General features: G+C 37.5%; 57 protein-coding genes and 1 tRNA gene (1 of these 58 only partly in view). 35 read left to right on the top strand and 23 right to left on the bottom strand.

Going from position 1 to position 57,671, the window contains the following annotated elements; genetic code table 11:
- On the bottom strand, positions 1-309 hold the start of the coding sequence (nth, locus tag R2R28_RS13765; RefSeq protein WP_316826266.1) for an endonuclease III. Its footprint begins 357 nt before the window's first position; only the first 309 of its 666 coding nucleotides appear in the window; the start codon lies at positions 307-309; its stop codon lies off the left edge, out of view.
- Between the two features lie 286 nt (positions 310-595).
- Positions 596-1,549, bottom strand: coding sequence for a hypothetical protein (locus R2R28_RS13760; RefSeq protein ID WP_316826265.1), 954 nt, complete (start codon positions 1,547-1,549; stop codon positions 596-598).
- A 383-nt stretch (positions 1,550-1,932) separates the two neighbouring features.
- On the opposite strand from R2R28_RS13760, the gene R2R28_RS13755 reads away from it, so the two are divergent.
- On the top strand, positions 1,933-2,403 hold the full coding sequence (locus R2R28_RS13755; protein ID WP_316826264.1) for a hypothetical protein: 471 nt from the start codon (positions 1,933-1,935) through the stop codon (positions 2,401-2,403).
- 1 nt (position 2,404) lies between these two features.
- Positions 2,405-2,950 carry a hypothetical protein gene (locus R2R28_RS13750; RefSeq protein WP_316826263.1) on the top strand — a complete coding sequence of 182 codons (546 nt, stop codon included), beginning with the start codon at positions 2,405-2,407 and terminating at the stop codon, positions 2,948-2,950.
- A gap of 86 nt (positions 2,951-3,036) precedes the next feature.
- Here R2R28_RS13750 and R2R28_RS13745 read toward each other — a convergent pair whose 3' ends face one another.
- The 3 genes from R2R28_RS13745 to R2R28_RS13735 form a co-directional block, all read right to left on the bottom strand.
- On the bottom strand, positions 3,037-4,221 hold the full coding sequence (locus tag R2R28_RS13745) for an MFS transporter (protein WP_316826262.1): 1,185 nt from the start codon (positions 4,219-4,221) through the stop codon (positions 3,037-3,039).
- 424 nt (positions 4,222-4,645) lie between these two features.
- Positions 4,646-4,840: a hypothetical protein gene (locus tag R2R28_RS13740; RefSeq protein WP_316826261.1), complete on the bottom strand. Its 195-nt coding sequence runs from the start codon at positions 4,838-4,840 to the stop codon at positions 4,646-4,648.
- A gap of 88 nt (positions 4,841-4,928) precedes the next feature.
- Entirely contained in the window at positions 4,929-5,513 is a 585-nt protein-coding gene (locus R2R28_RS13735) for an RNA polymerase sigma factor (protein WP_113950442.1), read from the bottom strand.
- A gap of 259 nt (positions 5,514-5,772) precedes the next feature.
- Between R2R28_RS13735 and uvrA the strand changes: the two genes are divergently transcribed.
- From uvrA to R2R28_RS13710, 5 genes are all read left to right on the top strand, one after another.
- Positions 5,773-8,586 (top strand): excinuclease ABC subunit UvrA, encoded by a 2,814-nt coding sequence (gene uvrA / locus R2R28_RS13730; RefSeq protein ID WP_316826260.1) that lies wholly within the window; start codon positions 5,773-5,775, stop codon positions 8,584-8,586.
- An 8-nt stretch (positions 8,587-8,594) separates the two neighbouring features.
- Positions 8,595-9,248, top strand: coding sequence for a LysE family transporter (locus R2R28_RS13725; protein ID WP_316826259.1), 654 nt, complete (start codon positions 8,595-8,597; stop codon positions 9,246-9,248).
- Positions 9,249-9,721: 473 nt separating this feature from the next.
- The gene (locus R2R28_RS13720; RefSeq protein ID WP_316826258.1) at positions 9,722-10,567 is read left to right on the top strand and encodes a metallophosphoesterase family protein; all 846 of its coding nucleotides are present in this window, start codon (positions 9,722-9,724) and stop codon (positions 10,565-10,567) included.
- Between the two features lie 2 nt (positions 10,568-10,569).
- Positions 10,570-11,409: a hypothetical protein gene (locus R2R28_RS13715; protein WP_316826257.1), complete on the top strand. Its 840-nt coding sequence runs from the start codon at positions 10,570-10,572 to the stop codon at positions 11,407-11,409.
- Between the two features lie 23 nt (positions 11,410-11,432).
- Positions 11,433-13,874, top strand: coding sequence for a bifunctional YncE family protein/alkaline phosphatase family protein (locus R2R28_RS13710; RefSeq protein WP_316826256.1), 2,442 nt, complete (start codon positions 11,433-11,435; stop codon positions 13,872-13,874).
- A gap of 376 nt (positions 13,875-14,250) precedes the next feature.
- On the opposite strand, the gene msrA is transcribed toward R2R28_RS13710, so the two are convergent.
- Both msrA and R2R28_RS13700 read right to left on the bottom strand, forming a co-directional pair.
- On the bottom strand, positions 14,251-14,739 hold the full coding sequence (gene msrA, locus R2R28_RS13705; RefSeq protein ID WP_316826255.1) for a peptide-methionine (S)-S-oxide reductase MsrA: 489 nt from the start codon (positions 14,737-14,739) through the stop codon (positions 14,251-14,253).
- 281 nt (positions 14,740-15,020) lie between these two features.
- Positions 15,021-19,073: a two-component regulator propeller domain-containing protein gene (locus tag R2R28_RS13700; RefSeq protein ID WP_316826254.1), complete on the bottom strand. Its 4,053-nt coding sequence runs from the start codon at positions 19,071-19,073 to the stop codon at positions 15,021-15,023.
- A 198-nt stretch (positions 19,074-19,271) separates the two neighbouring features.
- Here R2R28_RS13700 and R2R28_RS13695 point away from each other — a divergent pair, with 198 nt between their 5' ends.
- The 8 genes from R2R28_RS13695 to R2R28_RS13660 all read left to right on the top strand — a co-directional run bounded on the left by R2R28_RS13695 (position 19,272) and on the right by R2R28_RS13660 (position 31,774).
- The gene (locus R2R28_RS13695; RefSeq protein ID WP_316826253.1) at positions 19,272-22,478 is read left to right on the top strand and encodes a TonB-dependent receptor; all 3,207 of its coding nucleotides are present in this window, start codon (positions 19,272-19,274) and stop codon (positions 22,476-22,478) included.
- Between the two features lie 21 nt (positions 22,479-22,499).
- Positions 22,500-24,401: a RagB/SusD family nutrient uptake outer membrane protein gene (locus tag R2R28_RS13690; protein WP_316826252.1), complete on the top strand. Its 1,902-nt coding sequence runs from the start codon at positions 22,500-22,502 to the stop codon at positions 24,399-24,401.
- Positions 24,402-24,422: 21 nt separating this feature from the next.
- Positions 24,423-25,346, top strand: a complete 924-nt coding sequence (locus tag R2R28_RS13685) for a DUF5017 domain-containing protein (RefSeq protein WP_316826251.1) — start codon at positions 24,423-24,425, stop codon at positions 25,344-25,346.
- A gap of 16 nt (positions 25,347-25,362) precedes the next feature.
- A complete protein-coding gene (locus tag R2R28_RS13680; protein WP_316826250.1) occupies positions 25,363-27,423 on the top strand; it encodes a polysaccharide lyase family 8 super-sandwich domain-containing protein in 2,061 nt (686 codons plus the stop codon).
- A gap of 18 nt (positions 27,424-27,441) precedes the next feature.
- Entirely contained in the window at positions 27,442-28,626 is a 1,185-nt protein-coding gene (locus tag R2R28_RS13675; RefSeq protein WP_316826249.1) for a glycoside hydrolase family 88 protein, read from the top strand.
- 211 nt (positions 28,627-28,837) lie between these two features.
- The gene (locus R2R28_RS13670; RefSeq protein WP_316826248.1) at positions 28,838-30,061 is read left to right on the top strand and encodes a DUF2264 domain-containing protein; all 1,224 of its coding nucleotides are present in this window, start codon (positions 28,838-28,840) and stop codon (positions 30,059-30,061) included.
- Between the two features lie 88 nt (positions 30,062-30,149).
- On the top strand, positions 30,150-30,989 hold the full coding sequence (gene kduI / locus R2R28_RS13665; protein WP_316826247.1) for a 5-dehydro-4-deoxy-D-glucuronate isomerase: 840 nt from the start codon (positions 30,150-30,152) through the stop codon (positions 30,987-30,989).
- A 20-nt stretch (positions 30,990-31,009) separates the two neighbouring features.
- Positions 31,010-31,774: an SDR family NAD(P)-dependent oxidoreductase gene (locus tag R2R28_RS13660; RefSeq protein WP_316826246.1), complete on the top strand. Its 765-nt coding sequence runs from the start codon at positions 31,010-31,012 to the stop codon at positions 31,772-31,774.
- 225 nt (positions 31,775-31,999) lie between these two features.
- On the opposite strand, the gene R2R28_RS13655 is transcribed toward R2R28_RS13660, so the two are convergent.
- The 4 genes from R2R28_RS13655 to R2R28_RS13640 all read right to left on the bottom strand — a co-directional run bounded on the left by R2R28_RS13655 (position 32,000) and on the right by R2R28_RS13640 (position 35,171).
- Entirely contained in the window at positions 32,000-32,626 is a 627-nt protein-coding gene (locus tag R2R28_RS13655; protein WP_316826245.1) for a carbonic anhydrase, read from the bottom strand.
- Between the two features lie 53 nt (positions 32,627-32,679).
- On the bottom strand, positions 32,680-33,189 hold the full coding sequence (locus R2R28_RS13650) for a flavodoxin family protein (RefSeq protein WP_316826244.1): 510 nt from the start codon (positions 33,187-33,189) through the stop codon (positions 32,680-32,682).
- 418 nt (positions 33,190-33,607) lie between these two features.
- Positions 33,608-34,216, bottom strand: coding sequence for a hypothetical protein (locus tag R2R28_RS13645; protein ID WP_316826243.1), 609 nt, complete (start codon positions 34,214-34,216; stop codon positions 33,608-33,610).
- Positions 34,217-34,526: 310 nt separating this feature from the next.
- Complete coding sequence (locus tag R2R28_RS13640) at positions 34,527-35,171, bottom strand: Crp/Fnr family transcriptional regulator (protein WP_316826242.1); 645 nt, start codon at positions 35,169-35,171, stop codon at positions 34,527-34,529.
- A 78-nt stretch (positions 35,172-35,249) separates the two neighbouring features.
- Here R2R28_RS13640 and R2R28_RS13635 point away from each other — a divergent pair, with 78 nt between their 5' ends.
- From R2R28_RS13635 to R2R28_RS13620, 4 genes are all read left to right on the top strand, one after another.
- Positions 35,250-35,945, top strand: coding sequence for an HAD family hydrolase (locus tag R2R28_RS13635; protein WP_316826241.1), 696 nt, complete (start codon positions 35,250-35,252; stop codon positions 35,943-35,945).
- Entirely contained in the window at positions 35,942-36,586 is a 645-nt protein-coding gene (locus R2R28_RS13630) for a chloramphenicol acetyltransferase (RefSeq protein WP_316826240.1), read from the top strand. Before R2R28_RS13635 ends, R2R28_RS13630 begins: the two co-directional genes overlap by 4 nt.
- Positions 36,587-36,655: 69 nt before the next feature.
- Entirely contained in the window at positions 36,656-36,862 is a 207-nt protein-coding gene (locus R2R28_RS13625) for a hypothetical protein (protein ID WP_316826239.1), read from the top strand.
- Positions 36,863-36,990: 128 nt separating this feature from the next.
- Positions 36,991-37,064 (top strand) — tRNA-Ala (locus tag R2R28_RS13620).
- Positions 37,065-37,388: 324 nt separating this feature from the next.
- On the opposite strand, the gene R2R28_RS13615 is transcribed toward R2R28_RS13620, so the two are convergent.
- Both R2R28_RS13615 and R2R28_RS13610 read right to left on the bottom strand, forming a co-directional pair.
- A complete protein-coding gene (locus R2R28_RS13615; RefSeq protein ID WP_316826238.1) occupies positions 37,389-37,616 on the bottom strand; it encodes a hypothetical protein in 228 nt (75 codons plus the stop codon).
- A 312-nt stretch (positions 37,617-37,928) separates the two neighbouring features.
- Positions 37,929-38,303, bottom strand: a complete 375-nt coding sequence (locus R2R28_RS13610) for a hypothetical protein (RefSeq protein WP_316826237.1) — start codon at positions 38,301-38,303, stop codon at positions 37,929-37,931.
- 226 nt (positions 38,304-38,529) lie between these two features.
- Here R2R28_RS13610 and R2R28_RS13605 point away from each other — a divergent pair, with 226 nt between their 5' ends.
- The gene (locus R2R28_RS13605) at positions 38,530-39,768 is read left to right on the top strand and encodes a hypothetical protein (protein WP_316826236.1); all 1,239 of its coding nucleotides are present in this window, start codon (positions 38,530-38,532) and stop codon (positions 39,766-39,768) included.
- A 469-nt stretch (positions 39,769-40,237) separates the two neighbouring features.
- Complete coding sequence (locus R2R28_RS13600) at positions 40,238-40,576, top strand: hypothetical protein (RefSeq protein WP_316826235.1); 339 nt, start codon at positions 40,238-40,240, stop codon at positions 40,574-40,576.
- A 28-nt stretch (positions 40,577-40,604) separates the two neighbouring features.
- Here the strand turns inward: R2R28_RS13600 and R2R28_RS29170 are convergent, their stop codons facing one another.
- Positions 40,605-40,829: a helix-turn-helix domain-containing protein gene (locus R2R28_RS29170; RefSeq protein ID WP_410479174.1), complete on the bottom strand. Its 225-nt coding sequence runs from the start codon at positions 40,827-40,829 to the stop codon at positions 40,605-40,607.
- Between the two features lie 81 nt (positions 40,830-40,910).
- Here R2R28_RS29170 and R2R28_RS13595 point away from each other — a divergent pair, with 81 nt between their 5' ends.
- The 5 genes from R2R28_RS13595 to R2R28_RS13575 all read left to right on the top strand — a co-directional run bounded on the left by R2R28_RS13595 (position 40,911) and on the right by R2R28_RS13575 (position 42,776).
- Positions 40,911-41,201, top strand: coding sequence for a hypothetical protein (locus tag R2R28_RS13595; protein ID WP_316826234.1), 291 nt, complete (start codon positions 40,911-40,913; stop codon positions 41,199-41,201).
- Positions 41,188-41,676 carry a hypothetical protein gene (locus R2R28_RS13590; RefSeq protein ID WP_316826233.1) on the top strand — a complete coding sequence of 163 codons (489 nt, stop codon included), beginning with the start codon at positions 41,188-41,190 and terminating at the stop codon, positions 41,674-41,676. Before R2R28_RS13595 ends, R2R28_RS13590 begins: the two co-directional genes overlap by 14 nt.
- A gap of 186 nt (positions 41,677-41,862) precedes the next feature.
- Positions 41,863-42,156 (top strand): hypothetical protein, encoded by a 294-nt coding sequence (locus R2R28_RS13585; protein ID WP_316826232.1) that lies wholly within the window; start codon positions 41,863-41,865, stop codon positions 42,154-42,156.
- 1 nt (position 42,157) lies between these two features.
- Positions 42,158-42,451 (top strand): hypothetical protein, encoded by a 294-nt coding sequence (locus tag R2R28_RS13580; RefSeq protein ID WP_316826231.1) that lies wholly within the window; start codon positions 42,158-42,160, stop codon positions 42,449-42,451.
- 1 nt (position 42,452) lies between these two features.
- The gene (locus R2R28_RS13575) at positions 42,453-42,776 is read left to right on the top strand and encodes a hypothetical protein (RefSeq protein WP_316826230.1); all 324 of its coding nucleotides are present in this window, start codon (positions 42,453-42,455) and stop codon (positions 42,774-42,776) included.
- A gap of 496 nt (positions 42,777-43,272) precedes the next feature.
- Here the strand turns inward: R2R28_RS13575 and R2R28_RS13570 are convergent, their stop codons facing one another.
- Positions 43,273-43,881 (bottom strand): recombinase family protein, encoded by a 609-nt coding sequence (locus R2R28_RS13570; RefSeq protein ID WP_316826229.1) that lies wholly within the window; start codon positions 43,879-43,881, stop codon positions 43,273-43,275.
- 275 nt (positions 43,882-44,156) lie between these two features.
- Here R2R28_RS13570 and R2R28_RS13565 point away from each other — a divergent pair, with 275 nt between their 5' ends.
- Entirely contained in the window at positions 44,157-45,239 is a 1,083-nt protein-coding gene (locus R2R28_RS13565; protein ID WP_316826228.1) for an AAA family ATPase, read from the top strand.
- A gap of 3 nt (positions 45,240-45,242) precedes the next feature.
- Positions 45,243-45,851, top strand: coding sequence for a DUF3226 domain-containing protein (locus R2R28_RS13560; protein ID WP_316826227.1), 609 nt, complete (start codon positions 45,243-45,245; stop codon positions 45,849-45,851).
- An 817-nt stretch (positions 45,852-46,668) separates the two neighbouring features.
- Here the strand turns inward: R2R28_RS13560 and R2R28_RS13555 are convergent.
- Both R2R28_RS13555 and R2R28_RS13550 read right to left on the bottom strand, forming a co-directional pair.
- Positions 46,669-47,538, bottom strand: a complete 870-nt coding sequence (locus R2R28_RS13555; RefSeq protein ID WP_316826226.1) for a hypothetical protein — start codon at positions 47,536-47,538, stop codon at positions 46,669-46,671.
- 57 nt (positions 47,539-47,595) lie between these two features.
- Positions 47,596-47,772 (bottom strand): hypothetical protein, encoded by a 177-nt coding sequence (locus tag R2R28_RS13550; RefSeq protein ID WP_316826225.1) that lies wholly within the window; start codon positions 47,770-47,772, stop codon positions 47,596-47,598.
- A 1,034-nt stretch (positions 47,773-48,806) separates the two neighbouring features.
- Here R2R28_RS13550 and R2R28_RS13545 point away from each other — a divergent pair.
- A complete protein-coding gene (locus tag R2R28_RS13545; RefSeq protein WP_316826224.1) occupies positions 48,807-49,106 on the top strand; it encodes a hypothetical protein in 300 nt (99 codons plus the stop codon).
- A 6-nt stretch (positions 49,107-49,112) separates the two neighbouring features.
- Here the strand turns inward: R2R28_RS13545 and R2R28_RS13540 are convergent, their stop codons facing one another.
- On the bottom strand, positions 49,113-49,397 hold the full coding sequence (locus R2R28_RS13540; RefSeq protein WP_316826223.1) for a hypothetical protein: 285 nt from the start codon (positions 49,395-49,397) through the stop codon (positions 49,113-49,115).
- A gap of 109 nt (positions 49,398-49,506) precedes the next feature.
- The gene (locus R2R28_RS13535) at positions 49,507-49,971 is read right to left on the bottom strand and encodes a hypothetical protein (RefSeq protein WP_316826222.1); all 465 of its coding nucleotides are present in this window, start codon (positions 49,969-49,971) and stop codon (positions 49,507-49,509) included.
- Between the two features lie 61 nt (positions 49,972-50,032).
- On the opposite strand from R2R28_RS13535, the gene R2R28_RS13530 reads away from it, so the two are divergent.
- The 3 genes from R2R28_RS13530 to R2R28_RS13520 are packed head-to-tail and all read left to right on the top strand — an operon-like array spanning position 50,033 to position 51,817.
- Entirely contained in the window at positions 50,033-50,497 is a 465-nt protein-coding gene (locus R2R28_RS13530; protein WP_316826221.1) for a hypothetical protein, read from the top strand.
- Between the two features lie 28 nt (positions 50,498-50,525).
- On the top strand, positions 50,526-51,176 hold the full coding sequence (locus tag R2R28_RS13525) for a hypothetical protein (RefSeq protein ID WP_316826220.1): 651 nt from the start codon (positions 50,526-50,528) through the stop codon (positions 51,174-51,176).
- A gap of 38 nt (positions 51,177-51,214) precedes the next feature.
- Positions 51,215-51,817 (top strand): hypothetical protein, encoded by a 603-nt coding sequence (locus R2R28_RS13520; RefSeq protein ID WP_316826219.1) that lies wholly within the window; start codon positions 51,215-51,217, stop codon positions 51,815-51,817.
- 621 nt (positions 51,818-52,438) lie between these two features.
- On the opposite strand, the gene R2R28_RS13515 is transcribed toward R2R28_RS13520, so the two are convergent.
- Positions 52,439-53,635, bottom strand: a complete 1,197-nt coding sequence (locus tag R2R28_RS13515) for a site-specific integrase (protein ID WP_316826218.1) — start codon at positions 53,633-53,635, stop codon at positions 52,439-52,441.
- 598 nt (positions 53,636-54,233) lie between these two features.
- Between R2R28_RS13515 and R2R28_RS13510 the strand changes: the two genes are divergently transcribed.
- Positions 54,234-54,449: a hypothetical protein gene (locus R2R28_RS13510; protein WP_316826217.1), complete on the top strand. Its 216-nt coding sequence runs from the start codon at positions 54,234-54,236 to the stop codon at positions 54,447-54,449.
- Positions 54,450-54,469: 20 nt separating this feature from the next.
- On the opposite strand, the gene R2R28_RS13505 is transcribed toward R2R28_RS13510, so the two are convergent.
- Entirely contained in the window at positions 54,470-54,655 is a 186-nt protein-coding gene (locus R2R28_RS13505) for a hypothetical protein (protein WP_316826216.1), read from the bottom strand.
- 183 nt (positions 54,656-54,838) lie between these two features.
- Here R2R28_RS13505 and R2R28_RS13500 point away from each other — a divergent pair, with 183 nt between their 5' ends.
- Entirely contained in the window at positions 54,839-55,033 is a 195-nt protein-coding gene (locus R2R28_RS13500; RefSeq protein ID WP_316826215.1) for a cold shock domain-containing protein, read from the top strand.
- A 416-nt stretch (positions 55,034-55,449) separates the two neighbouring features.
- Here the strand turns inward: R2R28_RS13500 and R2R28_RS13495 are convergent, their stop codons facing one another.
- Together R2R28_RS13495 and R2R28_RS13490 are read right to left on the bottom strand one after the other, a co-directional pair.
- Positions 55,450-56,934, bottom strand: coding sequence for a serine hydrolase (locus R2R28_RS13495; protein ID WP_316826214.1), 1,485 nt, complete (start codon positions 56,932-56,934; stop codon positions 55,450-55,452).
- A complete protein-coding gene (locus R2R28_RS13490; RefSeq protein WP_316826213.1) occupies positions 56,931-57,137 on the bottom strand; it encodes a hypothetical protein in 207 nt (68 codons plus the stop codon). The genes R2R28_RS13495 and R2R28_RS13490 overlap by 4 nt, the downstream gene beginning before the upstream one ends.
- Before the next feature lie 158 nt (positions 57,138-57,295).
- Between R2R28_RS13490 and R2R28_RS13485 the strand changes: the two genes are divergently transcribed.
- Positions 57,296-57,670, top strand: a complete 375-nt coding sequence (locus tag R2R28_RS13485; protein WP_316826212.1) for a hypothetical protein — start codon at positions 57,296-57,298, stop codon at positions 57,668-57,670.
- Position 57,671: the final 1 nt, after the last annotated feature.

The raw sequence follows: 57,671 nt of genomic DNA, 5'->3' as shown, positions 1-57,671 counted from the left end.
ATCGTTAAATTCGTGAAGCAGGATATTTGCCATACCTACCAGGTGTTTCGCTTTGTTGTTGGGATAGCTAATGCTTCTGATGTAATCGAAAACAATATCGGGCGTAGTCTCTGCTAAAGCTTTTGCATTGGGGAACCGTTGAAAAAGGGCAGGAGTAACCATGTTCACCCTTTTATCCGTGCACTGGGCAGAAAGGATTACGGCAACCAATAACTGGTAAGGATTGTTATAATGTAACTCGGTTTCTGCATCAGGTTGCTTGGCCGAAAAATGTTCTACAAAAAGTTTGTAGCGTTCTTTTTTAAGCATGCGCAAAGATAATAGATAAATTGGTTCATTGATAGCATGGTTAATCGGTCATTAGTTAATATTTAATGTGATTCCAAGCAACCAACTGTCGTGGTGAACGCAGTAAAGAAACTCTACACAAAGAACCACTGCCTTCATTCTTCAACAAATTAATAAATTGTTGTAAAAAGATCCTTCACCGCGTTCAGGATAACAAATTATTTCTCGTTTAAGTGCCCTCCCAGCTCCATCGCCTCCTATAGATGAGTCGGCTCAGGACTCCAGACTGCCGACTTCGGACTAGGGACTATTCCATCTCCCTCAACAACTTATCGCACTCAGCAAAGGCATTGTACAGGTATTTATTCCGGTGTTTCTCACCCTGTCCGCTAAAGGAAACAGATTTTTTGATCAGTCCCTGCATCCATTGCTTAGTTTGTTTACAATAGGCCTGGTCTTCGGTCCTTAAATAATTAAAGGTATTAAACCTGTTGTAGCAGGCCATTCGGTCTTTAAAGTCAACCAGGTAAGAAATGCTGCCTAAAACATCGCAGTTATACCAGTTAAAAGTATGTGCCGGATCGATGGTTTTTTTACTGCTGATGGCGTACATATTCATATCGGTTAAACAATATCTTACCTGTTCAACAATTTTTATGGCCAGTTCAGTGTCGGTTAGGTGCCCGGCTTCAAATGCATACCTGATCTGCTCCAAGGTGCCTGTAATGGTATCTTTCGACCATATTTCGGTGCTGGGTATTTCGAGGTAAGCAGCATGCAGCTCTTTCGAAATTTCAATAATTTCATCAGAAAGAAAAGATGAGTTAAAAGGAACTTCGATATTATTGGCACTGTTTGCCCAGAAAAACAGTTTAAAACTGGTCAGTTCTGGATATTTAAAAAAGTGGAATACCGGAATATCATCCGTAGTAATGGTAATATGTTTTTCCTTGCTGTTTTTGATGGCTTTGATATTCTCCAAAAGATTGCGCAGATAATTTACCATATCCAGATCTTCATTCACGCTTAAATAGCTAAAGGTTACCGATAGCGATTGCTTGGGCGAGTATAAAAAAGGTACATCAAAACAATCGGATAATTTGATGACTTGCTGAAAGGTGAGGTTGCTATCGCCCCTTATTTTTTTATAAGCTTCATTGGTGCTGATGCCCAGTTCTTCCGCTACACTAAGCGCCAAATTCTGGTAATCAGGCAATGCTGATTTGATGGCCTGGAAAAATAATACCTGCTGATTATCCATAAAGATTAATTTATAAATGAAATATACGATATTTTAATAATCAAAAGGATTATTTTAATCAAATAATTTGTAGAATATAATTTATAGCCGTCATTATTAGTTGTTTTTTTTGCTTATAAGATTAATTTTTTATTTACGATAATTTTTAAGATTAATTAAAGTTTTTTTACTGTTTTAGATTTGGTAAACAATTTAAATATCAAATGAATATGCTAATCTCAACCCTAACTAAGCCTAATGCTCTTGGCGTAATTCCAGGTCAAAGGAATATCCCCATAAGGCCAGCCATTTATACTATGGCAATCAGTCTCTTATTTTCTAGCTGTGCTTCTTTTTCCGACAGTCCAATCAGTCGGCATAAAATTAAATTGCGTGAAAACAATGTGTCAAAACTTTCCGGTACCTACCAGTTATTTCCTGATCTGGCCTATACCAAAACGGGTGGAACCGACATGCTCCGCAATCAACCTAAAACAGAAAGATTTCATCAATACATCAGTAAGCGAAAAATTGATTTTAACCATTCAGGAAATTTTTCTGTAGAGGTAAAGTTGCTGGGAAACAAGCAGGTAGGTTTTTATTTTAAAAAAGACAGTTTTATTGTGGATAGTGTAACCTTATCGGCCAGGTTGCAATCCAGGGGCTTACTGTTATTGGGAAATAAATATTTAGAAGTTCAGGGAGTGCCCTACATTTTTGGTGGTTCTAAAAGTGAAAAAACCCGAATTGGACTTGCCAGCGATGGAGGACTCATTCTGAATCATGCTTACGATCGTTCTGGTGCATTTTTCTTCTTTATGGCTGGCCAATCCTATGATAATGCCTATCATTTTAAAAGAATCAACTCCAACTAATATGAAAAAGCTTTTGATATGTTTTGTTTTAACTCTGCTAGGCAATGTGGTTAAAGCACAAAATGATTACGGTAATTTTTTTAACGCCATAAGTGGTGGATTGGAGTTTGGCGCTGCTACATTGCGTGAACCTCTATTATCTGGATTTATAGGATACAATAAACCTAAATCTTATATTAAATTTAAGTTTTCAGCTGTAATGCAGGATACTTATGAAGTGAACGTGGATGAGGAAAAAACTACGGTACCCGGTTTTTCGGAGGCGGCACTCATACTCGGGAAAAAAGTAAAAATTAATGAGAACAGCCGTTTTGAATTTGGTGCCGGTGCTGCAATGACCAGCGATCTGAAAAAATATGATCAATCCAATAGCGATACCGTACGTGATAAAATTATACAGAAAAACGCGGCAGGACTTGTTGCTGAAGCGCGTTATATCCTGCGTTTTGTTGATGATATCGGTATTTCTATATCCATTAATGGGAATGCAAATAGCCAAAAGACTTTTGCAACTGCAGGTTTAGGCGTAGTATTTGGTTTAAAATAAAATGATATGGATTTTGAATGACTGAATGAGGGGATTATGGATACACAAATGTTTAAACGCTCTCATTCAATCATTCAACCGTAGGTTTAATGAAAAGACGTAACTGTTACTTTAACTTCTTCGGTTACGCCTTGATTGCTTTTGATTAACCAAAACGCAAAGAAAGCACCAACCAGCGCCATAGCTGCACCAACATAAGCAGGCGAGGTATAATCGAAACCGTAAACCAGGGGAAGTCCGCCGAAGAAAGCGCCCAAAGCGTTGCCAATATTAAAACTGGCCTGACTTGCAGAAGCTGCCAGCATTTCTGAGCCTTTGGCGCTCTGGATCATCAGCATTTGGATAGGGGCCGCCAATGCGAAAGATACCGCACCGGTTATAAAAGTCATAATTAAAGCCAAAGGTTGGCTTGCTGATACAAAGTGTACAATGGTTAAGGTAATCACCATGGTTAATAACAGGGCCGCCGATGCTTTTGCCGGCGAGAATTTATCAGCGAGTATACCGCCAATATAATTACCGCATAACATACCTATGCCGGCCAGCATTAAGATATAAGTTACCGCATTTGACGAAAAACCTGCAACATCGGTCATTAATGGGGCTATATAACTGTACCAGGTAAATAATCCACCCGTTCCGATCGAAATCATAAAAATGATAATCCACGCCTCTCTTTTTTTGAAAAAACTTAATTCGGCTTTTAAATCGCGGTTTTTGGTTGCTTCTAAGGCAGGTAACCATAATTTTAAACTTAATAAGGTAACTAAACCAACAAATACCACAACCGCAAAAGATATGCGCCAGGAGAAATTATGACCAATAAAGGTACCCAGCGGAACACCAACTATATTGGCGATGGTTAAGCCCATAAACATTAACGATACAGCCTGAGCAGCTTTCCCTTTTTCTGCAATGCGACTGGCCACCACAGAGCCTACACCAAAAAATGCACCGTGGGGTAAACCTGAAAGTAAGCGGGCAATAAATAAGGTATTAAAAGTTGGGGCAAAAGCGGAAAATGCATTGAACACAGTGAACATGATCATTAAGGCAATCAAGATCATTTTTGGTGGATATTTACCTGCAATCATAATCAATAAAGGAGCACCGATTACCACACCTAATGCATAAGCCGAAATTAAATGGCCTGCTTGCGGGATGGTTACTGCTAAATCTTTTGAAATATCGGGCAACAGGCCCATCATTACAAATTCGGTGATTCCGATGCCCAAACCGCCTAAAGTGAGTGGTAATAAGTTCTTGTTCATAACGCCCTTAGTGTTAAAATTACACTATGCAAAGGTAAGGCTTTTTGTTTTAGGAGATTGTAAAAATTAGGCCATTTATGGGGATGGAAGATGTGAGATGGAATATGTATGATGGGGATGTTAAATTGCTTTATTGTTGAATTGTTTTATGGTCGATAGCTGAATGGTTCATGGCTGCTGGCCGATTTGCAATGGCTAGTATGTAATTATCAATGAAATGGTTTTCAGTTGGCAATTTGCTTTAGCAATTTAGCTATCCAACAATAAAGCAATTCGGTAAGCAGTTTGCAGTTACCGATGAACCAATGACGAATGAACAACTGAACTACCTAACCATCATCCATCTTACCTCTTCCATTTTCCGTCCATAAAAAAAGCTTGCCCCACCTCGTGAAACAAGCTTTTTTGGCTCGTGTAAAATTTACTACTTAGCGCTGCTGTAAGCTAAGATCTTGTTGATGGTTTCATCTTGTGGATTTTTAGCCAATCTATCCAACTTACCTTTTATTTGATCATAAAATAAGTCGATTTCTGCGTCAGATTCAATATCCGTTCTAGGCTGAAACATGTTAGGTGTAGGTAAATTTACATTGTTTTTTGATGTAGAGGTTTTTGTCATAAGCAACTGAATGTGATAAGTTTTATAAACTTAACGATTGTTCAGATGCTTTATTTCAACCCCTAAAACATTTTTTGTAACAATTTCGCTACCCTTTATAAGTCATTTCCTTCGTCTTGAGCATTTTACGCAAATTGCTCAATGCATAACGCATACGGCCCAGGGCAGTATTGATACTCACATCGGTTAAATCAGCAATCTCTTTAAAGCTTAAATCGGCGTAATGGCGCATTAAAAGCACTTCTTTCTGCTCATCGGGCAACAAATGGATCATTGCCTTTAAATCTTTATGCGTTTGATCGCGGAGCATTCTGTCTTCTGCACTTTCGTCATAAAAGTGTAGCATATTGAATACATCCATTCCATCAGAACTGGTGATGATGGGTGTTCTTTTTTCTTTTCTGAAATAATCTATAACTAAATTATGCGCAATACGCATTACCCAAGGTAAAAACTTACCTTCTTCGTTATATCTTCCCGATCGCAGGGTATTAATAACCTTTATAAAAGCATCCTGAAAAATATCCTCCGCCAGATATTGGTCTTTAACCAATAAATAGATAGAAGTATAAATCTTACTTTTATGTCGTCTTAAAAGTTCCTGCAATCCATTCTCGTTCCCGGTAATATATACCTTTACCAGGTCCTGATCATTATATGATTGTAAATTCATAGGTTTACCTACACTAAATCCCTTACTATTTGCCAAAAATTAATTTGTAGATGTTTAATTTCTATAGCTCTTCTCCTATGTTTTTTGAATGTGTTAGTTTGGTTCTGAGGTTGTTAATATTCAAAGAAAGTTATTTTTTTATCAAAAAACAAAAAATAAAATGTTAAAAAATAAATTAACCGTCTCAGTACCCTATTTTTGTATGTTCTTAAAACCCTAACAACATTCTGGGGTTATACATTTATATTCTTTACAATACATGAGCAAAAAAGAGGCCGAAAAAGATCCGCATAAAAATATTATCATAAAAGGTGCCCGTGTGCACAACCTAAAAAACATCGATGTTGCCATCCCAAAGAACAAACTTGTGGTGATTACGGGGATGTCTGGTTCGGGGAAATCTTCTCTTGCATTTGATACTTTATATGCAGAAGGGCAACGCCGATATGTAGAAAGTTTATCATCATACGCCCGCCAGTTTATGGGCCGGATGAATAAACCTGATGTTGATTATATTAAAGGTATTGCCCCGGCAATTGCCATTGAACAAAAGGTAATTACATCCAACCCACGTTCTACCGTTGGTACGTCGACCGAAATTTACGATTACCTGAAGCTGCTTTTCTCCCGTATCGGGAAAACCATTTCGCCAGTTTCGGGCAAAGAGGTAAAAAAAGATTCGGTAAGCACCGTGGTTGATTATGTAAATGCCCTGCCTGAAGATACTACCGTGACGATTTTTTGTCCGCTGTATCCGCATAATAACCGCACAATTAAGGAAGAACTGGCCATTTTATTGCAAAAGGGATTTTTACGTGTGCTGATTAATGATAAAATAGAAAAGATTGAAACTGTTTTAGATGATGCAGATTTTAAAGATGCAGAATTAACGGATGATAAAACGGTTCAGATTCTGATTGACCGTATTGTAACCAACCAGGAAGAAGAGACCTTAAGTCGCCTGGCAGATTCGGCACAGACTGCTTTTTTTGAGGGTAAAGGCGATTGTTATGTAGAAGCACAAGGGATTACGAAACATTTCAGCGACCGTTTTGAACTGGATGGAATTAAATTTGAAGAACCTACTCCAAATTTTTTCTCCTTTAATAATCCTTATGGCGCCTGTAAACGCTGTGAAGGTTATGGAAATGTAATTGGGATTGATGAAGATCTTGTTATTCCCGACAAAAGCAAAAGTGTTTATGATAATGCCATTGCCCCGTGGCGTGGCGAAAAAATGAACGTATGGCTGCAGAATTTCATTAAAGCTGCACCGAAATTCGAATTTCCGATCCACCGTCCATATAGTGCCTTAACAGAAAAGGAGCAGCAATTACTTTGGACAGGAAATAAATACTTTGCTGGTTTAGACGCTTTTTTTAAAGAACTGGAAGAGCAGACCTATAAAATACAGTACCGGGTAATGTTATCTCGTTACCGTGGAAAAACCACCTGCCCGGATTGTAAAGGCTCGCGTTTACGCAAGGATGCATCCTATGTTAAAATTGCAGAAAAATCAATTATCGATGTGGTTTTAATGCCATTATCGAAGGCTTTGGTTTTCTTTAACGAACTTAAGTTAAACGCAAACGATACCAAAATTTCTAAACGTTTATTGGCCGAAATTGATAACCGGTTCCTTTATTTAAATAATGTGGGTTTGGGTTATTTAACCCTAAACCGTTTATCTAATACCTTATCAGGAGGAGAATCGCAAAGGATTAACCTGGCCACTTCGCTAGGAAGTAGTTTGGTAGGTTCTATTTATGTACTGGATGAGCCAAGCATCGGTTTGCACCCTCGCGATACAAATAAACTGATCGAAGTATTGGTTTCGCTTCGTAATGTTGGCAATACGGTTATTGTGGTAGAGCACGAAGAAGAAATGATGCGCGCGGCCGATTACATTATCGATATTGGTCCTGAAGCAGGCACACATGGTGGTAACCTGGTTTTTAGTGGTAATTACGAAGAAATTTTAAAGGATAAAAACAGTTTAACAGGCCGTTATTTAGCCGGTAAAGAAAAAATTGCCATTCCCGAGCAACGCCGTAAATGGAAAGACCATGTGTTGATTAAAGGCGCAAGGGAAAATAACCTGCAGAATATCGATGTGAAATTTCCATTGGGCGTTTTTACCGCGGTAAGTGGTGTTTCAGGCTCTGGTAAAACCAGTTTGGTTAAAAAGATCTTATATCCTGCACTTCAAAAAGCAATTGGCAATTATGCCGGTGAGCAAACCGGTGCTTATGATGGTATTTTTGGTAACTACGAGCTGGTAAGTGCAGTAGAAATGGTTGATCAGAATCCGATTGGCCGCTCGAGTCGTTCCAATCCGGTTACCTATGTAAAAGCATGGGATGATATCCGGGCTTTATTTTCAGGATTGGCCACTGCAAAAGCTGCGGGATTAAAACCAGCTGCTTTCTCTTTCAATGTTGAGGGTGGGCGTTGCGATGTTTGCCAGGGTGAAGGCGAGGTGAAAATCGAGATGCAGTTTATGGCCGATATTTACCTGCCATGTGAGGCTTGTAACGGTAAACGTTTTAAACAGCAGGTTTTAGATGTAACTTATAAAGAGAAAAATGTATCCGAAATTCTGGATATGACGATTGAAGAAGCGGTTGAGTTTTTTAAAGATGAACAAAAAATCCTCAATAAATTAAACCCTTTAGTTGATGTTGGTTTGGGCTACGTACATTTAGGACAATCTTCCAACACTTTATCGGGTGGTGAAGCGCAACGTATTAAATTGGCTTCGTTTTTGATTAAAGGTAACAATGCCAATAAAACACTGTTCATTTTTGATGAGCCGACAACAGGTTTACACTTTCACGATATTAAAAAACTGCTAAAAGCATTAAATACCTTAATTGAACAAGGAAATACAATTTTAGTAATTGAACACAATATGGATATGATTAAATGTGCCGATTGGGTGATCGATATAGGTCCTGAAGGCGGCGATGGCGGTGGTCAACTGGTGTTTGAAGGAGTACCCGAAGACCTGGTTAAGGTAGAAAAATCGTATACCGGAAAATATTTAGCATCGCATTTAAATTTAAATCCATAATTTCGGCAATGCTTTTTCTAACGTTTTTCATTGGCATCATTCTCAATGCCATGGGGTATATTCCCCCGGGCAACATTAACCTTACTGTTGCGCAGCTGGCTATTAATAAAGGCATGCGCCAGGTTTGGTATTTTATCCTATCGTTCTCCTGTGTAGAAGTGTTTTTTACCTTCGGGATGATGCGTTTTGCCAGATGGGCCATGAGTGATATCAATCCGAACGAAGCGGTAAGCGAAGTGCGGTTAAGCACTTTGGTTGATTGCTTTATGATTGTGATGTTTTTGGTGATGGGTACCATTACCTGGAAAAACAGGAAAAAAGTGCCTAAAACAAGCAATAAAAAAGAGGATAAGCGCAGTGGAAGCGTATTATACGGACTAATTCTGGGCGTATTAAATCCCGTTCAGATTCCATTCTGGTTGTTTTTTGGTAACTATGTAATTTTACACCAATGGATTGAAACAGATTACCTTTCATTGGTTATTTTTAGTTTAGGTTCTGGAGTGGGTTCTTCTTTAGCCCTTTATGTATATGCGCATTTTGCAACTTACATCCAGGAAAAATTTGCGCTGAGTAGCCTGATTATCAATAAATCAATCGCCATATTTTTGTATGCGCTGGCAGCTTATCTTGTGGTGAAACAGGCGATCGTTATTCTTTAGGGGTTGCCACACAGACACAGAAATCAATAATAATATTCCATTATTTCCATCAAAACGGTTGATTTTTAGGAAAGTATAGGGTGTTCATAATAGAATACGGGATATCGTCATTCCCGCGTAGGAGGGAATCTTAATGAAACCTACAAGCCCGGCCAAGGCATTACGATTACTCATACATTTTCATTTTTTCAAAGGCATTCATGAGCATTCGGTGGTTCCCAATCAAGTTGGGAATGACGCTGTTTTTAAGGATATGCGATTTTTTTCATCATGTACTGTAACCCCAAAGAAGAGTTTGTTGCTACAAGATTATTGTCCTTGTTCCGAGAGGACACGGGCCGGGGAATAGATCTTTCTGTTATAAAATTGATACATGGATAAGGTTTTGTTAACCTAATCATAACATTAAATTTATGTTTAAGAAGCTTGCTCCACCTAATATTGAGCTTTGATACAAAACATATTTTATCCTTATGTCTAACAGACGATTTTTCCTCAAAAATAGTTTGGCCGCTGCGGTAGTGGCCAGCATTTCGCCAGTTTTAACCTCTTTTGCTGATGAACCGCATCCTGTTTCTGCTAAGTTGGGTAAAGCGCCTAAATTACGTTTTGCCATTGCTTCTGATGGCCACTATGGCCAGCCGGGAACGGAATACAAACAGAACCATGAAAATATTGTAAAGTGGCTCAATGAAACACACGATAAAAATCCCTTAAATTTTGTGATCATCAATGGCGATCTGGTACACGATCGTCCGGATTTATTACCAGAAGTTAAAAAGGATTATTACGATAAGCTTAAAGTGCCCTTTTATGCCATTCCGGGCAACCACGATCATGCAGATACCAAGATTTGGAAATCGGTTTTTGGTTATGAGGATAATTTTTCTTTCGAAAAAAATGGAGTCGGTTTTGTGCTGGCCAATACTTCCGATACCAAAGGCACTTATTTATGTCCGGACAATGATTTTTTAAAACGGGAGCTGGATAAATTTAAAACCTTGAAAACTGTTTTCGTGGTATTACATATCCCGCCTCATTTTTGGGTGCCCGAAAATCCATTTGTCGACTGTCCGGATACCATTAAACTATTGCATAGTTACCCCAACGTAAAGGCTGTGTTTCATGGCCACGACCATAGTCTCGATGCTGTTTTTTATACCGATAAACTGCCTCATTTTTTTGATGCACACATTGGGGGTAACTGGGGTACAGCTTATAAAGGCTACCGGATTGTTGAGGTTGATGAAAATGATCAGATCCAGACTTATCAGGTAAATGCAAGCGGATCGCCTTTGTTAAATGAAACGAAATTCTAGCAATGAAAAAGACATTTTTAATACTCATTCTGGCTGCTACAGTTTTAAACTGTGCAGCGCAGAAAATAAGCGATGTTAAACCTGAAATCAAGAGCGGAACGAATGCTGCACAACCTTTTCTGTTTTCTTTGAATACCTTAACCGCAGAAAACACAAGATGGAATATCCATTACTCCGGAAGTTATGGTGAAAGAACGAACGGACAGTTTGGTTATGATGGTTTAGGGCAGCAGTTTGGTGTTAAAGGATATTTAGGGAGCAGGTTTACTCTATATGCAACGGCTGCAATCGGCTTTGCCAATGCCGGTGGTGTTACCTCTGCCGAACAAGCCGAAGTGATCAGAGATTTAATAGGTGGTAAAGGAATAAGGGGTTTCAGATTAGGTGCTGGTTTGGGATTAAGCAGAGATTGGTCGAGCGTTGGTTCCGCAATCAGCCGTATTACAGCTTCATTTGACCAGACAAACTGGAGAATGGCAGGGAATCTCCGCTTTGAAAAAGCTTTTGATAAAACGAGAGATAAGCTTGATTTTATTACTAGTTTTGGTTATCAACACCGTGTTTCCAGCATTTTATACCTTGGACTTGAAGCTTTGGGACAAGATTTAGAAGGTTTTTGGGAAAAAGACGAAGCAGAAGGCGGTGCAAAAGTAATGATTGGACCATCCATCAACCTGGAGCCAAACCATTCGAAACTTTCGTTCTCCATTTCGGGGGGACCTGTTTTTTATGCTACCCACAGTCAGGTAATCCCATCAGAGGCCATCCGCGAAATCGGTTCGGTAGCATCTGGCAATGGCTATATCATCAGGGCTCTGGTTAATTTTAATCTTCACCGCTAATATTGCGTATATTCAATTAAGAAATGAAAAAACCATATATATTAATACTGCTGTGTGTCCTTTTTGTGCAAATAGGATTCGCACAATCGCCCGGCAAAAACGAAAGCACCCAGCAAGTTTTATTACCCAATGGATGGAAACTGAGTCCGGCGGGGCACTCCTTGCAATTGGGCGATCTGCCTTTAAATATGCAACTGAGTGCATCAGGTAAATACCTGGCCATTACCAACAATGGACAAAGTACGCAGTCGTTGCAATTGGTAGATACCAAAACGGAAAAGATTATAGATGAAAAAATACTGGCTAAATCGTGGTATGGAATTGCTTTTAGTAAAGATGAAAAACACCTTTATGCCTCAGGTGGTAACGACAACTGGATTTTAGATTTTAATATCGAAGATAGCAAATTTGGTAAAAGCGATACGATTAAACTCGGGCCTATCTGGCCAAAGGGGAAAATTAGTCCGGCAGGAATTGCCGTAAATAAAAACAATACAAAATTATACACCGTAACCAAAGAAGACAGCAGTTTATATATTATCAATCCTGTTGAAAAGAAGGTGGTGAAGAAAATTCAACTTCCTGCAATTGCTTATAGTTGTGTTTTATCAACAGATGAAAGCAAACTTTATGCTTCGCTTTGGGGTGGAAAAGCTGTGGCAGTTATTGATCTTGGTATTGGACGCATCACCAAGCTTATTCCCGTTGGCGATCACCCAAATGAACTTTTGCTCAATAAAAAGGGAAATGTTTTATTTGTAGCCAATGCAAACGATAACACGGTTTCAGTCATCAGTACCCTGCACAATAAAGTAATCGAAACCATTGCAACCACCCTGTATGCTACCCAGTTAACAGGCTCAACTACCAACGGTTTGGCTTTGGGTAACAACGATAAAACCTTATATATTGCCAATGCCGATAATAACTGTTTGGCTGTTTTTGATGTAAGCAAGCCTGGTGTAAGCCAGGGCCAGGGCTTCATTCCGGTAGGATGGTACCCAACAAGCGTTAAGGTTTTGGGGTCGAAAATTCTGGTTGCCAATGGTAAAGGGAATACTTCTATGGCCAACCCACAGGGGCCACAACCGATTTCTAAAGTTGATAACAGCGGTTACCAGATGGGAAGTACAGCCAATAGCAGGTTACAATACATTGCCGGCTTGTTTAAAGGAACTTTATCTTTTATTGATGCACCAAAACCCGAGCAGTTAAAAATATACACCAAACAGGTGTATGCCAATACGCCTTTTAGCGACAAGCGTACGGTTACTGCCGATGGTGAAGCCGGAAACCCTATTCCGCGCAGGCAGGGAGAAAAATCGCCCATCAAACATGTTTTTTATATTATTAAAGAAAACCGGACCTATGATCAGGTGCTGGGCGATATGCCAAAAGGAAACGGCGATTCTACTTTAACACTCTTTGGTAGAAAGGTAACCCCTAACCAGCATGCTTTTGCTGATCACTATGTGTTACTCGATAATTTCTATGTAGATGCCGAGGTAAGTGCCGATGGACATAACTGGAGCATGGCCGCCTATGCAACCGATGTGGTAGAAAAAACCTGGCCTACCAGTTATGGTGCACGCGGTGGGAGTACCAGTTTTGAAGGCGGCAGGCCTGTTACCTACCCTAAAGGTGGCTTTATATGGGATTACTGTCAGCGGGCGGGTGTAACTTACCGCAGTTATGGAGAGTTCGGTGATTATGGTAGAGCAAATATTAAATCGTTGCAGGGACATATGTGTGCTGCGTCGCCAGGTTTTGATATGGATATTAAGGATCAGGTTAGGGCAGATGCATGGCAGCACGATTTCGATTCGTTGTTAGTAGCTGGTGCTGTTCCGCAGTTTAGTACTTTAAGGGTATCCAACGATCATACCAGCGGGCAAAAGAAAGGGAAATTTTCACCACAGGCCGCTGTTGCTGATAACGACTTGGCTGTTGGCCGCATATTAGAACATCTCTCTCATAGCAAAATCTGGAAAGAATCTGTTGTTTTTATTCTGGAAGATGATGCCCAAAACGGTCCTGATCATGTTGATGCACACCGTTCGCCTGCCTATGTAGTTGGTCCTTATGTAAAAAGGAATACACCCGTTCATACCATGTATTCTACTTCTGGTTTTTTAAGAACCATGGAGTTAATTTTAGGTTTACCGCCAATGAGCCAGTACGATGCTGCGGCAGTACCTCTTTATGAATGTTTTACCGCTACGCCAGATTTTACGCCTTATAATGTGATTCAGCCGCTTATCGATTTAGATACGAGGAATGTTGCAGTAAACGAAAGCAGCAAACGTTCAGAAATGTTCAATTTTGCCAAAGAAGATGCTGCTCCCGATTTAGATTTAAACGAAGTGGTGTGGAAATCGGTTAAAGGTGAACAATCGGTAATGCCAGCACCAAAACGGAGTGCTTTTGTGATCCTGGAGAAAAAGAAAAAAGATGATGATGATTAGTTCATCATTTAATCCATTTTAAACAAAAAGGCAATTTTCTAACCGAAAACTGCCTTTTTTTAAGATTATTCTTGTTGTAATCATTTTAACGTTCGTCCTGCTTTCTGCTTGTAATCCCGATTAGAAGGAAATGGGACGCTACCGCGGCAATCAGGTTTAAAATCCGAAGAGATCTGCTGTTATTAAGATTGTTAGCATGATGCAGACAGATCATATTCCAACACCCTGGAAGCCCAAATAGTATTGCTTGTTAGGTCACCTAAACCTGATGGCAACGGTACCGATTTTTCATCGGGATTTAGCGAACAGTAGGGCTGCATAAACTAAAATGCCACTGTACCTGATTTTCCAGAAAAGAAAAAGATCAGCTTGCTTTCTATAATTTCCAGTCTGGTCTTTCAAAGTGACAGGTATAACCATATGGGTTTTTTTGTAAATAATCCTGATGTTCTTCTTCAGCATTCCAGAAATCAGTTTCGGGTACTACCTCGGTTACAATTTTGCCCGGCCATTTACCCGAAGTATCCAATTCTGCAATTAATGCCTTTGCGGTTTCTTCCTGTTCTTTACTATTAAAAAAAATAGCAGAACGGTAAGAGGTACCTACATCATTTCCCTGTCTGTTGCGGGTGCTTGGATCGTGGATTTGAAAAAAATATTCTAATAGTTTACGGTATGATAAAACAGTTGGATCAAAGGTAACTTCAATGGCTTCGGCGTGTGTACCATGGTTCCGGTAAGTTGCATTGGGAACATCACCACCGGTATAACCTACAACAGTAGAAATTACACCAGGATAATGACGGATGAGTTCTTCAACTCCCCAAAAGCAACCGGCTGCAAGAATGGCTTTTTCAGTATTCATATATTTTTCCTTTTTTTGATTAGATAAAGATACGGCGAAGAAGTGTAAAAGGAAAGTAAAGAAGGAACGCGTGATGGGTTAACTGTTTGAATCGGTTAATCGACGTAACATATTTTAGTGCTATGCTTGACTGTTAAATTGTTTTATGGTTAAGAGTATCCCATGGTGCTAACTGCTTAGTTTGTCATTCCCGAACAGCCAATTCCCATTTATACCATTAACCGATTAACCAAAAAATAATTAAATGATATTCCGGGTGATTTTTCCTTTATTTATGCTTCTTAACCATTACCCATAAATTCACTTGGCGTTTTGCCAAAGTGTTTTTTAAACTCCGAACTAAAGTATTTTCGGTCGCTGAAACCTACAGCATAAGCAATTTCAGAAACATTGCCTGTGCCCTGTTTCAGTAGCTGTGCCGCCCGTTTAATCCTGAGTGATTTAATAAAATCGTTTACCGAAAGGTCGGTCAAGGCCCTTATTTTTTTATAAAGCACTGGCTGGCTCATGCCTATTGCTGAAGCCAGGGTGGGTACGTCAAAATCAGGATCGGCAATACGTTCTTCAATTACCTGGATAATTTTGTTTAGGAAATTTTGCTCGGTGCTATTGATGACCAGATTTTTTGGTTCGAGCGTAATTACCTGTGCAAACTTTTGTTTAATGGTTTCACGGGCGGTTAGCAGGTTTTGAATATTGAGTTTGAGTATTTTTAGGTTAAAGGGTTTCATGAGGTAGGCATCAGCTCCATTTTCGAAGCCATTAATTTGATGTACATAAGCAGAACGGGCCGTTAACAAAACTACCGGTATATGGCTCGTGCTTTCATCTGTTTTTAATTTACGGCAGAGTTCGAGGCCATCCATTACCGGCATCATTATATCACTAATAATCAGGTCTGGGATCAATTCCAGGGCATAAGTTAAACCGGTAGCACCGTTTTCGCGTTCATAAATGATGTATTTATCTTTCAAGGCATTTTTAATAAAAGTCCTAACATCTTCGTTATCTTCTACCAATAAAATGCTTTTTTTATCTTTTTCTGTCGCTGTTAATGGCAGGCCATTTTCTTTTGCTATGTTTTCAATCTCTGGTAAGGCTGGTAAATTGTAATGAGCCGCATCATCGTAATAAATATAATCGGCCATAAAATCTTCCTGACTGAAATGTGTTTTTCCTGTTTTTAAACTTACCGTAAAGCAGGTATTACCAAAAACGTGATCGGTTTTAGGAGTACTGCTGAAAGAAATTTTGCCATGATGCAGTTCAACAATGCTTTTTGAAAGTGACAAACCTAAACCCGTACCAATGGTAGAGGAAGCATTGGCCTGGTAAAAACTGGTGAATAGATTGGGCTGATTTTCTAAAGGAATCCCTTTTCCGTTATCACAGATCTGAATGTTAACATTTTGATTCTCCTCAAAGATTTTTAAGCTGATTTTTCCATTGACAGGAGTAAACTTAAAAGCATTGGATAACAGGTTAAATAATACCTTTTCCATTTGGACTTTATCAAAATAAAGTGCCATCTCTGCTTGTTCGCATTCGAAAGCATAATCGATATTTTTAGCAATCGCCATATTCTGAAAAGCCAGAAATATTTCCCTGCAGAACTTTACTACATTTCCGGGGCTTACATGTAAAGTCATTTTGCCGCTTTCAGCCTTTCTAAAATCGAGTAGTTCGGTAACCAGGTTCATCAGGCGGTCGGCATTGTTTTTAATGGGTTGCAAATCGCGGTTTAGGGCAGGATCGTCTTTTGCGTTTTCAATCAGTTTATCCAGCGGACCAACAATCAGTGTTAAGGGCGTACGGATTTCGTGCGAAATGTTAGTGAAAAATTCTAGTTTGTGCTCGTTAATTTCCTTCTCTTTTTTAAGTACCGCCCTGATTAATAAATAGCGAACAAATACAATGGCGATGGCTGCAACAACACAAAAATAAACCAGGTATGCCCACCAGCTTCTATAAAATGGTGGTTTAACAATAATGTAGATTTTACGAATATTGGCACCCGAAATGCCATCGTTATTTACACCCTTAACCATAAAAGTATAACTGCCAGGTGGCAGGTTGGTGTAAGAAGCAGTCGGGATGTTTACTTCATTCCAGTTTTTTTCGAAACCCTCTAATTTGTAGGCGTAGCGGTTTTTTTCGGGTTTAATAAAATTCAGCAGCGCGAAACTTAAACTAAAGGTATTTTGGTTGCTGGCAAATTCCAGTTTATCCTTTAAACCGATATTCTGATCGAGCAGGCCATCTTCGGCATTTATTTTTACATCTTGGTTATCTACTTTTAAACCGGTAATGACCAATGATGCGGCTTTGTTATTGGTTTGGATGCGGTCAGGATAAAAGCTGATGAAACCATTGTAACCACCAAAAAACATTTCTCCATTGCTATTTTTAAAAAAGGCATTGGCATTAAACTCATTTCCTGGTAAACCATCGGCCACGGTATAATTTTTAAAAGTTTTGTTCTTCCGGTTAAACATCGATAAACCATTGGCGGTACTGATCCATAGGTTATCTTTATCGTCTTCTAAAACGCCCAGCACGTTATCGTTCGGTAAACCATTCTTTACCGTATAAGTGATCATTTTATTTGCTTTCTGATCGTAACGGATAAGTCCCTGGTTGTTAGTGCTAATGTAAATTTCTTTATTGCTGGTTTCGGTAATGCCATTTACATAATATTCTAAAACCTGTTTCGTTTTGGGATCTTTTAAGGTGTAAAATTCTTTTTTATTGATGTTGTAAATACAAAGCCCGTTGGTGGTACCTAAATAAACACGATCGGTTATCAACATGCTTTTAACCCTTCCGGCGTCAGGGAAACGGGCAGGCAGCTCGAAATTGTAAAATTTAGTTTTTTCGGGATTTGAAATTTTGATGCCGTTGCGCTGGGTGGCTGCATATAACCTGCCATGCTGGTCTTCGGCCACAGCAGTAACCTCATCAGGTACATCTTCCTGTTTGGCGCTGAAATCGAAACTGCCGAAACTGCCTTTTTTGCTGTCGTAAAAGTTAAGTCCGCCAGAATGTGTACCGATCCAAAGTTTACCTTTTTTATCCAGGATAATTTTTTTAATCAGGTTCGATTTAATGGAATTGCTGCGGCCATCACTTTTAAAAGCCGTGAATTTATTGGTCAGCCGGTTAAAATAGTTTAATCCGCCACCTTCGGTACCAATCCACAGGTTTTTGTGTTCATCTTCGGCAAAAGTGCTTATCGCATTGTTGCTTACACTTGATGCATTTTTGTTGGTGCTGTAAATATTGAATGCGGTGGTGTAAGGATAATTGATGTTTACCCCTCCGAAATAGGTGCCGGCCCAGATAGAACCGTTCTGATCTTTATACAGCCGGTGTACCGAATTCTGGCTCAGACTTTTTTTGTCGCTGGGATCGTATTGCAGGTTGGTAAAGGTAAAATGCCGGGTATCCATCACACTGATCCCGTCTAAAGTACCGATCCACAACTTGCCGATATCGTCTAAAACCATCGTTCTAATGGTGCTGTTCACTAAAGAATTTTTCTGTTCGGAATGGTTAAAAATCTTAAAAGTTTTACTGGCTGGAATAAAAAGATTCAACCCATTATCCTGTGTGCTGATCCATAATTTCTGTTGCCGGTCTTCTATAATCCCGGTAATATAATTCTCACTGATAGCCCCCGGTTTGCCATCACTTTTAAAAATTATGGTTTGATATGCACCATTTTTGAAGGTCATTTTTAACAACCCGTTTGATGTTCCTACCCAGATATTGCCTTCGTGATCCTGTTTAACAGCCCTGATGTTGCGGTATAATTTATTTGCCGATTTATTATTGAAAAACACTTTAATTTTTGAAATATCTCCATTAACCAAAAGATTGAGCCCATTTAAGGTGCCGATCCAGATGTTGCCTTTTTTATCTTCGGTAATGCAGTTGATTACATTATTGCTGATGCCATTTGGCCTTGAATAAATGCGTTCGAAATGATCCGTTTTTTCGTTGTAACGGTTTAAACTTCTGTCTGTTCCCACCCATAGGTTTTTACGAGAATCGGAAAAAAGATTGATCACGTAATTGCTAGAGATGGAAAGCGAGTCGCCAGGTAAAGATTGATAAACCTTGATATTGTAACCATCGTAGCGGTTTAAGCCATAACGGGTACCAAACCACATAAAACCGTTTTTATCCTGTGTAATAGCCAAAACAGAGGTTTGCGATAAACCTTTTTCTACGCCTAAATGATCGAACTGTATTGGCTGCTGACATTTTGCTGGTAACAGATATCCTAAAAACAGGCTTGCACAAAGCAAATATTTTAGAAATCTGGTAAACATGGGATAATTGGTTATGGTTGTTTTGGCTGCTTAAAAGTATGGTTTAAAAGCATTTTTGCCAAATATTTAGAAAATTCACCCTAAATATTTAGAAAATTCCCCCCTCCGGAAAAGGCTTATGCCATAAGTTTGTTCTTAGATGGCGCCGTAAGAAGCATTACCATCAACTAACAACCAATAACCAAAAAACCAACAACTATGAGTAAACTCTACATCCCGTGGAGAATGGATATGAAGCAGCATATCTTTCTTTTCCCTAAACTCTTATTATTACTCACTATTTTGCTCCTGGCTCATGTTAATGTTTTTGCACAAAGTAAAACCATTATTGGGGTAGTTACCGACGAAAGTAAACAAACGGTACCCGGTGTATCGGTTACGGTAAAAGGCACCAAAACCACCACACAGACCGATGCCGACGGCAGGTTTAAAATCCAGGCACTGGCTACCGATCAGCTGGTATTTAATTATGTAGGTTATGCCACGCAATCGGTTACGGTTGGAACAAGAACTACGCTAAACGTTTCCTTAAAATCTTCAATAACCGGCTTGAGCGATGTGGTAGTAGTAGGTTATGGCACCACCAAAAGGGCCGACCTTACCGGAGCAGTAGGTTCGGTAAATATGAAAGACCTGGAGCAGGCTCCGGTTAAATCGTTCGATCAGGCACTGGCCGGACGGGTGGCTGGTGTGCAGGTATCTACAAGCGACGGGCAGCCTGGGGCAACGGCTAATATCGTCATCCGCGGTGCCGGCTCCATCTCGCAGGATAATTCGCCACTTTATGTAATCGATGGTTTCCCTTCAGAAGATGCCAATGCCAATTCAATCAATCCATCAGATATCGAAACCATAGATGTGTTGAAAGATGCATCGGCTACGGCCATTTATGGTGCACGCGGATCGAACGGTGTGGTATTGATCACCACCAAAAGAGGGAAAGCGGGAAAACCGCAGTTGAGCTATAATGCCTACTACGGTACGCAAAAATCGCCCGATAAAATCCCGGTGATGAATGCTTTTGAGTTTGTAAAGTATGTTAAGGAACTCAATTCTGTTTTTGCCGATTCGGTTTACCTGAAAAACGGCGTGACGATTAACGATTATCAAAATGTGCAGAGCCTGGATATGCAGGATTACATTTTCCAGAACGGACAAAACCAGAACCACGATATTGCCCTAAGGGGAGGAAATGATAAAACAACTTATTCCATCTCGGGTAACTATAACGATCAGAAGGGGATTGTAAAGTTTAGCGGATTTAAACGTTATCAGGGCCGTTTTGTGCTCGATCAGAATGTGACCGATAAATTAAAGGCGGGCGTGAACGTAAACTATGCCTACAGCGAAACTTTTGGGACACCGATTTCGGCCACCAATTTTTATGCTTCTTCGGTGCTATTATATTCGGTTTGGGGCTATCGTCCGGCTGCAGCGCTTTCGGGCAGGGATCAGGGAACCAATCTGGTTGATTCGTTTTACGATCCAACAAACGAACTTGCCAACAACCAGGATTACCGTGTAAACCCGTTGATCAGTTTGGAAAACCAGAAAACCATGTATAAAACCACTACTATGGTAGCCAATGGTTATGCAGAATATGCTTTTACACCAAAATTAAAACTGAGGGTGGCTGCGGGCATTACTAATGCCAATACCGAAACCAATATTTTTAATAACTCCTTAACCCAATCGGGCAGTAAATGGAATTCATCCGGCCCGAACGGAACTTATGCCACCAGTCCGGCTTTTAACTGGTTAAATGATAATACCTTAACTTATAAAAACACTTTTAATAAAGACCATAATTTGACCGTTTTAGTGGGTTATTCTGCACAGCGGAGTAAAAGCTCGTACCGCTCGATATATGCTTCGCAGATTACCAACGAAAGTTTAGGGATCGATGCACTCGATTTGGTACCGGCAGCAAATACGGTTGTTAACTCACGCAGTTCGGTTTGGACCCTACAATCTTTCCTGGGCAGGTTGAATTATGATTTCAAAGGAAAATACCTTTTAACGGCCAGTTTCAGGGCAGATGGATCGTCAAAATTTGCGCCGGGCAAACGCTGGGGTTATTTCCCTTCTGCATCAGCAGGGTGGAGGTTCAGTCAGGAAAGCTTCCTGAAAGATGCCACCTGGTTATCGGATGGTAAAATACGTTTTGGTTATGGCGAATCTGGAAATAACCGTGTGGGCGATTTTGCCTATCTGCCACAGTTAAACCTGGGGAACACACAATACTGGTATTCGTTTAATGGCAAACCCGTAGCCATCGGCTCGGTAATTACAGCGGCAGGCAACTACGATTTACAATGGGAAACCAACACACAAACCAATATCGGTTTAGACCTGAGCTTTTTTAAAAACCGTTTGGGTTTAACAGCCGATATTTATAAAAGGGTAACCAACGATTTATTGTTGAACGCCCAATTGCCTTATGCAAGCGGAGTACAGAGCGGAACAGGGTTTAAAAACATCGGAAGTTTAGAAAATCGTGGACTAGAAATCACCTTAAATAGCACCAATATCCAAACCAAAAACTTCCGCTGGACAAGTAATTTCAACATCAGTTTTAACAAAAACAAGATTTTGGAGCTAACCGAAGGGCAAAATTCACTTTTAGCCGGCTCCGGAACGTTTTTTAATACCACTTATACCAGTTTATCGCCATATATCTCTGTAAAGGGCCGTTCGGTAGGTGAGATGTACGGATTGATTTTCGACGGGGTTTATCAATATGCTGATTTTGATAAAATGCCCAATGGCTCATTTTTGCTTAAACCAAATGTGACTACAAATGGCTCAACGAGGGCATCCATCCAGCCGGGCGATATTAAATACAAAGATCTAAATGGCGATTTGGTGGTGAATAATAACGATTATACCATTATTGGTCGCGGTTTGCCTATCCACACCGGTGGTTTTAGCAATAATTTCAGCTATAAAAACTGGGATCTGGGCGTTTTCCTGCAATGGTCGTATGGCAATAACATCATCAATGCCAACCGTTATGTTTTTGAGGGCGGTATTGTAACCAACCCAAACCTGAACCAATATGCTTCTTTCGAAAACCGTTGGACGCCGACTAATCAGAACAACGATCTTTTTAGGGCAGGTGGAGTGGCTGCGGCAAATTATTCATCCCGTGTGGTAGAAGATGGATCGTATTTAAGGCTTAAAACCGTTCAGTTGGGTTACAATTTCTCCAACAAGATGCTTAAAAGCATCGGCCTGTCTAAACTGCGTTTAAATGCATCGGCCCAAAACCTGTTAACCATTACCGGTTATTCGGGTCTGGATCCCGAAGCTTCATCAAGGCCGAGCAACCTTACGCCAGGTTTTGATTATGGAACCTATCCGCAATCATTTACGGTAACCTTTGGTTTAAACGCAACATTTTAATCACCATTAAAAGATAAGACAATGAAAAATAAATATATCCTTGCTTTTTTATTTGTGATGGGTTTATCATCATGCAAGAAATTCTTAGATACCGAACCAACTGATTTTTATAGTCCGGCAAATTACTACGAAACGGCAGACCAGTTACAGGTGGCGCTAAACGGTGTATATAGCAATATGATGTACGAACGGATGTACGGGCAGGTGCTGAACTTTAATTTTGTAAGTGCAACCGACGAAATGCTACCGAACAGACCGGTAAATGGCGAGGCCCGCGGATTGTATTATTCTTACGATGCCGGTCATGCGTATGTTGCCGATGTTTGGCGCTGGCCTTATCTGGGCATCAACAATGCCAACGTGCTGATCGATAATATCAACAAACCCACGATGGATGAAAAACAACGTGGTTATATCAAAGGCCAGGCTTTATTTTTAAGGGCATATAATTACTTTATCCTTACCACCAATTTTGGTGAAGTTCCGTTAATTCTGCATAGTCCGGGCATTGCCGAAACCAATATCCCGGCCTCATCTCAGGCAGCGGTGTATGCACAGATTGTAGCCGACTTAAAAGAGGCTGAAACCTTATTGCAAGGCAGAACAGCAGCCAGTTTAGGTTATAACGATCAGGTAACCATTACTGCAGTACAGGCTATGATGGCCCGTGTATACCTGTATTGGGCCGGTTACCCTACCAACGATGCCACTAAATATGCCGATGTGATTGTATATGCCGATAAAGTGATCAATTCCGGTCTTCATGCCTTAAATCCGGATTATAAACAGGTTTTTATCAATTTATGTCAGGATAAGTACGATGTTAAAGAAGATATTTTAGAGTGGGGATCTGCCGGTGCAGCAGCAGGCGTAACCAATAAAACCGGTAACGATATTGGGAATTTTGTTGGCATTCAGTCAGCCATCCTTACCGTAAATGGAACCTTCGATCCTGCTTCTTATGCTGCGGTTGGTTGGGTGCAAACCACTAAAAAGTTATTCGATAGTTATGAGGTTGAGCCAACTAGTACACTGGTAAATAAAGCATCTTTAGATACCCGAAGAGACTGGAATTGTGCTGATTTCATCTGGACGGTGAATACCACAAATGCCACAAGGGTTAAAACCGACAAACCCAATCCCTGGCAGATGATGTGTGGAAAATTCCGTCGCGAGTATGCTCCCGAAGCTTCAAGGAATTTAGGCACTTATAACATCAACTGGCCGGTAATCCGCTACTCGGATGTGTTATTGATGAAAGCAGAAGCTGAAAACCAGGTAAACGGACCAACCGCAGCTGCCTACGATGCCATTAATTTGGTAAGGAAAAGAGGTTATGGTACCATGTACGGCAATATTGTTAAAAATATTACCATAGTAAACGGTGGTTCGGGTTACAGTGCAACCAACCCGCCTGTGGTTACCATTAGTGGTGGCGGTGGCTCTGGTGCAACAGGTGTTGCCATCGTTTCTACTGCTGGTGTGGTTACCGGCGTAAAATTAACCAATCGCGGAAATTTAACCGCTGCAGGTCCATATTTTACCAGTGCGCCAACAGTAAGTATTGCTGCGCCAGCAACAGGTGTAACAGCTACGGCTACCGCGAGCATTACTAACGGGAATGAATACCTGCTTACGCCAGGATTAAATAAAGTTGATTTCCAATTGGCCATCAGGGATGAACGCATGCGCGAACTGTGCTTTGAAGCCTACCGTAAAGCAGATCTGATCCGCTGGGGCAATTTTGTGGGCGATATGCAGGCTTTTGCCAATTATGCGGTTGCAAATGGTGTTTCGGCAACTACCGGAAATGCCATTGGTTATTCGGGCATCACAGGGATTACACAAAGGCATGTGTTTTTACCCAAACCAACCTACGAGTTAAACTTAAATAAGGCCCTGGTTCAAAATCCTGGATATTAATTCACCATAACAGAAATAAAGATGAAATATCTATTCAATATATGTTTGCTTGCAGGTTTATGTTTTACGGCTTGCAAAAAGGACCTCACTACCGATGCCCCAACTGCGGGCATCAACCTGAACAATGCCCGTTCTAGCATTGGCGATACACTGGTTTTTAAACTTGGCGATACCTGTAAGTTTTCGCTCGATGGTTATGCCGATAACATTGCTTTTTGGGCGGGTACGGTAGGTAACAAATATGAATTCCGCGATAGGGTGATGGCTTTGGGGGTGCCGACGCTGTCATTTACCAGTACTGCACAGTTTGGTACACAGACCAATACCTTGCAGGTTCTGGCAACCAATAAACTGCCTTCGAGGGATTCAGCCACTGTGGTAAACGCCGCCTGGACAAACATCACCGCCCGAACGCCTTTGGCTACCAGTGCCACTGCGGTAAATACGGGCAATGTTAATTTATCCGATCTGGTAAACGGCATCAACGATTCGCTTTTTATTGCCTTTAAATATTCAGGGATAACGGGATCTACACAAAGAACCTGGACCATAACCAATTATACCGTAAACAATGTATTGGCTGATTACAGCTATAATTTGGGCTCATTGGTAAACGATAATGCCTATTGGACCCGCTACGGCAATGTTTGGAACCCCGCAACCGCGAGGTGGGTACCTACCACCACCGCATTAACCATTATCGGTGGTACCGCAACATCACCTAGCAACACCAGCTGGATCATCAGCAAAGCGCTTTATGTTGGCCGGGTATCACCAGATATTTCTACCGCAACCGTCAAAAACATCACGGCATCTGCAACTACTGCTTATGCTTATAAATATGGGGCAGTGGGCAAATACAAGGCAACATTTGTTTCTTATAACGTTAACCCTAACGAGCTTAAAAACAGCATTGTAGCGTTTAATATAAAAGTGATCCAGTAAACAAAGCCGATAAAAAATGATAAAATTAAAAATGCCGTTAATCCTGTTTTTCTTGTGTTTTGCAACATTTTTTGCCGTAGCGCAGGAAGAACCTTATGCGGTAATTATGGAGCGTATCACCCAGGACTTGCAACTGGGCGTAAACGATGGGGTACTGGCAAAAAGGATAAACAAAGATCAGACATCCTTAAATGCAGATGGAAGTTGGGCAGATATTAATTATGCCGATGCGCAGTACAATCCTTTAAAGCGGATCAAGGACATGGCAACGGCTTACATGCGTCCGTCAAACAATCTTTATAACCATGCGGAAATTCATGCTGCTATTGTTAAATCGTTGCAAAATTGGCTGGATAAAAATCCGAAGAACAAAAACTGGTGGTATAACGATATTTTTTATCCGCAGGCCATCGGGCAGATCTTAATCCTGATGCGGAATGCCAAAACACAGCTTCCGCTCGAGCTGGAAAAGGCTTTAATTACGAGAATGATCCGGAAATTGAAGGCAGGCGACGGGGCCAATACCTCTGATGAAGCGCTACATTTTCTGTACCGTGGCTGTTTAACCAAAAACAAAGCTACTTTAGATTCAGCTGCGAAATACCTTTACGAACCGATTGCCATTGCTGATGGTAAAGAAGGCGTTCAGGTAGATGGCAGTTACTTTCAGCACGGCAAACAACAGGCCATTGCCAGTTATGGGAAGGTATTTGCCGGCAATTCTGTTAATGCGGCTTTCTATTTACGTGGTACGGAATACGCGCTGCCAAAAAATCAGCTGGCTATTTTGGTCAATTATCTTAAAAATACCTTTCTGAAAACCATCAGGGGATCGTTTTACGATTTCAATGTGCGTGGACGTGGCATTAGCCGAAAAGATTCGTTAAGCAGCGGCATGGGAGGCATGGTAAATAAGATTAAACGCTTCGATCCTGAAAATGCAGCTTATTGGGATGCTTCCATTAAACGTACTTCAGGAGCGCAGGCACCGGGTTACAAAATTGAACCCTCGCACACCCAATTCTGGAAAAGTGGTTATACCCTGCATCTTCGTCCTGCATATACATTTAGTGTACAAACTGCATCCACCAGAACACTCCGCACCGAACGTGGAAACAATGAAAACGTTTTGGGGAAATTTCTCCCAGATGGGGCAACCAATATCCAGCGAAGCGGTTCAGAATATGCCAATTTAATGCCGGTTTGGGAGTGGGACAAAATACCCGGTACCACCAGCAGGGATTACCCAGATGATAAAGGCGCAACCATATTGAAAGAGTGGGGCATCCCCGGAACCACCAAATTTGTAGGTGGGGTTAGCGATGGCGCGTATGGCGTATCCTGCTACGATTTAAGCTACGATAGTGTTCAGGCTAAAAAGGCATGGTTCTTTTTTGATAAAGAGGTGGTTTGTTTGGGGGCAGGAATTAAGAGCAGTGCAAAAGAAAACATTACCACAACGGTTAACCAGGCTTGGTTGCGCGGTCAGGTATTATCTTCAAAAGGAAATGGTGAAAAATGGGCCATTCAAGATAGTATCGGGTATATTTTTCCCCATGGTGGGGAAGTGGAAATCAGCAATAAGCCCCAAACCGGCAGCTGGAAACGTATCAACTATTTCCAAAGCAGCACAGAACTCAAACATGAGGTGTTTAAAATCTGGTTAAACCATGGTGTAAATCCTCAAAATGCTGGTTACCAGTATATTGTTGTACCCGGGATCGATGCAGTCGGATTAAAAAAGTACGACAGATCGCTGATACAGGTATTGAAAAACACAGAAGAACTGCAGGCAGTAAAACATACTGGTATAAACATGCTCCAGGCCGTTTTTTATAAAGCAGGGAATTTATCTGCCGATGGGCTATCGCTAACTGTCGATCAGCCCTGTACGGTGTACATCAAAAACTTAAACAGTAAAAACCCTACGCTTTACATTGCCGATCCGGCACAGGAAAATGCCAGCATAAATGTGTCGCTAAAGTTGCCCGGCCTATTAAAAATCCAAAAAATAAACTGCAATCTGCCAACTGGCCTGCAAGCCGGGGCTACTGCAAATTTTGACATTAAAGAATAATTACAGATACTAATCATAATGAAAAAAAACAATTTAATTGCTGCATTACTCATGCTCACAGGGCTAAATACTTTTGCCCAGACCGAAAAGAAGCCAATGGCCCAACTCATCAACGATGAATTTAAATTTGCTGCTGATCAGTATAAAGTGCTTGCCAAAAATATTCCGGCAGGTAAAACCCCGCAGACATTCGAAAACGGCAAACCTGTAAATTACGATATCAAATGGTGGTGCAGTGGTTTCTATTCAGGCAGTTTGTGGTACATCTATGAGCAAACTAAAGATGCCAGCATTAAACAGGAAGCTGAAGCGGCTTTAAAAGTAATAGAGCCCAACCAAACCTATACCGGAAACCACGACCTGGGTTTTATGATGTACTGCAGTTTCGGAAATGCCTACCGTTTAACCGGCAAACCCGAATATAAAGCAGTAATCCAACGTTCTTCTGAATCTTTGGCTACCAGGTATCGCCCTGAAGTAAAATCGATCCAATCGTGGAATAAGAGTAAATACTGGGAGTGCCCCGTAATTATCGATAACATGATGAACCTCGAAATGTTAAACTGGACCAGCGATAACGGCGGTGATAAAAAGTTTAAGGAAATTTCAGTAATCCATGCCAATACCGCTTTAAAAAATCATTTCCGTCCCGATTTTAGTTCTTTCCATGTGGTAGATTATAATCCCCAAACTGGTGCGGTAATTAAAAAAGCCACCTGGCAGGGTGCAGCAAACTGTTCGGCATGGTCGCGTGGGCAGGGCTGGGCTTTGTATGGCTATACCATGATGTACCGTTTTACCAAAGATGAAACTTATTTAAAGCAGGCCAAAGGGATTGCGCACTTTATTTTAAATCACCCAAATTTACCTGCAGATAAAATTCCTTTCTGGGATTTTGATGCGCAGGGCATTCCTTACGCCAAACGCGATGCTTCTGCTGGTGCATTAATGGCTTCAGCATTGTTAGAACTTGCTCAATATACCACCGGTAATGAAAAAACCGAATTTAAATCTGCCGCCGAAACCATGATTTACTCCCTTTCGAGTAGTGCATACCATGCAAAACTGGGTGAAAACGGAGGTTATTTATTAATGCACAGCACGGGTGCCTATCCATTAAACAGCGAAATAGATGTACCTTTAATTTATGCCGATTATTATTATTTGGAAGCTTTGGCGAGATATAAAAAATGGTATTTGTAGAATTGATAAGCGATAGGGTTTAAATAAAAAGATTCGTCATTGCGAGGAGGAACGACGAAGCAATCTTTCATGTTAGTGATTTTTGCTATAAAGATTGCTTCGTCGGCTGAAAAAGCCTTCTCGCAATGACGACTTTTGGCAGCTTGTCATCGCCACATCATTGTTTATTAATGGAGATCGAATTATTATAAAATAGATTAAAACAAAATTAATGAAATATAAAATTATTTTTTCTGCATTACTGATCTGTTCGCAGTTCACTTATGCACAAAAGAAAGCCAGTACTGGTGCCGAAGACCGTGCTTTTTGGGTAAAAACCTTAAACCGCATTGCTTACCCGGTAATCCATAACCTGGCCAACGAAACGTTGAAAAAGAATATGCCAGTAGAAAAAGCTCCTGGTTATGGCCTAAACGTAAATAAAGTGACCTATCTCGAAGCGTTGGGTCGCACCATTGCTGGCGTGGCGCCCTGGCTGGCCTTGCCTGACGATGATACTGCCGAAGGTAAGCTCCGGAAAACCATGCGTACCGAACTTTTAAAAGCTTTGGCAAATTCAGTAAATCCAGAAAATCCCGATTATATTAGTTACCGGTCAGAAAGTCAGCCCATTGTTGATGCCGCTTACGTTGCCCATGCTTTTCTGCGCGCACCAAAAGCGCTGTGGGAACCGCTTGATGAAATCACAAAAAAGCGGTTTATTGAAGAATTTAAATCCTTGCGCTCCCGCAGCGGTGCTTATAACAACTGGCTCTTGTTTTCTGGACTGACTGAAGGGTTTTTATTGAGCATTGGCGAGCAATATGATCCTGCCCGTGTGCAGTTCTCGATCAATAAAATGAAAGAATGGTACGTTGGCGACAGCTGGTACAGTGATGGAGAAAAATTCAGTATGGACTATTACAATTCTTACGTAATCCACCCCATGCTTGTTGATTTGTTAAAAGTATTGGTTGACAAGAAAAAAGCACAACAGGCCGATTATGATCTGGCATTGAAAAGAATGGTGCGTTATTCAGAATACCTGGAAAGGATTATTTCTCCGGAGGGTACTTATCCGGCTTATGGCCGTTCCATTACTTACCGTACAGCGGCATTTCAGGCTTTGGCGCAAACTGCCCTGATGGAAAAGCTACCTGAATATGTAAAACCTGCACAAGTGCGTGGCGCATTAACCAGGGTGATGCATAATCTTTACGATGGCAAACAGAATTTTGATGAGCAGGGATGGTTGGTGCTGGGTTTTAACGGTCATCAGCCCGAAGTAGCCGATACCTATACCTCAACAGGGAGTTTGTACATGGCAACGCTTGGCTTTTTAACTTTGGGGCTACCCGCCGATAATAAATTCTGGACAGATGCACCGGCGCCATGGACCAGTTTAAAGGCATGGAGTGGAGAAAGCATAAAAAAGGATTATAAAGTTGAGTATTAATACCAATAATAAATATCCTATAAATATATTTGCGGATAGGATCTGGAGTATGAGTTAGATCCTTTTCCAAAACTCAATTTTTTAACCAATGAATAAATTTGAAAGCCGTTACGCTCAAAGCCCCAAAGAAGTTAAACAAATGGATACCGCAACTTTGCGGGATAATTTCTTAATCGAAAACGTATTTGAAGCAAACCAGGTAAACCTAACCTTATCTCATTTTGATAGATATATTGTTGGCGGTGCCATGCCTGTTGATCAGAAAATCGCATTGCCAAACCCTGATGATTTAAAAGCGGCCTACTTTTTAGAGCGTAGAGAACTGGGTATCATCAATGTTGGCGGAAAAGCAATAGTAACGGCCGATGGCGAAAAGTACGAATTGGATTATAAAGAAGCTTTGTACATCGGTAAGGGTGCAAAAGAAGTGTTCTTCGAATCAGCAACTCCAGGCGAAGCCGCTAAATTATACATCAATTCAGCACCTGCACACCATACTTATCCAAACAAAAAGGTGAGCAAGGCTGAGGCAGAAATTGTAGAATTAGGTACTCCTGAAACAGCTAATCACAGGATCATCAACAAGTTGTTGGTAAACAGTGTATTGCCTACCTGCCAGTTACAAATGGGTATGACCGAATTAAAATCGGGCAGTGTTTGGAATACCATGCCTGCACATACTCATGATAGAAGGATGGAAGCTTATTTTTATTTCGAAGTTCCAAAAGGACAAAGTGTTTGCCATTTTATGGGGCAGCCACAGGAAACCCGCCATATCTGGATGCAAAACGATCAGGCGGTGATTTCGCCAAACTGGTCTATTCATTCAGGTGCTGGTACCAGTAACTACACCTTTATTTGGGGTATGGCCGGCGAAAATCTTGATTATGGTGATATGGACCATTGCGCCATTACCGAATTGAAATAATTTATATTTAAGAAAACATCATGTCGAACATATTTAATTTAGCAGGTAAAACTGCCTTGGTTACTGGTTGTAAAAGAGGTATTGGAAAAGCAATGGCCTTAGCATTGGCCGAAGCAGGTGCCGATGTTATCGGTGTTTCTGCCAGTTTAGAGCTGGAAGGTAGTGCCGTAGAAAAAGAGATTACTGCATTGGGCAGGAAATTTTATGCCTACCAGTGCGATTTCAGTAAACGCGAAAATACCCTTGCCTTTGCTGCGCAGGTAAAAGCCGATCATCCGGTTATCGATATTCTGGTAAATAACGCCGGAACGATTTTGCGTAAACCGATTGCCGAGCATCCTGATGAATATTGGGATGAAGTAATTGCCGTAAACCAAACCGCTCCATTTATTTTAACCAGAGAAGTGGGTAGGGATATGGTAGCTCGTGGTAGCGGAAAAGTAATTTTCACCGCATCTCTATTATCATTTCAGGGCGGTATTACAGTGCCGGGTTATGCAGCAAGTAAAGGAGCAATTGCCTCTTTAACCAAAGCTTTTGCTAACGAATGGGCATCAAAAGGTGTAAATGTAAATGCGATTGCACCAGGCTATATTGCCACAGATAATACGTCTGCTTTGCGCGAAGATCAGGACAGAAGCACTTCAATTTTATCACGTATCCCTGCCGGAAGATGGGGAACCCCCGAAGATTTTAAAGGACCAACCTTATTTTTAGCTTCACAAGCAAGTGATTATGTACACGGAACAATTTTAACCGTTGATGGCGGTTGGATGGGAAGGTAGTTAGTCCAAAGTCATTAGTCCTGAGTCGATGATTCGTGATTATCAACCCTCGCAGGTTTCCAAAACCTGCGAGGGTTTTTTATGCAATTAAGACTTTATTTAACGCTCGTTTCTAACGAGCGTTGAATAATTTATCGTTTCCAAACGATAGAATCGTATAGTTATTTTTGCGCTCGTTTGGAAACGAGCGCAAGCATTTTATGAAATTAAGACTCCGGGCTTTTTTTAATAAAGGTTATAAATCTCCTTAATATCCTTCAAAATCTTTTCAAAATCAATTTTAAGATCAATTAATCTGCCTGTGTGGATGTCGAAGACCCAACCATGTACCGTTAGTCCGCGGGCGGTAATGGCCTCCTGCACTGCTGCGGTTTTTAACAAGTTTACACATTGCTCCTGAACATTCAATTCTACCAGTCTGTTGTAACGTGCACCTTCATCTTCAATCGCATTTAATTCATCTTTATGGATCCGGTAAACATCACGGATATTTCTTAACCATGGATTCAAAATGCCCATATCGGCAGGTTGCATAGCAGCTTTAACACCACCGCAGTTGTAGTGACCGCAAACCACTACATGGTTTACTTTTAGGTGGCGAACGGCATAATTTAAAACCGTCATCACATTTAAATCTACGTTGTTTACCAGGTTAGCCACATTACGGTGTACAAAAGCCTGGCCAGGCTGTATGCCCATTAAATCTTCAGCCGTAACACGACTATCAGAACAGCCGATATATAAAAATTCCGGACTCTGCCCTTTCGATAATTCAGTAAAATAATCAGGATCAATGGCCAGTTTTTCGGCGATCCATTTTTCATTGTTCTTAAAAACGTCTTCTACATTCATGGTTGTGCTTTAAATAGCATTTTTGAATAGGTGAATTAGGATAAGTATTGCTGTTATGCAGGTATAAAACTAAAAAAAGATTTTCTGATTTCAGCAAGTTCTTCGTCAGTAACCGCATCTTCCGCGTTAAAATAAACGTGACCTTTGTAATCCATCTCCATGTAATTGGCCGTCATAAAAAAGGGAGTAGTAAATCCATCTGGTAAATCGGCATCTGTGCCAACAGCAATTAGTTGTACTGTTTTACCTTTCAGGTTTCTGCCTACTTCCTTATTCATGGTTACCCAGTCGGTTAAGCGGTCGAAGAGGTTTTTCATTCTGCCGCTCATAGCATACCAATAAACAGGTGTTGCAAAAATGATGTGTTTGTGGTAGAGGATTTCCTTCGCAAAAACATCAAAACGATCTTCAGCCGGGTATTGGTTTTCGTAATTGTAAGGAAGAAAATAATGTTCCAGTAAATTCAATTGGTCAAACGCAATTTCTTCGGTGAGTTTGCTGATAAATTTCTGGGTATTTCCATGTAACCTGGCGCTACCATTTATGATTAGGATATCGGGCATGCTTTTTTATTTGGTTAAATAACAAGCTTTATCCTTAAATGTTTAGGGGTTTTATAAGTATTGTGGTAGAAAAGCTATCCTGAAGATCACCAAAAGTGTTCAATTTGAATCGTTGCCCGTTGGTGATTTAAGTATTTATATAGGTCTATAGAAAAGTCGTCATCTCTATCTAATCGCCATCTGATGAATTGCAATCCCCAATATTCGAGAGAGATTTATCTAGCAAGATTTCTCGGATGCATTACACTTCGCCCGAAATAACGGAGTTTAATAAAAAGTATCGTCATCTCGACTGAAATGCAGTCCCGAATTTTCGGGAGAGAGATCTAAATCAAAAATGCTCTTGAGATAGATTTCCCGGCTGCGTTGCACTTCGCTCGAAATGACGATAAGTAGAGAATATTATATTCTAATGCTTTTAGCTGGCAACAGCTACCGCATTTTTATTAATGTGGTTTGGCAGTTCTTCTAGGGTGTACAAGTTAACCAACGATTCTCTCAGTACGTTTTTCGAGTTGTACCAAACATTTTCCTGGGTAAAATGACAAACACCGTTGCTTAATTCAGTAACAATTGCACCAATTAACGTAGCAAAGTGGTTTTCGAAAACATCACCCGGATGGTATTTTATCGAAAATACTTTATTGTAGTTGTGCAATTGTGCTTCAACTTCTGCACTTAGTTTTACAGGTTTGGCAACTTTTCTTTTTTTCTTTTTAAACAACCCGGTTATTTTCTGGATAAAACTCTGTTTTATAATTTTATCCTTAAAAAGCTTTTTCTTGTATTCTTTAAGGTTGAAAGATTTAAGTGATACGTTAAAATTGAGTTTTAAGTTATTTTCGTTAAATATTTCTAAACTTGGCTTATCCCATTTAAAAATAATTGGCAAACTACCATTTGTATTTCTGAATGAAAATGAGGAATTAAGGTCCAAAACATTTTCATGTTCGTTTAACCGTTTTAAAATGGTCGGAATGAGGTCGTCTGTTAAGGAATTGGTGTAGATGTTAATATAAGCACTCATGTTAGATTAAGATTAATTAAAGTCAGTGTAAATAGCAACCAGGCCTTAGCCTTTCGCCTTATTTAAATGATAATTAAGGATATCATTGTATTGCCGAGCTTTCCGGTTGTATGGATGATGCTCTTGATACCTGTTAACCTGGTGATCTTAATGAGAATTGGCGGTTGTAGTTTTTCATTTGTATATTATGGTTATTTGTGTGTCTAATTTAGTAGCTGCAAACAATTATTACCTAAACGGCCTCAAATACCGAAACGTTACAATTATTTTGCAAATATCTTTTAAGCAATAATTATACCATAATACTATTTTATTGTTTCAGCCGTTCCAATAGCTTTTTCATATTGTTTAGCTGTAAAATATTTTTAAATTCAGGAGTATCGAAACCACCTTTGTCTATCACTTGCTTTAAGCTTCTGTTAAAGCTTCTTACAGATATACCTAAGTAGGCAGCCATGTCTTCTTTCGAAATGGAAATGTGTTCGTCGGCCTGAAGTTTTAATAATTTTAAAAGTGCATATTCTAAGGTATACAGCTGCTGGAAGGATGCCCGCGTACTGGTTTGTATAATTCTGGTAGACAGTTCCTGGAGTAAGATTGTAGTAAATTCACTACTTTGGCTAATCAGCGAATGAAAGAGATAATCAGGGATTACATAAGCGGTAACTTCGCTAATTGCCGCTACATTACACAAACAATTGATCTTTTTTAAGGCTTCGAGCTCGCCCACAACTTCCCCTTTGCCTAAAAATTCGATAATAAAATCTTTCCCGTTTTCCTCAGAAATAAAACACTTGCTGATCCCATCTTTAATGATGTAAATATTGCTGATTTTTTCGCCCTGTTCGATAAAACGATACCCTGCTTTAAAATTTTTAAGCGTAATATTTGCTTCATTGTTTTCTGTACAGAAACGTTCTATAAAAGATAAGAAAGTAAGGTTGGTACGTAGCATATTCTATCAGTCGAGACAAATGTCCTTTTTTAACGTTGAGGCTTGCGCTATTTTTGTGCCACTAAAGTAAGCATAACAATGAAAAATAAAATTACCGTAATTGCTTTTGATGCCGATGATACCCTTTGGGTAAACGAACCTTATTTCCGTGAGACCGAAGAGCAATTTGCAGGCCTTTTAGAAGATTTTATGCCCCGCCACAGTATTATGGCAGAGCTTTACAAAACAGAAATGGCCAATTTACCCCTTTATGGTTATGGAATAAAGGGTTTTATGTTGAGCATGACGGAAACGGCGATGCGAATTACCATGGGTAAAATTAACCCCGCAATTGTAGAAAAAGTACTCGAATTGGGGAAAGAAATGCTCAATAAGCCTGTAGTTTTATTAGATGGGGTAGAAGAAGTATTGAAAGCTTTGCACGGAAAATACAGATTAGTAGTGGCTACCAAAGGCGATTTGCTCGATCAGCAGCGTAAACTTACCAAATCGGGCTTAGATCATTATTTTCATCATATCGAAATTATGAGCGATAAACAGGAAAAAGATTATCAAAAACTGATCAGGCACCTGGATTGTAAAGCTGAAGCGTTTTTAATGCTGGGCAACTCCTTAAAATCAGATGTTTTGCCTGTGCTGAATATTGGTGGTTACGCGGTTCATATTCCTTTCCACACCACCTGGGTGCACGAAAGTATTGATCATCGTATTGAGCACCCTAACTTTTACGAAATGGAAAGTCTGGCCGAAGTTTTACCAAAATTAACAGAATGAAAGAAAAAATAGATATAAACACCTGGATCAGAAAAGATCATTTTAATTTTTTTAGCGCTTTTGAAGAACCTTTCTTCGGCGTTACCGTAGAGGTAGACTGTACCACTACTTACGAAGAAGCAAAAGAGAACCAAGTTTCTTTTTTCCTGCTTTACCTGCACAAATCGCTGGTTGCCGTAAACCGGGTAGAACCTTTTAGTTACCGCATCATAGATGGTGAGGTATGGAAATACAATACCATTAATGCTGCAGCAACGATTAACCGGCCAAATGGTACCTTTGGTTTCGGTTATATGGATTTCTTTGAGGATTTTGAAGACTTTAAAACCGAAGCCGATAAAGAAATCGAAAAAGTAAAGGCCACTACAGGGTTAATCCCATCTTCTTCAGGAGAAAACGTGATCCATTATTCAGCATTGCCCTGGTTAAACTTTACTTCCCTATCACATGCCCGTAAGTATTCCCATCAGGATAGTTGTCCGAAAATATCATTTGGTAAAGTACGCGAGGAGAACGGAAGAAAAATAATGCCGATTTCTATCCATGTAAACCATGCATTGATGGATGGATATAACGTTGCGCAATTTGTAGAGGTTTATCAGGATTTGTTAAATAAAAAAGAGGTTAACCAATACGTATAACCAAATTTTAAGGAATTAAACCTAAAAAATATTTAATGACCCGTTAATATTAGGAATTTATTTTCGGCGATGTTTATAGCTGCCATTATTATTCCTTTCTATATTTTTGCCATAATAGCCATGTGTTATATGGATACTGTGTTTAAGGCCATTATGTTTTTTGTGATGCTGCTCATCGCCACATTTGTGCTTTTTTTGTTCATCAATTATTCAATACAATCGGCAATTGTGGTAATCTGTTTCATGGCGATGTTTGCTTTTAAACTTAAAGATTAATGAAAAAGATGAATTATCATTTGCAATCGAGAAAGTATTTGCTATTTTTGCTGCACAAGTAGGAAAGCTTGTTATTCAATAATCTTATCTGTTTATTCGGAATTTGATTATTGAACATTCAAAAAACCGGGGGATTAGCTCATTTGGCTAGAGCGCTTCGCTGGCAGTGAAGAGGTGATCGGTTCGAATCCGATATTCTCCACACCCATTACTAATGCCCTTTAATTAACTTTAAAGGGCATTTTTGTTTCTTTAAAGTCGTGTTAAAATGGCATATTCAGCAAACTTTCAGCAAAGAAAATTCGAGTGAAAAATCTGTAAAAATATTATTACAATCTATTAGAGTATTGAAAAGTGTCTCGAAAATCCACGTGATAAATAAAGTTATGAAATAACTTTATTTGACACCATGTAATTATCTATGGAGAATTTCAGTTAAAAAACTTCGTGCAACCTAAAGGAGTTGGGTTAATTTATGATTTGTAACTACTTTATAATTAGGGGGGGCAATGCACTCAAATTTCTTTTAAAGACTTTTTTTGCCAATTTCCTTTTTTCTTCTAATTCTTGCTTCCTGGACCTCTTGTTCAAATTTTTCATTTGGCGTAAGTTGCTCTGGTTTTTTATTATCGCTAAGTAGTTGGGTTATTGCAGTTTTTGCAATTTGAGTTGGAGAAAGTTCATATGGCAGTTGAGAATTTAGTTTTGATTCTAACGTTTTGATTTGGTTTGCTAAACCACGTATTTCTCCCATTATCATATTGAAATGCTCGGTTGATAATATTATGGAGGTCTCTGACTGCACATGACAACAATATCCCATAATTTTAAAAAATCAAGGCGCACAACATCTTTTACTAAAAAAAGCATAGTGCAAATTTTTTAAATTAGACTTGTATTCTCTAACAATTAGAGTTTAGATAGCTTACTTAACATAATTGAAAAAGAGAAAATGGGATATACATGTTATATGTGTCATCATTAATTAAATGCTAACTCCTACTGCAAAAATCCATTTTATTAATATAACAATGCAATAGATAATGATTTCAATTGTTTGATTTAACTACTTCTTTTTTCTGGTAACAGCTGTGTTGTTTCCAACGTTAAATTTATCAGTTGCTCTAATCTCAATGGTGAATTCATTGAATGTGGGTAATTCCTCAGGTAAGGAACTAAAATAGAATGCCTTAATCATTGTTTCGAATGCTTTTTGCAACGATGTTTCTTGCTTCAAATTATCATCCTCTATAATAATTGTATATATATAGTGGAAATCTTCATCCAGTGATTGAGTGTTTTTAGGTGGCGTTGGAAAAGCGGATAATTGATTTTTTTTTTCATATACGAAATTAATTAAAACTATTACACATCGCACTTGATTTTTTTTATTCTCATTATATACTTGTTTTAAGTCCGAGTAAGAATAATTTTCATTCAATGCTTAATATTTTCACATAAGACTATTTATAAATGATTGGGTAACCATTCATCATATTGTTTAAATATTTGCATTAAATGATTCATTAAGGGTGAGAGTAGCTGCTCACCCTCTCGTTTAATCTACATTTAAAACTGAATAAAACGAGTAATGAACATCAAAATTGAAAACGTTTATCAATACTTACGCTGACGTAAGCAAACCCACCGTAGTTAATAATATAACCATGACAGAATGGTTATCTCAAATTAAGTCATCAAAATATTCAATGTTAATTGAAAGTGCCAGGACTGGTGCAACTGATAAAAAAACATTGAAATCAATCCTACCTTGTGTAACTTATAACTTTACATACAATGGATATAAAAAAGATGAAAATATTATCTCTAGCACAGGATTTATTTATATTGACATAGATGTGCCAGATTTTAATATTGACTCATTAGACCTAACTAAAATCTATTCTTACTATCGTTCAGTAGGTGGTGAGGGATATGCTATTCTTGTACGGGTTGAAGGTTTAAACAAAAATAATTTTAAATCTTCTTATCAGTCTATTGTTTCGACATTATTATTGAATAATTATGTTGATACTAATGCGATTAAACATTCTCAATTCAATGTATTGTCTTTTGATGAGAATGTCTTTATCAATGAATCTTCTTATGTTTTTCAGTCTGTGGATAGTCGTATTACAGAAAAAAGCACCCACTGTGATGTAAATAAAAAAGGAAGCGACATATACGACATAAGGGGTGCTTTTCCTAAAAAAATCAGATATGATAATAAACAGGCCTATATCGAAAGCAACCAGGAATATATTTCCGATTGGGAAAATGGGTATCAAATAATTAAATGTTGGATTCCATATACTCATAAGATAAGGGATGGTAAGAGGTATAACTATCTTTTAAGCTATGGTAACAATCTGTTATGGTTGAACCAATGGTTAAGCCTTTCGGGATTAATTAATAATCTTAAACACGTTAACCCCGTTGCCTGTACCAGTCCAATAGATGAGAACCAAATCATTAAAATCGCCAACACTCTTATAAAACAACTTAAGGATAAAAAACTTCAGCCTATCGTGTTCAATAAAATATGTAGGGTCATCTTCAATGAAAATAGCAAGTTGACCAAGGATGAAAAATTTGCGATTACCAGACAAGAACGAGCTAAGAATACTACCCAGAAATCAAAAAAAAAGATATGGAAAATTCTAGAAGATTGGGATTTTAAAATGCTTGGCAAGATTAGCCAACCAGCACTTGTGGCAAATAATGAAATAAGCAGAAAAACTGTACAAAAATATTGGTCAGAGTACAAAGCGCATGTGTCAGCACTAAATGAAAATTATAAAAATCAAAACATAATAACCATTCAAAAAAAATCCTTAAAGCCGCAAATTAAATCATTAGAACAACTATTAGTAGTTAATGATAGTTCTCTAGCTATTCACCAGTAGTAGGCCAGGTAGAACCGTTTAAAATTAATTCAACTTATGAGTAATTGAGGTGGCGGATTGGAACACAGCACTTCAACTTGTAATGAAGGTATAATACTGAAGGTGATTTAATCTATTCAATTAACCATGGTTTAAATGATATATATAACTGATTTAGTTTTAAGATAAGTTTGACATAAATGCAAATAGGGATTCTGCAGATATCTATTCATTACAAGCTGAAATGACAAAAGTATTGCAAATAGTTTTAGATATGCTAAAGTGCTTCTAATGTACTTTAAAAGCAGATAAATAAGGAAAGTTCTTGGGACTCCAAGATTAGTAGTTAAATCTCAATAAATCAGGTAGTTATAATGATTTATTTTGTTTTGTGATTTGGAAGTTGTTTATGATGTAGGGATATTTGTATGAATAAATCAAATAAGATTACTGAAGGGAAACCTTGAAAATTACTTTAAACACACACATTATGAAAACACAAGAAATGATTAACAATTTAATGGATGTAGCTGTCGAATACAATCAAATTGGTAAGATATTAATCACACAATTTGGATACAAAAGAAACTATTATCCAGAGTTTCAAGAAAACCTAGAATTCGAATATATGGGTGAGGATTTACCAAATCATGTTATTATGTTCAATCTAGAGGTGAATGATTATTTACCAATCATCGGGATACCAAAAGAATTTAAGGGTAATGAAGATATTAATGCTGCAATAAATTTGTACGTTGAAAATGCATTCGATGTTATTCAAATGCGTTTCGAAGAAAAACAGCTTTTAATTAAAATCAGTTATAACTGATATAAGTTGTGGGGGGGCTAATTTTTGTTTAGGTTTCACTAATATTGAGAAGGGTCTGTATGTCAATCTCCAGCCCTTCTGCAATGCTAACCAAATAAAGATATGAAGGATTTACCCCTCCACTTTCCAGCCGATTAATAGACTGTTGGTCTTTGTTGACTGAGTGTGCTAATTGCTTTTGTGTCAACTTCTTCGATAGTCGTATCACTCGAATATGTTTTCCTAAAATAATTAGTCGCTCGTCCTTTACCATTGAGGTCAAATGAACAGATATGCCCTAAATTTTCTAACAACGTATATGTTGTTTTTTTGATTTTTTCTTGTATATTTGTTTATGAAAGGATTAACTCTCGCCTTACTTCTCTTTATGTCATTATTGGGTTGTAAATCCCATTCTAGAAATGACCAAATTGATGATGTTTGTAATTGCTACATCGATGCAAAAACTTACTCAAATACTACTAAACAACTAAAAAGACTTGATGAATGTTATCTTAAAACCCAAGAGGATTTATATAATATTCAAAGAATTGCTGTAGAAGAAGATTGGTCAGATGAAAGGCTAATCAAAGAAAAAGAAGATTTTATTAACGCAATTACCAAGGGAAAAAATGCTACTCAATAACGAACAAATAAAAAAAGAAATTCAAATTTCAAATGAAAAATTTACCATTACAGATAAAAGATTACTCTTTAACAATGGTCAAATAAACTCTTTTATCGGGCTAAATGAGTTGAGAGGAGTAAATATCGAAGAAATTGATGTAAAAGTTTCTAAATTAAATCTTCCTGAGAATAAAGTGCTTATGGTGTATTGTGTAATGATAGTCTTTGCAAGCATTTTTATTTACAATACTATTTTAACAGGGGACTATTTGCCCTCAGTATTTTTTGCATTTTTTATGACAGTACCAGCAACGATAGTATTGATGATAGTTTTAAAGGTTCTAGAGGCTGCCACAAGTAAAATTGAAAAACGTACATTATTGCAGATTAAAAAAACTGACGAAGGGTTATTTCTAAACCAGTTTTATTTAAAGCAGTATGATGAAGAGTTGAACCAAATTGCAACCGCAGCAAATTCTGAGATTTATAATTAATTCAATTTTATATTAGTAGAGGATAACATGAAAAGCTTTATTGTCAAATACCGCTTGCACCAAATGAGTGCTACCCAACAAACTGTAGTTATGGCCAATAATTTCGTAGATGCGAAAAAAATAGTCCAGAGTCAGTTTGGTTCTGCGTTGCATTCAATTGTTAGTGTTAACGAACAATAGTGGTAGATGGCAGTTGCATTGAGCGAATTATATACATTACGAAACCAAATTAATCAAAAGTTAATAGCTGGTAATCATGGTTGTAAAATTGAAATCGATTTCGAATCATATAATTTCTTATCTATTAGTTTTGCAGATACCAATGGTGAGCTTTCAAAGCATGAAGAAAGTTTAACCTACGACCAAGGATATCATTTTCTCAATGGTTTTTTAATTCAGCTTAAAAGTGTTGGTGTTGAGTCTACAAAAAAATGGTATACGAGGTTTTTTAAGAGTGTACTTCATATTAATCTAGCTTAAAATGAAGTTTTCAATAAAAGAAATCTTTGAATTAAAAGATGAAATCAACGAGTTATTAGCCTTTAATGGTGCAAATATGCACCTTGAAATTGATTGCAATTACGGTGTAATGACCATTAAAGAGGTTACGACCAGTTCTCAAAAAACAGCAATACTCCAATATGCAAAAGGGGACAATGCAAGTCGTTTTCTAATGGGTTACCGGTATGCTTTGCAGTTGAAGTATAATCAAAACTTTCAATTTTCCAAAGAGAACTGGCTGGCAAGAGTATTGAAAAATAGACCAGTATATTAATATGAACATTAGTCATCAGCGAAAGTTAGATATTCTTAATAACAACATCTTCAGTGGTTTAAATCAGATTTTAGACAATCAGACGCTTGCAATTTCACATTTTACCAAAGCGGACTTTGAAATTGTTTTAAAACGAGTGGAGCAACAGGGGATTGGAATAAATGGTATTGAAGTTTTTCTGCATGGTGAATTTTATGGTGTAAGAACATTTGAGGAATATCATCTTTCTCCTAAAGATTCAATGTGGTATTATGCTGCATTTTCGGAATTATCAATGAAGCATCCAGATGTAGTTTTCTCCGCTTCTTTTAACTTTGATAGTTAGGTGCAATAAATCTTCAAAGCTACTTTGTTATTTTGATATGTTCATAATTCCAGGTGGTTTTGGAGTATGGCTAAAAGATTATTTTTCTAAAATTTTTTATAGGCTATAACTTGCTGGGAATTTTTTTTCCAAAATTTTTTCGAAGCTGGTTTTATTTTTGACCTCAAAATTACCTAGAGTTTTAAACCTGACATCCCCCTCCTAGGAAAAAGCCCCCCCCCTTGTCGGGGGTAGTGGGATACGGATGGGCCTCAAAGATTTCACTCAAATTGGAGTTCGCATTGAACGTGTGCCCACCTAACTTCCGTTTTTTAAGTGTAATTGAGTCGTTATTAAGCCTTTTTTGCAGAAATTTAACGTTTTTTACAAATATATACTACTTTTAATTGTCAATTTTCTTAGGTTGTGCATAGGTTATAACATAGTATTATATAGGTTATGCACAGGTTATTTTACCTCCCAATTAATTGCTACTACATTAATAATTAATAGCAAATTAAAGATTCTGTAAGCCAAGCTTTTTAATCTTCGTAATTGTGTTAATATGCACACCAGTCAATTTTGCAATCTCGGTATTTTTAAGATGTCCTTTTTTTAGATAGTTAAGCGCTTCACGGTTTTTAGGTTTTGATAGAAATTTCAATGTGTCTTCTGTCGACCCTGCTCGTCTCCCAGAATACTTACCCTTAGCTTTGGCAATGTTTATCCCTTCACGTTGGCGTTCTCTAATCTGAACACGTTCCATTTCACTCACCACTCCCAGAATGCTGATAATCATCCTAGAAATTGGGTTTTCTTTTCCATCATCGTCTAACGTTTTTAATCCCTGGTTAATGAAATTTATTGAAACGTTTTTGCCTTTAAATATTTCGATGGTTGCCAGTAAGTCCTGTACGTTTCTCGCTAACCTATCAATACTACTTACAGTAAGACTAGAGATTTTTCCACCATTTAGTAGCTTTATAATTTCTTTACCTTTTTCTCTATCAGCGAATGCTATCGAGCCACTGCAATAGTCTTCATAGACTTTGTAACCTGTTGTATTTATTTTCTGCCTATCAGTTTTCTGGTCTAAAGAAGACACTCTTACGTAAAATATATTCATAATTTTAGATTGGTAATTGACACCCTAAATATATGAATATATTCCGTAAATTCCGATGAAAAGACTAGTTTTTATTAAATTGTAACTCACAAATTTAATGTGTACTCAAAATATGTGCTCAATTTGATATTGTTGATTATATCATATTAATTAGTTCATGCTAAATAGATATATTTGTAACGGTTGATGTGCAACTTTTTTGTACCTACGTTGCTGCTGCATTAAGATTATTAGAAAAAATTGGCTTAGTCAAAGAAATTTATTATATTAAGATAATGATGTTACAAAAATTGGAAATTAGTAATTTCCGAGGAATCAAACACCTAGAAATAGATGATTTGAAGATGGTCAATGTATTTCTAGGAAAAAATAATGTTGGCAAAACTTCAATATTAGAGGCAATATTCATTTCTCTAGGCTCTCAAAATCCAAGAGTCGCTGTAACCATTGATAATTTCAGAAATCTTCTACATAATGATACGGAAGACTTTCGATTTATATTTTATGAACTTAATTATAATAATGAATTAAATATTAAGACATTTTATGAAGAAAATGGCTTGGAAAAATCTCTTAGAATTACTCCAAACCATGTTCGTATATATAATTCAATATTAGAAAATCAAAATAGCATATCATCATTAGCTGCCAACACAGATTACGATAAAATTCCTGTCACTGGTATCAAGATGAATTATGAATCCAAAAAAAGACATGCAAAAAAGGAAAGTTCGATTGCTACAATTGAATTGGAAGCCTTAAATCAATATAAACTTACACCATCTAAGTTAGTGGAAACTAATAGAGCTGTGCTTGTCACTGGAAATATACAGATGTTGTCTCTTACTCCAAAATTAGATAAACTGATTATAAATAAACAAGAGGGTAAACTTATTGAGTTTCTTAAACTAGTAGATAGTTCCATTCAAGGAATTGCATTAGGCTCAAACGGAATGATTTTATGTGATACAGGATTTGGTAAACGATACCCTCTGAATTTATTAGGAGAAGGTGTTGTTAAACTATTATCGATTCTCCTAGCAATATACGATGCAGAGGGAGGGTTGGTATTGATTGACGAATTTTCCAACGGACTGCACTTTACAGCATTAAAAAGTCTATGGAAAGCAATATTCTATTCCGCCCAATTGAATAATGTACAAGTTTTCTTGACAACACATCATTATGAATCCCTAGAATATTTGAGGCAAGTATTGGAAGACGATGAGTATTCTCAATTTCAAAATCAAGTCAGAAGTTACACAATTAGAAAACTTCAAGATGGTAATATGAAAAGCTATGTCTATGATTATCCAAAATTAGATAACGCAATTCAACAAGAAATTGAAATTCGATAAGTAATGATAACGATTTTTACAGAAGGAGAATGGGATACACCATTTGTTGAGCAACTCCTTAAAAGAATTTTATTAGTAGATAAATTGGAAAATATTAGGATTATTGATACTAAGGGTTATACTACGCTTCATCTCAATCAGCCAATTTTTCAGGAGACTACCGATGCAGGTGGTACAAATTTAGTGATTTTTGACGCAGATTCAGTAGAAAATAATGGAGGCTACGCAACTAGGTATGATTATTTGATGGCAAAAAAAGATGAACTAGGTTTACAATTTGAATTATTTTTATTCCCAAACAATCATGACGATGGCATGTTCGAGACACTTTTAGAGAAAGTTGCTGTTCAACATCATAAACCTATAATTGATTGTTTTGAAAGCTATTTAGACTGTGTAACGCAAAAAGGTATATTGGGTGGTTATACTTATACTATTCCAGCGCAAAAAGCGAAAATATATGCTTATGTTGAATCAGTTCTAACTCCCGCAGAATTTAAAGATGCTAGAAGTAAGCAGACTTGGGCTTATGCAAATAATAATGTATGGGATTTTGATTCTAACGAATTAATACCATTAAAAGAATTTTTAGGAAACCATATTGCCAACTAAAACTGCACTTTTTTAACAATTTGCAATACTGGGTAGGTGAAATCATAAACTTCTCTAAATTTTTCTGGTATATTTTAAATTACCTTTATAAAGAATTCCTAGATGTAAATATTGTATCGAAGAAAAATCTCTAATTCAGAATTGTAATATTGTACCGAAGTGTTTCCAGAATTTGTGATAGCCTCCGAAAATAGGATGTCAATGCTTAAAGTTGGTGATAAAAACAAAATAGGAAAGTCTACAATTCGTTTTAGGATAGTGGGTTATTGCACAAAGAATACGATAATTCATTTTCAAAATCAAAGACATGGAATATTGATGGAAAGTCTATTGATTAATTACTTCAAAAATTTAACTAATATCAGAAGGTATTAATTCCCATTTTTTGAATAAAGAATAACTACACCATTTTTTGGCTCTAAAAGTTTGTATAAATAACCATCTATAATATCTAAACAATCATAAATTGGTGTTATATATTTAAATCTCAATTGAAATAAATAGTTATCCGTTATAGCAGAATCTTTTTTCCATGTTAATTGTATGGGTTCAATTCTTTCAGTCGATAACTTGTATTTAAAGCCTTTCGTGGGAAAATCAGTGCCAATAACAAGTTGTAATGCTTTTTCTTTAATTGTTTCTGGTAAATGGTTCTCTTGTATCGCCTTTAGAACTAGCCACTTATTTTTGAGCCAATATATGTTTCTGATTCATAAATACATTCATCGATAAACTGGATTTTTAGCATATTTCATTAGACTTGAAACCATACTAGAAGTTTAATGTCGGATATTCAAATTCATAGTAAAATTAGTAGTTATTTAAAGTCTGGGTATTTTGAAAGTACAATATTTCGATAGGGTTTTGTATAAGCATCTTCGATTGTGCCGTATTCATTATCTTCGGGAGAATAATAGTAGTAATCTACACGACTAAATTCTTTCCCTGTTTCATTTTTCCAAGAAAATCTGACTGGTAAAATTAGGTTTTTGGTGTTGGCTGCCTTTGGTATTGCTATTGTTTTAAAAGGTAAAGTACCATATTCAATTGTTACATCTTTTATGATAGTATTTATAGGATAACCAAATAAGGCACTATTTGATTTTTCTAGTATCGGAACTATCTCAATCCTTACATGTGAGCAACTCCTGTGATTTGTTCTGAATGTGAGGTCGAGAAGTAAAGAATCATTTTGATATTTTTTTTGTGTTACTCCATTTAGTATTACTTCGCCTTCGTTACCATAATAGTTTTTTTGTTCTAATCTCTTTACGGAATCAGTAATAAATTTTCTTAAATCGCTTGAATTAGCATCTAATTTAATTCCTGTGGTTTTAATAGATTTGATAAAGGTTTCTATTATCAGCTTGCTGTTTTCTTGTTGCTTAATAGTGTTTAATGAATCAATCGTTCTTGTTAATGCGATGCTTTGTAATTTAACTTGCTTGTCCTTATTTTCATCTAATCTGTCGGAAACAACATCTTTAATAATGGTCATGGTTGCAGCAATTATAACACAAATTATTACAAATATGCCTGCACGTGTAAATCCCCTGTACCACTTTCTATGACCTCTACCATCACGAAGTTTAGTTCCTAAAAGGGGAATGATTGTGGATATGGCGGTGAATATGATTATTAATGATGTATAAACGGATTGAGGGATTGAGAGCAAAAATTTAACCATACTAAAAGTTTCTATAAATATAAGTTATGCTGTAAATCTTTAGTTAGATATCGCTTTTTATTTTCCAACAAAACTAGCTAGGGCAGAGAATGCGCCTGTAATCGTTGCAATAACCAGGTCCACCCAATTTTTCTTTTTTGTAGGTTCCACCTCAGGTTTATATGGATGGTTGTGGATGTGTATTTCAAATTTATCAACATTGTTGATATTGTAAATGTTATTTCGATTATCCATGGCTGTGACTATTGAATAGGTTTTTATCTAAAAAATCAAGAGTAAGTAACCTGTAATCCAGTCCCGTAGGATACAGACAAGAAGAAGTAGTTTTTAAAAGTAGCAACTTTCCAAATGATTTGCAATAGTTGTTTGTTAATAATATGATTAACTTTTTGATAACCAGGTTTATAAGGTGCGAGTTGATTGTTAGCCAAATTAGCAATTAACTGATGGTAGATAAGGAGGAGCTCCGATAACTAAATGAAATCCTCCAGACCCACAAGATGGTTCAATGATATAAAGTTTATAACTAATATCCATTTCCAATTATTTTCTATAGATTTCTTCTCGTTCGATTAGCACACCATCATCATTAAATTTCTCTTTAATTGAGAATGGTTTATTGCGCAATAGCAATACTACGATAGACTTTACTAGCGCAGTAAAAAAGCCAAATGGGATAAAATTCATTTTCATTCTTCATTAGTTAAAAAAGCGTTCCACTAATATACCAAGGCATATTCTAACGATAAACGACAGGTCATTTTTACAGATTTTGTACATACAATTTACTTTAGAAAATTTATTATAAATCAAGTTTTTAAATTTAATTTGGCATGCTTTGCCTAACAAAATTGCGTAATGATACTTTGTTTTAAAAACACTAATTTCAATCATTATCAGAAATTTTACCATCATTGACAGAATATTGGCAATGATTGAAATTTCATCTAAAATCAAGTTTTTATTTTTCTTTAAATAGCCGAAGTATCACCTAATGTTCACCTTTAAGCAGAATGTGACCAAGCAGAGGTTTTGGTTAAAAAGGGTATTACCTGAGAAAGTTATATGAATATAAAACTTAAAATATATCTTTGGCACTGCAAGGGGTGAGAGCCTTGCATCAATCATAGATTGAGAGCGTTAATTTAGATAAAGAGGATGTAGCAGCGAGTGTTACATCCTTTTTTTTTAATTTATGTCATCGAAACACATTAATGCCAAAGTAATACCGTCCTTAACTGGTAAACGTAAGCGATAAAACTGTTTCAATGACCATTTACCAGATTGGTAAAAATGAACAGCTTACAGCGAAGATAAAGAGTAAAAATTCAGTTGAGGATGTACCATTCAGTGAGATTTCAACTAAGAAATCTACAACAAACAAGGGTAGCCATATTGATACCTCAAAAATTGATAGTTCCAAAGGTTCAGCCAAAGCGACATTGAAAAATAAATCAAAGGTTGTTGCATCAACATCTAATGTTGAAAGGGATACCGAGAAAGTGAATTATTTGTTCTTGACTGGTTTTGTGGTTCTGATGGGTTGGTTATTCTGGTGGTTAAATTGAAAGTAATTATTCATCAGTATCAATAACTTCATCAGCAGCAGTTAATTCATCAAATCCTGAATAAATGAAAACTTCACCTTTTTCAATTTCATCATATTCAATGTCATTGATTGATGATTTTGCTGCTTTGCGAGGCAAAACCTCATCTAATTCAAGTTTTTTGATACCCTCAAAAGGTAGTGGTTTTCTATTTAAACATCTATTTAGTTCATTGGTCAAAATTGCAGCCATTTCAATATGTTGATTTATTTTCTTGACCAACATCTTAATTTTCTTCTTATCCTTTTTCATTTATCCCAAAGGTAGTTGTTCATAACTCATTTTGCGATTGCTATAAAAATTAGCAATTAGTATGATTCGAAATAAGCATGGTCAGGATGTGATGAATAAACCAAGGTAGTTATTTCAATGGGGTAAATAATCTGATTTCGTATATCAGGTTATTGTCCACATTTTTCTTTTGATAAATTAAATTTTCATTTCCATGTTGGAGTGCGTAAATGCCTACAGATGATAAATCTAATAATGATGTATCGGCTTTCTTAAAGCCACTTTTCTTTGCATTCTCAATTATATTGAGGTATGTTTTTAAATTGTTGGTTCTGTAAAAGGTAGCAATACCGTGTTCGTTATTATCTTGAATTATGAAACTATCTGAATCTTTCTTTGATTTTGGTAAATACATTTTACCATCGTGAGTATCATTTACCCATTTATAACCAATACTATCAAGATATGCATCATAATCTGCTGCTTTTAAATCATGATTTATCTTCGTTAAGATTTGAATAACTTGTTTAGGTTCAGAAGAACAACCAATAAGAACCATTAAAAAGAATGAGATTAGATAAGCGTTTGTTTTCATCTGGTAAATATAATGATTGGGCAATTCATTTTATATCTTTGAGAATTAACTATCTCAAATTATGATTGACCCAAAACTGTACATAAAAATTTTGATGTTTCTTTCAACTAAAGGTTTCTACCATTATACTGATGTGACGCATTTCTTTGATGAATATCCAGTTGATGCCATGCGTGAACTTTATGATGATAATCCTAGAAGAAGTATGATAAGTGAGTATCTTACTTTCATGGCAAACAGAAATCACATTGAATTTCGACCCTCTACAGGTGATAAGCGAAGTACAAATCTTGAAGCTGTAATAACCCATGATGGTTTGAAGTATTATAGAGAAGATAACTTATTCTTTGCATCTAAAAGAAATATAATTATCTCTTATACCCTGACAGTAATATCAATAATTGTCTCAATTATTGCGGTGAGTTTAAATTTTGGTAGAGGTCGTGAAATACAGGGATTGATGAAAAAAGTTGAAATGCTTGAAAAAACTGTAAGTAAACAGCTAATAGAGAAGAAAGTAAAATAATTATTTTTGTACCAATAAGATTCTAATTATGCCTAACCTTTCACCACATCTATTTGATAACGTTTTAAAATTCCTATCCACACGGCAAACTAAAATCCATTATAGGTATTTACTTAGAAGTGCAGAAGCTGAAAATGATTTTCAAGCAAGAATGGTAATTGAGAAATTATTGAGTAATGGGTTGATTTCAAAGGATTATAAAGATTATTATAAGATAACTCTAATTGGTCGTGATGTTGCTGATGATAACGGTGGTTACAGAAACTTTTCTGATGCAATGAAATATCATAGTCTTGATACTGAGTTGTCAAATGCCATTCCTACACCAATTGATTATATAATAGCTAAGAAGAATAATCCAGACGCAATTGGTTATACCAGTGAACCAATGCCCTTTGGCGGTTTGTATTCAGAAAATAATAAACCATTCCATGATGAGAGTTTTGCAGAATCTCAAAGGCAAATTGAATTGGAACAATGGCAAAATGAGCAACCATTCCAAACAAGAACAGTAACACCAACTTTGCCGCCTACTCGACCTGTTGAAGATAAGTCATTGGTGCAAAAATTTATTGATATGCAAGATAGCCCGAAAATAAATCAAAGAGTGGCATTTTGGGCTGGAATAGCAGGTATAATTAGTACACTTATAACAGTTGCTTTGTTAGTAGCTACATAGGTATTAATTTTTATCTTTGAGAATTAACAATCTCAAATATGACTATTCCTACAGTTCCTACTGATTCAACCAAAAAATTTTTTTTTATTATCGGAGTTATCATGATGATTTATTCATGCTATAAGGCGAGCAACATTTATGTTGACTTTACAGCGAATGGTAGAACTATTGATAGTTTAGTGACAATCAGAAAGGCTGTAGCAATTAAATATAGGGAAGTATCTGAGGCAATACCTCTCTGGATAGCAGATAGGAATCGGATGGTTGATAGTATGTCGAGAGTATATCATCGTCCGAAAAATGAAATATTTGAACAATACTTTAAGTTCGCTACTGGTGATTCAATTATGATGGGTTATAAAAAAACTTACATGGATGAAATTAAGGCATTAACTATTCCTATTAACAAACTTGGTGCATATCGAGAGTTCAGGAAAAGATTGTTTAAAGAGCAATTGGCGGTTATTACCATAACATTCATTTTAGGCTTTATACTAACAGTTTATGGTTTTAGGTCATGGAGAAATGAGGAAATAATTAAAGATAAAATCCTTAAACGGCAACTTGATTTATTAAACCTTGAATACGAACAAAAATTAAATCCAAAAATAAGTGACCCAACGCGATATAATAGGAAGTAAATAAACCAAATATTTCATCACTTTAATTAGAAGCTACCCATGTCCGCGATGTTCTAAGTACAAATTCTGCGATTTTGAGGTATAAGAATTTTACAATTATTCAGTTGTGAATGTTTTGGAATTGGATAAGTAATGTCTATAGTTAATATGAATGAAAGGCATAATAACACCGAAGATTCAGAGCGGAAATCTTTATGAGAATTATAGAATAAGCTTATTTTAATTAGTATTAACAGTTTCTAGATTCAAAAAATGGCCCAAGAGGTGTTTAAATGTAGTTTTTGTTAAGAAATAACGGGCAGGAATGGTAAGAAAAAACTAGACTTTTTTTAAAGAAAACTTATCAACATTAATAGAGTTTTTTAAAAAGCTGAAAAAACCATATAACATACCACCAATACCGAAAGTATTAGCTAAGCAGGTGCTTATATTGTTATATGTTTCTATTATTGTCATTAATCGAATATATGTAATAATATTGACAATAAGCTATTTAATTAATAGATTTATAGCAGTGAGACTATTATATTTAAATGTTTATAGTTCAAATTAATATATGATGTGCTAAAATCTATACTACTACTTAAATGAAAATGCCCCTAAGTTATCGGGGCATAATATTTATATTGTTTCTAAATCCATTTTACTGAGGTCAGTTTCAAAAGTAATCTTTTTCAGATAAGTAAGAGTTTGCTGTATATTGGTATGTCGATTAGCTTTCATTATTTCATCTAAAGACCAACCTTTTTTAAAACGACTTATGTTGCTTGTATGCTTAATGCTGTACAAATCATGGCCAAGTTTGTTCAATTTTTTTGCTTCAAGACACTTTACTAACTGATTATATGGTGTGTTTTCTCCTATCTGTTTTTCACTGAAAAATGTCTTAGTATTGCCGAAAACATAATCATTTGGATTCTGGTTTTCTAAATCTAAGCTTTTTAAATGTGTGATAAATGTTGGCAAGAGTGTGATAGTATCATCTTTAATTTCACCTGTTGTAACTTTTTTAACCCCTGCTCTTATTGTTAGGGTACGCCTATTTAAATTGAAATCACGAACCCTTAGCCCTCTGATTTCGGCTGGTCGCAAACACGTAAAATATATAGTTCTGCAAAATAGCGCACCAAATTTATTGTTGGAATCCATCCAATTCATAATGCTTGAAATTTGTTCATCACTGAATGGTAAATGACTTTCCATTACTTGTTTGGTTGATTTTATGCGTTTGCTGAATTTTAAAAATGGATTTTCTGTAATGTATCCTAATTCTTTCATCACAACAAAAAATGCTGAAAATGTACGTTTTGCAAATTTTACACTGTTTTGTGAATATTTCCCATCATTGATTTTACCAATTACAAAATCCTGTAAATCGTTTGTAGTTATTTCTTTTAGCAAAATATCATTTTCCAAATATTTTCTAAATGCATTTAGCTTGGATTTGTAACAGCTAATGGTTTTCTTTTTTGAAAAAAGTTTGGTATGAAATTCTTCAAACTTTATAATTGCTTCACTTAGTGTTAAATTTTCAGCTTCAATTTTAGTTAAATATTCTAATGGTTTAAATGGGTTGTAGCCATCTTCCAAATCTTTTTTAAGAGCTGCAAGTTCAATGTCTGCTTTATATTGTTTCTGAATGTGGTCTTTAATTCGGTTCAGATTATCTGGTCTCACTCGAACCTGTTTACCATTAAAATAGTATTCAAAATACCAGGATTGTTTGGCTTGGTCTTTTGCAATTGAACTTCCTTTTTCTGCTTTTTCAATTAATTTCCCCTTTTTAAGTACTGGTGTTGTGTAGTTGTTTTTTTTCATTTTTGTGTGCTTTTTCTAATAAAGTTAAGTCACATTCAAAAAAAATCAAGCAAACTTTTAGCAAAGCAATATAAAAAACTTCTTTTATTGGTGTTTAAACACTGTATTTTTGACAGGTGTTTTGAATCCGATATTCTCCACCACATTAAAGGCTACCTGTAAGGTGGCCTTTTTGTCGTTTAAAGGGCTTTTCTTTTCTAGCATAGTAACTAAAAATCATTGCTTATTAGATAAATAATATACCTTAAAAGGTATATAGTTGCTGTTTCATGAAGCAGCATCTAGCTGCGCTTGCTAGGTCTTGCTGAAGATAGCATTATATCTGCCTTTGTTTTACTTATTTCTGAGTGGCTATTATTTGTTGATGATATTGCTTTGTTCTTGAATAAAACGTCATGAATCTCCATTATGATGTGTTTCATTGATTAAAGCTTTCATCTCACTATATCCTGAATTATCCATAATATCTTTACAGTAATATAAAGCCACATACCGTTTCCTGTGTAGTAAATGGACGGACCGTAATTAGGTATCCTATATAAAATAGTTACAAAACCTTTTATGTGCGTGGACGGTTTATCCTTTTTATAGGTTAGATATGCAGCGAAAAGGTACAGTCAGGAACATAAATAAAATTGAAGGAACTGGGATTATCGAAGATGAAAATGCGCAGGAAATCTCTTTTTCGCTACGGGATGCTTTCTTTGGCGGAATTAAACTTGGATATAAAGTGGTGTTTGATATTGTACTTACCAATCAGGGATTAAGAGCTGTTAACATCGTTTTCATGGAAACGGTTCCGCTGATTCTATAATAAAATAGCGCGGTTCGTCCTTAATCAGTTTTTTTTCTCGGTAAACTGTCGTTACCTTCAAGGAGTTCATGGGCACGCTGCCTGAGTTCTTCTGCTTTTTCCAGGCTGCGCTGATAGCGTACCTTTATTTCGGCCGAACGTTCCAATAACTCGTCGATTTGATGGGTCTCTTCCGACCGGATTTTTCTGTCCTTTTGGTCCTCCATGTCTTTAAGTTAACAAAATATCTCCAAAATTCCAAATTTGCACTGTTGGAAGGCTTTATGATAATTTGGAAATATTGCACGGGCAGTTGGTCTGCTTATGATGTTTGGTCTGATCTGATTTGGATATTTTACACTATCTTACCATCTGGAAAATAAATTCCGATTCACTCAAAATAAACCGATATGGAACATGGAAAAGTTAAGATGTACAATAGTGAAAAAGGCTTTGGCTTTATCACTCCGGATGCGAATTCAGAAGATATTTTCGTACATGTGACCGGGCTTTTAGAGCGTGAGCTAAGGGCTGGAGATGTGGTGGAGTATGAAACTGAGCAGGGGAAGAAGGGTTTAGTAGCAATCAATGTGAAAAAGGTATAGCACCTTAAATAGCTTAAACAGTTTTTGCTTGCCCTGCATCGGTAAATGTTACGTTGATTTGAGAAGATGCATTCTTGTTAATGCCTATCTTTGCTGGATGGTGGCAAAACTCCTTGCTTCGAGAAGCAATTCAATAACGCAGCTTAATGACCTTAATATTGGTGATTCGGTAGAAGATGAATCTGGTATGTGCGTATTATTGAGAAAATCGAGGTGGTGAAGTATCAAAAGGCCACTCATTTTTATTTTAGGCTGGCCAAAGGTATCGGTTCGATTTTGATATTAAAGTAGCTGAGAAGTTTTTTTAATCATAGCTGGTTATTCGTATAGCGGTTGATTTCTTCCGTGGGATTATTCTAATGGCTTATTGTTACCACTTTGCCTTTGCCCTCAAAATATTTACACTATTGCCTGATCTATAGTTTTTTGGCATGTAATGTTGGCCCCTGGGTAAAAATTAGTTCCTTTACAGCGCCTGTGCTGTCTTTTATAAATTCCATGTTGGCCTGTATCACAGTGAAGAAGAATTTACTGTTTGTCTCCGCAAAAGCTTCAATCCTGGACTGTCCGGTTGCCTGTGCAAATACTTTTTTGCCTTCACGGGTAATGGTTAGAATGAGCTTTGGGGTTAGCTGGTATCTTCCCAGGTAACTATCGAGGTCTTTATCAGATACATCGGCTAGGGTGATTTTTCTGGTTTTGTTCAGGCCTTTGAGTCCGTATACGGTAGAGACGCTGTTGATGATTTCCTGTATGATTTCTCCATTATCGGAGTTTAACATAATCACCAGGCCGTTTCCGCCTTCCATGCTTCCGTAATAACCTGACCGGAAGCCTTCGTTTGCACCTCCGTGACCGAAATATTTGGTTCCGTTATAGTCTTCTATGAAAACGCCCAGTGCTGCTCCGTCGGTGTTCATGTAGGGCGTTAGGCGCAGTTCTGTGTTTTTTTTGTCTAATACCTTGGAGGAACTTCCGGCCAGGGAGAGCTGTGTTTCGATGATATACCTGGCAAGGTCGGTTGGATTGGTCCATAGCCCTGCTGCTGCCTGTTCGGGGTAGATGTGGTATTTGCCTTTAATCTCTTTTCCTCCGATATTATATCCTGTGGCGAACAGTTCTTTTTTTATGCCTGTTGGAGGTTGGCTGAAGGTGCTGCCAGTCATAGCCAGTGGCTTTAGAATTTCTCCATTCAGGTACTTTTCGTAAGGTTGGCCAGTGATATCGGTAAGCAGGAGTTGTGATATGGTAATTCCTCCGCCTGAATATTGCTGGTGGGTACCCGGAGCGAATACGGAACGTACTGCTCTTGAATTGGCAGGAGTTTCTCCGTTGAGTATCTGAATGGTGGTAGGTAAAGGTGAGCTGGTTTCATAACCTCCAAACCCATGTACATTGAGCCCTGCGGTATGGCTGAGCAGGTTTGCCGTACTGATTTTTTTTCCTTTGGAAAGCGAATCGTAAGGGAACTTCCAGCTTTTCAGATAAGTATTGATATCTGCGTACAGGTCAAGTTTCCGGTCGTGGAAAAGTTTGATAATGGCCAAGGCGTTTAGGGATTTACTGATAGAGGCAGCCTGAAAAAGGGTATTGTTGGTTACGGGGATGTTTTGTGCCGAATCGGCAAAACCGTATGCCTTTACAAAATCGATCTTATAGTTATGGATCACCGCAATGCTTAAGCCGTTTATTTTGTAATATTTCATACGCTCTTGCAGGTTCATCGCTTTTGTTCCGGTGATCTGTAGGTTCTCGCTCAGGCTGTTTTCAACTTGGTCGATCCGTTGCTGCGCTGTGGTTTGGGCGGTAGAGTGTTGTATGATGATGAATAAAAATACCAGGGCCAACACTGGGAAAAGGGAAAGCCGGATGTTAAATGTAGTGGTTTTATTGCTTTTCATAATTGTTTTTTATTTATCGTAGTGGCCGAAGCGTTGTTTACATTCTTTACCCACTTGGCAGTAGGGAAAATACCCGAATGGAGATTGGAGGTCAGCATGGTGTTGTTGGCCCCACTGAAGTTTCCCAGGTCCCGCCAAACGGGTATCCGACCAGTTAGCAGGGGCTTTGCTTTTATGTACTGGCCTGATTTAAAGCTGTTCATATTCCAAGATAGGGAGAAAATATGTTTTTCAACTTAAATTTATAGGTAATTCTAGCCATCAACAGGCAGAACAGCACCCAGCAAAAAAGTAGTAAACCAGGCCACTGGATAAAAGAGACCGCAATATTTTAGGTTATATTCTATTACTCCGCTGCCATATGATTAGATCTAAATTCGATAAATTTCAATTTATCGGGCAATTTGTATTAACTGGCTTGTTAGTGGTATGTGGCTTTGCTTTTTATGGCGGCTTTTATGGTAAAAAACATACTCCATTATTTTCTGGCCTAGGTTTATTCATTGTTTTCTTTACGGTGATGCTACCGGTTTACATTATTGCACAAATGAAGCTAAACTATAAAATCACAATGCTCAATACCGATTTAAAAACCATTTCCTTTAAAATGTTCTTGCTGCCCATAACCAGAACTTATCGCCTGGATTATTTCGATGGTTATATGAATACCATTGTAAAAGAAGTATGGCGGATACAAATGTTTTTACCTGGTAAAAGAAGGAAGGTTGATGTATAAA

The organism is Pedobacter miscanthi (assembly GCF_032678605.1).
GTDB lineage: Bacteria > Bacteroidota > Bacteroidia > Sphingobacteriales > Sphingobacteriaceae > Pedobacter > Pedobacter miscanthi_A.
Note: the sequence above shows the minus strand (reverse complement) of the source record. Positions and strands in the feature narration are given on the sequence as shown.

Excerpts from the sequence above, each read along its gene's own strand:
- R2R28_RS13760 (WP_316826265.1), bottom strand. The coding sequence starts at position 1,549 with ATGGATAATCAGCAGGTATTATTTTTCCAGGCCATCAAATCAGCATTG.
- R2R28_RS13750 (WP_316826263.1), top strand. The coding sequence starts at position 2,405 with ATGAAAAAGCTTTTGATATGTTTTGTTTTAACTCTGCTAGGCAATGTG.
- R2R28_RS13745 (WP_316826262.1), bottom strand. The coding sequence starts at position 4,221 with ATGAACAAGAACTTATTACCACTCACTTTAGGCGGTTTGGGCATCGGA.
- R2R28_RS13740 (WP_316826261.1), bottom strand. The coding sequence starts at position 4,840 with ATGACAAAAACCTCTACATCAAAAAACAATGTAAATTTACCTACACCT.
- R2R28_RS13735 (WP_113950442.1), bottom strand. The coding sequence starts at position 5,513 with ATGAATTTACAATCATATAATGATCAGGACCTGGTAAAGGTATATATT.
- uvrA (WP_316826260.1), top strand. The coding sequence starts at position 5,773 with ATGAGCAAAAAAGAGGCCGAAAAAGATCCGCATAAAAATATTATCATA.
- R2R28_RS13725 (WP_316826259.1), top strand. The coding sequence starts at position 8,595 with ATGCTTTTTCTAACGTTTTTCATTGGCATCATTCTCAATGCCATGGGG.
- R2R28_RS13720 (WP_316826258.1), top strand. The coding sequence starts at position 9,722 with ATGTCTAACAGACGATTTTTCCTCAAAAATAGTTTGGCCGCTGCGGTA.
- R2R28_RS13715 (WP_316826257.1), top strand. The coding sequence starts at position 10,570 with ATGAAAAAGACATTTTTAATACTCATTCTGGCTGCTACAGTTTTAAAC.
- R2R28_RS13710 (WP_316826256.1), top strand. The coding sequence starts at position 11,433 with ATGAAAAAACCATATATATTAATACTGCTGTGTGTCCTTTTTGTGCAA.
- msrA (WP_316826255.1), bottom strand. The coding sequence starts at position 14,739 with ATGAATACTGAAAAAGCCATTCTTGCAGCCGGTTGCTTTTGGGGAGTT.
- R2R28_RS13700 (WP_316826254.1), bottom strand. The coding sequence starts at position 19,073 with ATGTTTACCAGATTTCTAAAATATTTGCTTTGTGCAAGCCTGTTTTTA.
- R2R28_RS13695 (WP_316826253.1), top strand. The coding sequence starts at position 19,272 with ATGAGTAAACTCTACATCCCGTGGAGAATGGATATGAAGCAGCATATC.
- R2R28_RS13690 (WP_316826252.1), top strand. The coding sequence starts at position 22,500 with ATGAAAAATAAATATATCCTTGCTTTTTTATTTGTGATGGGTTTATCA.
- R2R28_RS13685 (WP_316826251.1), top strand. The coding sequence starts at position 24,423 with ATGAAATATCTATTCAATATATGTTTGCTTGCAGGTTTATGTTTTACG.
- R2R28_RS13680 (WP_316826250.1), top strand. The coding sequence starts at position 25,363 with ATGATAAAATTAAAAATGCCGTTAATCCTGTTTTTCTTGTGTTTTGCA.
- R2R28_RS13675 (WP_316826249.1), top strand. The coding sequence starts at position 27,442 with ATGAAAAAAAACAATTTAATTGCTGCATTACTCATGCTCACAGGGCTA.
- R2R28_RS13670 (WP_316826248.1), top strand. The coding sequence starts at position 28,838 with ATGAAATATAAAATTATTTTTTCTGCATTACTGATCTGTTCGCAGTTC.
- kduI (WP_316826247.1), top strand. The coding sequence starts at position 30,150 with ATGAATAAATTTGAAAGCCGTTACGCTCAAAGCCCCAAAGAAGTTAAA.
- R2R28_RS13660 (WP_316826246.1), top strand. The coding sequence starts at position 31,010 with ATGTCGAACATATTTAATTTAGCAGGTAAAACTGCCTTGGTTACTGGT.
- R2R28_RS13655 (WP_316826245.1), bottom strand. The coding sequence starts at position 32,626 with ATGAATGTAGAAGACGTTTTTAAGAACAATGAAAAATGGATCGCCGAA.
- R2R28_RS13650 (WP_316826244.1), bottom strand. The coding sequence starts at position 33,189 with ATGCCCGATATCCTAATCATAAATGGTAGCGCCAGGTTACATGGAAAT.
- R2R28_RS13645 (WP_316826243.1), bottom strand. The coding sequence starts at position 34,216 with ATGAGTGCTTATATTAACATCTACACCAATTCCTTAACAGACGACCTC.
- R2R28_RS13640 (WP_316826242.1), bottom strand. The coding sequence starts at position 35,171 with ATGCTACGTACCAACCTTACTTTCTTATCTTTTATAGAACGTTTCTGT.
- R2R28_RS13635 (WP_316826241.1), top strand. The coding sequence starts at position 35,250 with ATGAAAAATAAAATTACCGTAATTGCTTTTGATGCCGATGATACCCTT.
- R2R28_RS13630 (WP_316826240.1), top strand. The coding sequence starts at position 35,942 with ATGAAAGAAAAAATAGATATAAACACCTGGATCAGAAAAGATCATTTT.
- R2R28_RS13625 (WP_316826239.1), top strand. The coding sequence starts at position 36,656 with ATGTTTATAGCTGCCATTATTATTCCTTTCTATATTTTTGCCATAATA.
- R2R28_RS13615 (WP_316826238.1), bottom strand. The coding sequence starts at position 37,616 with ATGGGAGAAATACGTGGTTTAGCAAACCAAATCAAAACGTTAGAATCA.
- R2R28_RS13605 (WP_316826236.1), top strand. The coding sequence starts at position 38,530 with ATGACAGAATGGTTATCTCAAATTAAGTCATCAAAATATTCAATGTTA.
- R2R28_RS13600 (WP_316826235.1), top strand. The coding sequence starts at position 40,238 with ATGAAAACACAAGAAATGATTAACAATTTAATGGATGTAGCTGTCGAA.
- R2R28_RS29170 (WP_410479174.1), bottom strand. The coding sequence starts at position 40,829 with ATGGTAAAGGACGAGCGACTAATTATTTTAGGAAAACATATTCGAGTG.
- R2R28_RS13595 (WP_316826234.1), top strand. The coding sequence starts at position 40,911 with ATGAAAGGATTAACTCTCGCCTTACTTCTCTTTATGTCATTATTGGGT.
- R2R28_RS13590 (WP_316826233.1), top strand. The coding sequence starts at position 41,188 with ATGCTACTCAATAACGAACAAATAAAAAAAGAAATTCAAATTTCAAAT.
- R2R28_RS13585 (WP_316826232.1), top strand. The coding sequence starts at position 41,863 with ATGGCAGTTGCATTGAGCGAATTATATACATTACGAAACCAAATTAAT.
- R2R28_RS13580 (WP_316826231.1), top strand. The coding sequence starts at position 42,158 with ATGAAGTTTTCAATAAAAGAAATCTTTGAATTAAAAGATGAAATCAAC.
- R2R28_RS13575 (WP_316826230.1), top strand. The coding sequence starts at position 42,453 with ATGAACATTAGTCATCAGCGAAAGTTAGATATTCTTAATAACAACATC.
- R2R28_RS13570 (WP_316826229.1), bottom strand. The coding sequence starts at position 43,881 with ATGAATATATTTTACGTAAGAGTGTCTTCTTTAGACCAGAAAACTGAT.
- R2R28_RS13565 (WP_316826228.1), top strand. The coding sequence starts at position 44,157 with ATGATGTTACAAAAATTGGAAATTAGTAATTTCCGAGGAATCAAACAC.
- R2R28_RS13560 (WP_316826227.1), top strand. The coding sequence starts at position 45,243 with ATGATAACGATTTTTACAGAAGGAGAATGGGATACACCATTTGTTGAG.
- R2R28_RS13555 (WP_316826226.1), bottom strand. The coding sequence starts at position 47,538 with ATGGTTAAATTTTTGCTCTCAATCCCTCAATCCGTTTATACATCATTA.
- R2R28_RS13550 (WP_316826225.1), bottom strand. The coding sequence starts at position 47,772 with ATGGATAATCGAAATAACATTTACAATATCAACAATGTTGATAAATTT.
- R2R28_RS13545 (WP_316826224.1), top strand. The coding sequence starts at position 48,807 with ATGACCATTTACCAGATTGGTAAAAATGAACAGCTTACAGCGAAGATA.
- R2R28_RS13540 (WP_316826223.1), bottom strand. The coding sequence starts at position 49,397 with ATGAAAAAGGATAAGAAGAAAATTAAGATGTTGGTCAAGAAAATAAAT.
- R2R28_RS13535 (WP_316826222.1), bottom strand. The coding sequence starts at position 49,971 with ATGAAAACAAACGCTTATCTAATCTCATTCTTTTTAATGGTTCTTATT.
- R2R28_RS13530 (WP_316826221.1), top strand. The coding sequence starts at position 50,033 with ATGATTGACCCAAAACTGTACATAAAAATTTTGATGTTTCTTTCAACT.
- R2R28_RS13525 (WP_316826220.1), top strand. The coding sequence starts at position 50,526 with ATGCCTAACCTTTCACCACATCTATTTGATAACGTTTTAAAATTCCTA.
- R2R28_RS13520 (WP_316826219.1), top strand. The coding sequence starts at position 51,215 with ATGACTATTCCTACAGTTCCTACTGATTCAACCAAAAAATTTTTTTTT.
- R2R28_RS13515 (WP_316826218.1), bottom strand. The coding sequence starts at position 53,635 with ATGAAAAAAAACAACTACACAACACCAGTACTTAAAAAGGGGAAATTA.
- R2R28_RS13510 (WP_316826217.1), top strand. The coding sequence starts at position 54,234 with ATGCAGCGAAAAGGTACAGTCAGGAACATAAATAAAATTGAAGGAACT.
- R2R28_RS13505 (WP_316826216.1), bottom strand. The coding sequence starts at position 54,655 with ATGGAGGACCAAAAGGACAGAAAAATCCGGTCGGAAGAGACCCATCAA.
- R2R28_RS13500 (WP_316826215.1), top strand. The coding sequence starts at position 54,839 with ATGGAACATGGAAAAGTTAAGATGTACAATAGTGAAAAAGGCTTTGGC.
- R2R28_RS13495 (WP_316826214.1), bottom strand. The coding sequence starts at position 56,934 with ATGAAAAGCAATAAAACCACTACATTTAACATCCGGCTTTCCCTTTTC.
- R2R28_RS13490 (WP_316826213.1), bottom strand. The coding sequence starts at position 57,137 with ATGAACAGCTTTAAATCAGGCCAGTACATAAAAGCAAAGCCCCTGCTA.
- R2R28_RS13485 (WP_316826212.1), top strand. The coding sequence starts at position 57,296 with ATGATTAGATCTAAATTCGATAAATTTCAATTTATCGGGCAATTTGTA.